The 57,671-nt window shown below is 44.6% G+C and carries 43 protein-coding genes and 2 pseudogenes (1 of these 45 only partly in view); 27 read left to right on the plus strand and 18 right to left on the minus strand.

The window, feature by feature from the left end; all coding sequences use genetic code 11:
- On the minus strand, positions 1 to 1,342 hold the 5' portion of the coding sequence (locus tag HGP28_RS12930) for a phospho-sugar mutase (RefSeq protein ID WP_168836890.1). The gene continues 416 nt to the left of window position 1, outside the view; 1,342 of the gene's 1,758 nt are visible here — the first part of the coding sequence; it begins with the start codon at positions 1,340 to 1,342; its stop codon lies beyond the left edge, outside the window.
- A 392-nt stretch (positions 1,343 to 1,734) separates the two neighbouring features.
- Here HGP28_RS12930 and coxB point away from each other — a divergent pair, with 392 nt between their 5' ends.
- Genes coxB through HGP28_RS12950 form a run of 4 tightly spaced genes read left to right on the plus strand, consistent with a single transcriptional unit; the run spans position 1,735 to position 6,054 of the window.
- A complete protein-coding gene (gene coxB, locus HGP28_RS12935; protein ID WP_439333858.1) occupies positions 1,735 to 2,916 on the plus strand; it encodes a cytochrome c oxidase subunit II in 1,182 nt (393 codons plus the stop codon).
- Positions 2,913 to 4,574 (plus strand): cytochrome c oxidase subunit I, encoded by a 1,662-nt coding sequence (ctaD, locus tag HGP28_RS12940; RefSeq protein ID WP_168836891.1) that lies wholly within the window; start codon positions 2,913 to 2,915, stop codon positions 4,572 to 4,574. Before coxB ends, ctaD begins: the two co-directional genes overlap by 4 nt.
- Positions 4,575 to 4,582: 8 nt before the next feature.
- Positions 4,583 to 5,170, plus strand: a complete 588-nt coding sequence (locus HGP28_RS12945; RefSeq protein ID WP_168836892.1) for a cytochrome c oxidase assembly protein — start codon at positions 4,583 to 4,585, stop codon at positions 5,168 to 5,170.
- A complete protein-coding gene (locus tag HGP28_RS12950) occupies positions 5,170 to 6,054 on the plus strand; it encodes a cytochrome c oxidase subunit 3 (RefSeq protein WP_168836893.1) in 885 nt (294 codons plus the stop codon). Before HGP28_RS12945 ends, HGP28_RS12950 begins: the two co-directional genes overlap by 1 nt.
- 204 nt (positions 6,055 to 6,258) lie before the next feature.
- On the opposite strand, the gene HGP28_RS12955 is transcribed toward HGP28_RS12950, so the two are convergent.
- Entirely contained in the window at positions 6,259 to 6,504 is a 246-nt protein-coding gene (locus HGP28_RS12955) for a DUF2909 family protein (RefSeq protein ID WP_168836894.1), read from the minus strand.
- A 22-nt stretch (positions 6,505 to 6,526) separates the two neighbouring features.
- Here HGP28_RS12955 and HGP28_RS12960 point away from each other — a divergent pair, with 22 nt between their 5' ends.
- From HGP28_RS12960 to aroG, 5 genes are all read left to right on the plus strand, one after another.
- A complete protein-coding gene (locus HGP28_RS12960) occupies positions 6,527 to 7,279 on the plus strand; it encodes an SURF1 family protein (protein WP_168836895.1) in 753 nt (250 codons plus the stop codon).
- Positions 7,280 to 7,288: 9 nt separating this feature from the next.
- Entirely contained in the window at positions 7,289 to 7,837 is a 549-nt protein-coding gene (locus tag HGP28_RS12965) for a redox-active disulfide-containing membrane protein (protein ID WP_168836896.1), read from the plus strand.
- A gap of 17 nt (positions 7,838 to 7,854) precedes the next feature.
- Positions 7,855 to 8,982: a COX15/CtaA family protein gene (locus HGP28_RS12970; protein WP_439333859.1), complete on the plus strand. Its 1,128-nt coding sequence runs from the start codon at positions 7,855 to 7,857 to the stop codon at positions 8,980 to 8,982.
- Positions 8,975 to 9,889, plus strand: a complete 915-nt coding sequence (gene cyoE / locus HGP28_RS12975) for a heme o synthase (protein WP_168836898.1) — start codon at positions 8,975 to 8,977, stop codon at positions 9,887 to 9,889. Before HGP28_RS12970 ends, cyoE begins: the two co-directional genes overlap by 8 nt.
- A 496-nt stretch (positions 9,890 to 10,385) precedes the next feature.
- Positions 10,386 to 11,435, plus strand: a complete 1,050-nt coding sequence (gene aroG / locus HGP28_RS12980; protein WP_168836899.1) for a 3-deoxy-7-phosphoheptulonate synthase AroG — start codon at positions 10,386 to 10,388, stop codon at positions 11,433 to 11,435.
- 72 nt (positions 11,436 to 11,507) lie between these two features.
- On the opposite strand, the gene tal is transcribed toward aroG, so the two are convergent.
- Positions 11,508 to 12,458 carry a transaldolase gene (gene tal / locus HGP28_RS12985; RefSeq protein WP_168836900.1) on the minus strand — a complete coding sequence of 317 codons (951 nt, stop codon included), beginning with the start codon at positions 12,456 to 12,458 and terminating at the stop codon, positions 11,508 to 11,510.
- Between the two features lie 570 nt (positions 12,459 to 13,028).
- Here tal and HGP28_RS12990 point away from each other — a divergent pair.
- On the plus strand, positions 13,029 to 14,030 hold the full coding sequence (locus HGP28_RS12990) for a sugar-binding transcriptional regulator (RefSeq protein WP_168836901.1): 1,002 nt from the start codon (positions 13,029 to 13,031) through the stop codon (positions 14,028 to 14,030).
- A 363-nt stretch (positions 14,031 to 14,393) separates the two neighbouring features.
- On the plus strand, positions 14,394 to 15,734 hold the full coding sequence (locus HGP28_RS12995; protein ID WP_439333860.1) for a glycoside hydrolase family 18 protein: 1,341 nt from the start codon (positions 14,394 to 14,396) through the stop codon (positions 15,732 to 15,734).
- Between the two features lie 78 nt (positions 15,735 to 15,812).
- Here the strand turns inward: HGP28_RS12995 and HGP28_RS13000 are convergent, their stop codons facing one another.
- From HGP28_RS13000 to moeA, 5 genes are all read right to left on the minus strand, one after another.
- Positions 15,813 to 16,670, minus strand: coding sequence for a sulfurtransferase (locus HGP28_RS13000; RefSeq protein ID WP_168836903.1), 858 nt, complete (start codon positions 16,668 to 16,670; stop codon positions 15,813 to 15,815).
- A 129-nt stretch (positions 16,671 to 16,799) separates the two neighbouring features.
- On the minus strand, positions 16,800 to 17,264 hold the full coding sequence (locus tag HGP28_RS13005; RefSeq protein ID WP_168836904.1) for a hypothetical protein: 465 nt from the start codon (positions 17,262 to 17,264) through the stop codon (positions 16,800 to 16,802).
- A 10-nt stretch (positions 17,265 to 17,274) separates the two neighbouring features.
- Positions 17,275 to 19,389, minus strand: a complete 2,115-nt coding sequence (locus HGP28_RS13010) for an LruC domain-containing protein (RefSeq protein ID WP_168836905.1) — start codon at positions 19,387 to 19,389, stop codon at positions 17,275 to 17,277.
- 387 nt (positions 19,390 to 19,776) lie between these two features.
- Entirely contained in the window at positions 19,777 to 20,523 is a 747-nt protein-coding gene (moeB, locus tag HGP28_RS13015) for a molybdopterin-synthase adenylyltransferase MoeB (protein ID WP_168836906.1), read from the minus strand.
- A gap of 30 nt (positions 20,524 to 20,553) precedes the next feature.
- Positions 20,554 to 21,792 (minus strand): molybdopterin molybdotransferase MoeA, encoded by a 1,239-nt coding sequence (gene moeA / locus HGP28_RS13020; protein WP_168836907.1) that lies wholly within the window; start codon positions 21,790 to 21,792, stop codon positions 20,554 to 20,556.
- A 398-nt stretch (positions 21,793 to 22,190) separates the two neighbouring features.
- Here moeA and folE point away from each other — a divergent pair, with 398 nt between their 5' ends.
- The gene (gene folE / locus HGP28_RS13025; RefSeq protein ID WP_168836908.1) at positions 22,191 to 22,844 is read left to right on the plus strand and encodes a GTP cyclohydrolase I FolE; all 654 of its coding nucleotides are present in this window, start codon (positions 22,191 to 22,193) and stop codon (positions 22,842 to 22,844) included.
- Between the two features lie 84 nt (positions 22,845 to 22,928).
- Here the strand turns inward: folE and HGP28_RS13030 are convergent, their stop codons facing one another.
- Together HGP28_RS13030 and clcA are read right to left on the minus strand one after the other, a co-directional pair.
- Entirely contained in the window at positions 22,929 to 23,897 is a 969-nt protein-coding gene (locus HGP28_RS13030) for a TDT family transporter (protein ID WP_168836909.1), read from the minus strand.
- Positions 23,898 to 24,048: 151 nt separating this feature from the next.
- Positions 24,049 to 25,419, minus strand: a complete 1,371-nt coding sequence (gene clcA, locus HGP28_RS13035; RefSeq protein WP_168836910.1) for a H(+)/Cl(-) exchange transporter ClcA — start codon at positions 25,417 to 25,419, stop codon at positions 24,049 to 24,051.
- A gap of 619 nt (positions 25,420 to 26,038) precedes the next feature.
- Between clcA and HGP28_RS13040 the strand changes: the two genes are divergently transcribed.
- The gene (locus HGP28_RS13040; protein WP_168836911.1) at positions 26,039 to 26,944 is read left to right on the plus strand and encodes an aldo/keto reductase; all 906 of its coding nucleotides are present in this window, start codon (positions 26,039 to 26,041) and stop codon (positions 26,942 to 26,944) included.
- Between the two features lie 120 nt (positions 26,945 to 27,064).
- Here HGP28_RS13040 and rnb read toward each other — a convergent pair whose 3' ends face one another.
- Positions 27,065 to 29,074 carry an exoribonuclease II gene (gene rnb, locus HGP28_RS13045; protein WP_168836912.1) on the minus strand — a complete coding sequence of 670 codons (2,010 nt, stop codon included), beginning with the start codon at positions 29,072 to 29,074 and terminating at the stop codon, positions 27,065 to 27,067.
- A gap of 413 nt (positions 29,075 to 29,487) precedes the next feature.
- Between rnb and HGP28_RS13050 the strand changes: the two genes are divergently transcribed.
- The 7 genes from HGP28_RS13050 to HGP28_RS13080 all read left to right on the plus strand — a co-directional run bounded on the left by HGP28_RS13050 (position 29,488) and on the right by HGP28_RS13080 (position 38,813).
- Positions 29,488 to 31,446 (plus strand): DEAD/DEAH box helicase, encoded by a 1,959-nt coding sequence (locus tag HGP28_RS13050; RefSeq protein WP_168836913.1) that lies wholly within the window; start codon positions 29,488 to 29,490, stop codon positions 31,444 to 31,446.
- A 675-nt stretch (positions 31,447 to 32,121) separates the two neighbouring features.
- Positions 32,122 to 33,321, plus strand: a complete 1,200-nt coding sequence (locus tag HGP28_RS13055; protein WP_168836914.1) for an acetate/propionate family kinase — start codon at positions 32,122 to 32,124, stop codon at positions 33,319 to 33,321.
- A gap of 64 nt (positions 33,322 to 33,385) precedes the next feature.
- Positions 33,386 to 35,170 carry a recombinase family protein gene (locus HGP28_RS13060; protein WP_168836915.1) on the plus strand — a complete coding sequence of 595 codons (1,785 nt, stop codon included), beginning with the start codon at positions 33,386 to 33,388 and terminating at the stop codon, positions 35,168 to 35,170.
- A gap of 503 nt (positions 35,171 to 35,673) precedes the next feature.
- On the plus strand, positions 35,674 to 36,180 hold the full coding sequence (locus HGP28_RS13065; protein ID WP_168836916.1) for a hypothetical protein: 507 nt from the start codon (positions 35,674 to 35,676) through the stop codon (positions 36,178 to 36,180).
- Positions 36,171 to 36,620, plus strand: a complete 450-nt coding sequence (locus HGP28_RS13070) for a hypothetical protein (protein WP_168836917.1) — start codon at positions 36,171 to 36,173, stop codon at positions 36,618 to 36,620. The genes HGP28_RS13065 and HGP28_RS13070 overlap by 10 nt, the downstream gene beginning before the upstream one ends.
- Positions 36,621 to 36,631: 11 nt before the next feature.
- A complete protein-coding gene (locus HGP28_RS13075; RefSeq protein ID WP_168836918.1) occupies positions 36,632 to 37,450 on the plus strand; it encodes an ADP-ribosylglycohydrolase family protein in 819 nt (272 codons plus the stop codon).
- A gap of 31 nt (positions 37,451 to 37,481) precedes the next feature.
- A complete protein-coding gene (locus tag HGP28_RS13080; RefSeq protein WP_168836919.1) occupies positions 37,482 to 38,813 on the plus strand; it encodes a hypothetical protein in 1,332 nt (443 codons plus the stop codon).
- 460 nt (positions 38,814 to 39,273) lie between these two features.
- Here HGP28_RS13080 and HGP28_RS13085 read toward each other — a convergent pair whose 3' ends face one another.
- The 3 genes from HGP28_RS13085 to HGP28_RS13095 all read right to left on the minus strand — a co-directional run bounded on the left by HGP28_RS13085 (position 39,274) and on the right by HGP28_RS13095 (position 43,786).
- On the minus strand, positions 39,274 to 40,200 hold the full coding sequence (locus tag HGP28_RS13085) for a hypothetical protein (protein WP_168836920.1): 927 nt from the start codon (positions 40,198 to 40,200) through the stop codon (positions 39,274 to 39,276).
- A gap of 25 nt (positions 40,201 to 40,225) precedes the next feature.
- Positions 40,226 to 41,830, minus strand: a complete 1,605-nt coding sequence (locus HGP28_RS13090) for a P-loop NTPase family protein (protein ID WP_168836921.1) — start codon at positions 41,828 to 41,830, stop codon at positions 40,226 to 40,228.
- A 750-nt stretch (positions 41,831 to 42,580) separates the two neighbouring features.
- The gene (locus HGP28_RS13095) at positions 42,581 to 43,786 is read right to left on the minus strand and encodes an MFS transporter (protein WP_168836922.1); all 1,206 of its coding nucleotides are present in this window, start codon (positions 43,784 to 43,786) and stop codon (positions 42,581 to 42,583) included.
- 188 nt (positions 43,787 to 43,974) lie between these two features.
- Between HGP28_RS13095 and HGP28_RS13100 the strand changes: the two genes are divergently transcribed.
- The 3 genes from HGP28_RS13100 (at position 43,975) to HGP28_RS13110 (ending at position 47,190) form a co-directional block, all read left to right on the plus strand.
- On the plus strand, positions 43,975 to 44,856 hold the full coding sequence (locus tag HGP28_RS13100; protein WP_168836923.1) for a LysR family transcriptional regulator: 882 nt from the start codon (positions 43,975 to 43,977) through the stop codon (positions 44,854 to 44,856).
- A gap of 225 nt (positions 44,857 to 45,081) precedes the next feature.
- Positions 45,082 to 46,182 carry an alkene reductase gene (locus HGP28_RS13105; RefSeq protein ID WP_168836924.1) on the plus strand — a complete coding sequence of 367 codons (1,101 nt, stop codon included), beginning with the start codon at positions 45,082 to 45,084 and terminating at the stop codon, positions 46,180 to 46,182.
- A 66-nt stretch (positions 46,183 to 46,248) separates the two neighbouring features.
- Positions 46,249 to 47,190 (plus strand): zinc-binding dehydrogenase, encoded by a 942-nt coding sequence (locus tag HGP28_RS13110; protein ID WP_168836925.1) that lies wholly within the window; start codon positions 46,249 to 46,251, stop codon positions 47,188 to 47,190.
- Between the two features lie 86 nt (positions 47,191 to 47,276).
- Here HGP28_RS13110 and HGP28_RS13115 read toward each other — a convergent pair whose 3' ends face one another.
- Entirely contained in the window at positions 47,277 to 48,608 is a 1,332-nt protein-coding gene (locus tag HGP28_RS13115; protein WP_168836926.1) for a ferredoxin reductase family protein, read from the minus strand.
- Between the two features lie 187 nt (positions 48,609 to 48,795).
- Here HGP28_RS13115 and HGP28_RS19230 point away from each other — a divergent pair.
- Together HGP28_RS19230 and HGP28_RS13120 are read left to right on the plus strand one after the other, a co-directional pair.
- A pseudogene (locus HGP28_RS19230) lies at positions 48,796 to 49,047 on the plus strand (type I restriction enzyme endonuclease domain-containing protein); the annotation flags it as partial.
- Positions 49,048 to 49,950: 903 nt separating this feature from the next.
- Positions 49,951 to 50,616, plus strand: coding sequence for a fibrobacter succinogenes major paralogous domain-containing protein (locus tag HGP28_RS13120; RefSeq protein WP_168836927.1), 666 nt, complete (start codon positions 49,951 to 49,953; stop codon positions 50,614 to 50,616).
- Between the two features lie 438 nt (positions 50,617 to 51,054).
- Here the strand turns inward: HGP28_RS13120 and HGP28_RS13125 are convergent, their stop codons facing one another.
- The 3 genes from HGP28_RS13125 to HGP28_RS13135 all read right to left on the minus strand — a co-directional run bounded on the left by HGP28_RS13125 (position 51,055) and on the right by HGP28_RS13135 (position 55,633).
- Positions 51,055 to 52,425 (minus strand): UvrD-helicase domain-containing protein, encoded by a 1,371-nt coding sequence (locus tag HGP28_RS13125; RefSeq protein WP_168836928.1) that lies wholly within the window; start codon positions 52,423 to 52,425, stop codon positions 51,055 to 51,057.
- Complete coding sequence (locus HGP28_RS13130) at positions 52,422 to 54,119, minus strand: ATP-dependent nuclease (RefSeq protein WP_168836929.1); 1,698 nt, start codon at positions 54,117 to 54,119, stop codon at positions 52,422 to 52,424. The genes HGP28_RS13125 and HGP28_RS13130 overlap by 4 nt, the downstream gene beginning before the upstream one ends.
- Before the next feature lie 323 nt (positions 54,120 to 54,442).
- Entirely contained in the window at positions 54,443 to 55,633 is a 1,191-nt protein-coding gene (locus HGP28_RS13135; RefSeq protein WP_168836930.1) for a DUF5666 domain-containing protein, read from the minus strand.
- A gap of 998 nt (positions 55,634 to 56,631) precedes the next feature.
- Between HGP28_RS13135 and HGP28_RS13140 the strand changes: the two are divergent.
- A pseudogene (locus HGP28_RS13140) lies at positions 56,632 to 57,058 on the plus strand (transposase); the annotation flags it as partial.
- A gap of 120 nt (positions 57,059 to 57,178) precedes the next feature.
- Complete coding sequence (locus HGP28_RS13145; RefSeq protein ID WP_168836931.1) at positions 57,179 to 57,658, plus strand: arsenate reductase/protein-tyrosine-phosphatase family protein; 480 nt, start codon at positions 57,179 to 57,181, stop codon at positions 57,656 to 57,658.
- The last annotated feature ends 13 nt before the right edge of the window (positions 57,659 to 57,671 follow it).

The raw sequence follows: 57,671 nt of genomic DNA on the forward strand, positions 1-57,671 counted from the left end.
GATAAAAGCCATGCTGGCGATATAACACTTCAAGTTGGTCCCAGACAGTTTTCCCTTCATCGCGCAATTCATCAGCAAGATTGAGAAATGCGATTAATGCACTGAGCCCATCTTTATCCCACACATTGTTACCTATGGTGTAACCAAGCGCTTCTTCATAGGCAAATACAAATAGGTTCTCTTTTGTCTGTTTTTCCATCGCGACATTTGTTAGCCATTTAAACCCAGTCAGTGTTTGGTAATAGGGAGCGCCATGGCCACGGGCAACCATCTCTAAAAGACGAGACGACACTATGGTATTGCCCACAAGGCCATCAGTACCAAATAAAGTTTTATGTTTACGCAGCGCGTAATCACCCAGAAGGCAGCCCACTTGATCGCCCGTTAGCATTTGATAATGGCCGAGCTGGTTTGGCGCGGCAACCGCAAATCGGTCGGCATCTGGGTCGTTAGCGCAGGCTAAGTCTGCTTTGCGTTCCTCGGCCAGTGCGATGACTTTGTCCATCGCTCCTGGCTCTTCAGGGTTAGGAAAATTAACCGTGGGAAATGTACCATCGGGATAGCGCTGTGCATTCACTTGAGCAAAATGGCGATAGCCACTTTGCCTAACCATATGCTCGGCTAATGGCGCGCCAACACCATGCATCGCGGTGTAGGCAAGTGATAGTTGTTTACTGGATGACGACTGCAATAATGGATCGCCTAAGAGAGTGTCGCGGTATGTATCGTAAAAAGAGGTACGGAGCCACTCTAAGCGGCCCACTTGCTCTGCTTGTTCAAGGCTGTAGATTGTAAGCGTACTTTGCGCTGCGATTTCAATACACTCGGCAATGCCCGCATCGTGAGGGGGAATAATTTGCGCACCGTTTTCCCAGTACACTTTAAAGCCATTATATTGAGGCGGGTTGTGACTTGCGGTCACAACGACTGCAGCTGCCGCGTCGAAATGACGCACGCCAAACGCCACCAGTGGCGTAGGTGAGTAGTCTGCGGTTAAAAAGACTTTTATTCCAAGCGCGGCGAGGGCACCTGCGGTATCGTGGGCAAACTGTCGGGAGTCGATACGGCCATCAAATCCGACGACGACGCCTCGCTCCGCTGCATTATCCACGGTTTTAAGTAGATAGTGACCAAGACCCGTTGCCGTTTCTTGAATGACTAGGCGATTCATTCGATTCGGCCCAGCACCCACTTCACCACGAAGTCCAGCCGTTCCAAATGCGAGACGAGTCTTAAACCGGCTAGTTAATTCGTGCTGGTTGTTGTTATCGATAAGAGATTGCAACTCGCGTTGAGTTTTTGGGTCTGGGTCGCGGCTCAGCCAGCGTTTTACGTCATCCATTCTGCATTCCTCTCTGTTTCACTTCATACCAATGTATGTGAATATTTTGCGCTCTTCCAGTCGTATTGATTAACTTCTCATCCCATTTTGAGCGCTATGTAGACCGCTCATTACTGAGTCTGTTTAGGTTTACCAAGTGCTCAGAGGCTTTGCCGGTTTGCTGCTTACTTGCAACGCCAAGTCGTTTGGACATGAACTTTAATGACACTTTTATTGCTTTCAGAACGAAGCGCTGGGTATGCCACATTAGTGGTACATTTTCACGGTGAATTTCTTGAATAATAAAGGAACTGCTCCTAGCCTCATTTACATAACCGTAACATTTGCCTTTAAGGTTAATGATGCGTTTTTGAACAATCTTCGATGGAAAGAGGAGTGGGCGCTTGAACGGAATAACAGCGACACTAACACGAGTGGGGGTGTTGGTCAGCGTGCTTTTAGCCTCAGTGCAAAGCTGGGCAAAATCAGATTACAACATGACCGAAGGGGTCACGGCGGTCAGTGCTGATGTGTATCAGCTTCATATGTTGATTTTCTATATTTGCTGCGGTATTGCCGCGATCGTTTTCGGCATTATGTTTTATTCGATTTACAAACATCGTAAATCAAAAGGGGCTGTTGCGGCGCATTTTCACGAAAGTACAAAAGTCGAAGTGCTCTGGACCATTATTCCCGTGATCATTTTGATCGCGATGGCGATTCCAGCGACCAAGACATTAATCGCCATGGAAGACACGTCTAAATCCGATTTAACGGTGAAAATTACGGGGTCTCAATGGAAGTGGCATTACAGCTATTTCGGAGAAGACGTTGAATTTTTCAGTTTGTTATCAACCAGTCAAGCTGAGATAGACAACGAAGCGCCAAAGGGTGCGAACTATTTGCTCGAAGTTGACCAGCCTCTCGTCCTACCGATTAACCGCAAAGTGCGATTTTTAATGACGTCAGACGATGTGATTCACTCCTGGTGGGTGCCAGCGTTTGCGGTAAAGAAAGACACTATCCCTGGGTTTATTAACGAAGCTTGGACGCAAATTGATACTCCGGGAGTCTATCGAGGCCAATGCGCTGAGTTGTGTGGTCGAGCTCATGGCTTTATGCCGATTGTGGTTCACGCGATGGGAGAGCAAGAATTCGACACATGGTTGAATGACAAAAAAGCTGAGTTGGCCTTGATTCGTGCGCAAGAGCAAGCTGCTTTGGCGCAAGTGCTCTCTATCGATGACCTTATGACGCAGGGCGAGGATGTGTATATTGCGCGTTGCGCAGTCTGTCATCAGGCTAATGGGCAGGGTTTAGCTGGTGTGTTCCCTGCGATTAAAGACAGCCCTGTGGCCAAAGGCGATCTGGATTTGCACATATCAACCATTGTCAATGGCGTCTCCGGTACGGCAATGCAGGCCTTTTCTAATCAATTGAGTGAGCAGGAAATTGCCGCTGTGATCACCTATCAACGCAATGCGTGGGGTAATGATACGGGTGATATCGTGCAGGCATCAGATATCAATCAGTTTAAGGGCGCAGGGGAACAGAGCCCTAGCGCTGAGGATCAAAGCAAGGAGGCGGTGCAATGAGTGAGCCTGTTGATAAACACATTAAATCAGCGCCGGTGGGGGATGGAGGACATCTCGGCATGCAGGGCGGTAACATGCAAAATACCGCAGTAGCGGATGATGTTCATGATGACCACCATGCGCCTGCAGGTATCACGCGCTGGATTTTTTCAACCAGTCACAAAGATATTGGTACGCTCTATCTTTGGTTCAGTTTTGCCATGTTTCTCACTGGCGGCGCAATGGCGATGGTGATCCGCGCTGAGTTATTTGAGCCGGGACTGCAGCTGGTGGATCCGCAGTTTTTTAATCAAATGACAACCGTACATGGTCTTGTCATGGTGTTTGGGGCTGTGATGCCTGCGTTTACTGGGTTAGCGAACTGGATGATACCTTTGATGATTGGTGCACCAGACATGGCGCTACCTCGCATGAATAACCTCAGTTTTTGGATTCTACCATTTGCCTTCTTAATTCTGATTGGCTCTTTGTTCTTGCCAGGTGGTGGTCCAGATTTTGGCTGGACATTCTATGCTCCGCTCTCCACCACTTATGGGCCTGATAGTACCGCACTGTTTGTTTTTGCGGTTCATATTATGGGGATCAGCTCCATCATGGGAGCGATAAATGTCATTGTCACCATAGTCAATATGCGAGCTCCTGGCATGACATGGTTCAAGTTGCCTTTGTTTGTTTGGACATGGCTTATCACCGCATTTTTGCTGATTGCGGTGATGCCAGTATTGGCTGGCGCGGTCACTATGGTGCTCACAGATAAGTATTTTGGCACCAGTTTCTTTGACGCGGCAGGGGGCGGGGACCCCGTCATGTTCCAACACATCTTTTGGTTTTTTGGCCACCCAGAAGTGTACATCATGATTTTGCCTTCATTTGGCATTGTGTCGGCTATTATTCCCGCTTTCACTGGTAAAAAGCTGTTTGGTTATCACTCCATGGTGTATGCCACAGTGAGCATTGCACTGCTTTCATTCATTGTCTGGGCGCACCATATGTTTACGACAGGCATGCCAGTGTTTGCTGAGCTGTTTTTCATGTACGCGACGATGCTGATTGCCGTCCCAACAGGGGTAAAAGTGTTCAACTGGGTGGCAACCATGTGGCGAGGTTCAATGACATTTGAAACACCGATGCTGTTCACTATCGCTTTCATTGTGTTGTTTACCATCGGAGGCTTCTCCGGGCTGATGCTCTCGATTGTCCCCGCCGATTTTCAATACCATGACAGTTATTTTGTTGTGGCCCATTTTCATTATGTTTTGGTGTCTGGTGCGGTTTTTTCGATTATGGCCGCAGTTTATTACTGGTTACCCAAGTGGACCGGTCACATGTACGACAACCGCTTGAGCCAGTGGCATTTTTGGTGTTCGGTGATCTCCGTCAATGTGCTGTTTTTCCCTATGCACTTTTTAGGGTTGGCGGGTATGCCGCGACGGATCCCCGATTATGCGATTCAGTTTGCTGATATTAACCAAATAGTCTCGATTGGCGGCTTTGCGTTTGGGCTGTCGCAACTGATTTTCTTATGGGTTGTGATCAAATGTATTCGCGGTGGTGAGCCTGCGCCTGCGAAACCGTGGGAGCGAGCTGAAGGTTTGGAATGGACTGTACCGAGTCCAGCGCCGTACCACACATTTTCAACGCCACCTAAAATTGATTAGGAGGCATTATGGCGCAGCCAAAGGAACCAAACAGTAGTCACCAACATCGCAAACTCACGATTAAGTTGGTTTTGGCAACAGTGGCAATGTTTGGTTTTGGTTTTGCTCTTGTGCCGCTTTACGACGTTATGTGTGAGGCGCTTGGTATCAATGGTAAACCCAGTGATGTGGCGGCTGTTCAGCCTGTTGGCATGCATGCTGATATCACTCGAACAGTGCGGGTTGAGTTTCTGTCGCATGTCAATCCAGATATGCCATGGAGTTTTGAGCCTGCCACTGTAGTAATGGATGTGCATCCGGGCGAAGTCATTCAAACCGAATATCGAGCGCGCAATAACAGTGAACAGCGCATTATTGGCCAAGCGGTGCCGTCAGTCTCGCCTGGAGAAGGGGCGGTTTATTTTAATAAAATTGAATGCTTTTGTTTTAACCATCAGCCGCTTGATGGAATGGCGAGTACGAGCATGCCATTGATCTTTTATATCGAGCCAGACATTCCAGACTCGATTCACACCTTGACGCTCTCTTATACGCTGTACAATTTTTCCGCCCTACAGCGTCAAGAACCTTCATTGGCGGCCAAAAGGAGTGAGTAATGAGCTCAAATAATCAACCTTATTATGTGCCGGCGCAAAGCGCTTGGCCGATTGTCGGCGCATTTGGTCTGTTCATGGTGGCGGTAGGCGCAGGGCTGACGGTTCAAGGGCTACAAATGCCGGGCTTAACGGGGCCAATTGGACAGGTTTGCCTCGGTATTGGCTTTGTCGTGGTGCTGTACATGTTGGCTGGATGGCTGCGCAATGTTATCGCGGAGTCGCTTTCTGGTAAGTATAGCGCGCAGATGACACGCTCATTTCAGCAAGGGATGAGTTGGTTTATTTTTTCGGAAGTTATGTTTTTCGGCGCATTTTTTGGTGCGTTATTTTATGCGCGTATGATTTCCGTTCCATGGCTTGGTGGCGCGAGTAATAACGTGATGACCAATGTGGTGCTCTGGCCTGATTTTGTCGCAGTCTGGCCGTTGGTTGAAACCCCAAATGGTGAATTGACCAGAGCAATGCCTTGGGAAGGCTTGCCACTGATGAATACAATCATTTTACTGCTCTCGTCAATTACGCTGCATTTTGCTCATGTGAGCTTAGAAAAAGATCGTCGCTTTGCGCTAATTGTATGGTTAGAGATCACCATTATTTTGGCAATCGCTTTTTTGTTCTACCAAGCTAAGGAGTATATCCACGCTTACGAAGAGTTAGGATTAACCCTGCAATCAGGGGTTTATGGCAATACTTTCTTTATGCTCACTGGGTTTCACGGGCTTCATGTCTGTTTCGGGACAATCTTTTTAATCGCTTTGCTTTGGCGAATCGCTAAAGATCATTTTACGCCCAAAGAGCATTTTGCTTTTCAAGCAGGAAGTTGGTACTGGCATTTTGTCGACGTAGTTTGGTTGTCACTGTTTGTCTTTGTGTATGTGCTTTGAGAGTTCATGACGCCCGTTTGGCTATGTATACCCAAACAACTTAAAGATACAGGTAGGCGACAAGCGAGCAAAGCCTCTGAACATAGATGCGCTATGTGATGAGGTTGGTGAGTGCCCGTCCCTTCATTTTTTAAAGGAAAGCGCTGCAACTTCAAGTGGGACGGGTATAACGGCTTAATGTCTTTGGTTACACCTGCACCGTTTTTAGTAAGGGCTGGGATTTGGCGTTATCCAACCACTGCCTAACGCGATAAGTAACAGCAGGACGACGATAACGGACAGCGCAACTCGGCGACCAAGGTAGTGGCTCATTGGTTTCTGGGGTGAATTTGCATCGAGTTTATTATTAGTAGGCGCTTTGAGCATATGGAATAACGCTTTTGCGAGGTTAAGGATGATAAACAGCAGTAAACCGACCAAAAGGAGTTTAAACAAAAAAACGGATGACATACGCGCTCCATTAATGGGTGTGATGTCGCGCGACAAAGGCGCAGTAATCTCACTGAAATCGTTGTTGATGTTGTTTTTAACTCTGGGACTGTTTTCCATTTTGGTCAACTTGGGTTTTTGGCAACTTGACCGTGGTGATGAGAAAGCGGCGCTAGAAACCCAGCTTGAATACAATTCACGTCAGTCATCGCTGGCGCTGGAAGTCGTCATTAAGCGCGACCAGTGGAGCTGGCAAGAAACGTTAGGCCTGATGGTCGAGGCGGAATTTGAACCCACTCAGTTGCCTTTGCTACTGCTTGATAATCAGATTCTTAATGGTGAAGTTGGGTATTTGGTTTTTCAAATCATGCGGTATCAACAGCACTATATGCTGCTAGAGCTTGGGTTTAGCAAAGCGTCAATGCGTCGAGAACAACTGCCAGAGATCGAGCAGTTAACGGCTCGAACTGCAATGATAGGAAAGCTATACGCAAAACAGCCTAATCGGTTGAGCTCTGATTTGCATCCAGAGTTTTTTGAACCAAATAACTTAAACGTTGTGCGCATTCAGAATCTGAATATTGACGCGATTGGCGCACTATTTTCACTTGAACTGTTACCTGTGGCAATCCAACCGACGAACCTGACGGATTGGTCGATGCCGTTCCCTTGGCACCCGTTACCAATGAGCAGTGCCAAACATTATGGTTATGCTGCGCAGTGGTTCACCATGGCATTTGCACTTGTTATTTGTGTCGCTGCGGTTATCTGGTGCCATCGACGGCGTAAAATTTAAGGAATCGCTATGGAAGGAAATCGAACAAAAGGACGAATTGCACTTATTGCTTTAGTTTTAGTCTTTGTGATCCCGGTACTAATTGCAAAGCTGGTCCTGAATCAACATTGGTATCAATCTGGTGCATCCAATAACGGACAGCTGTTTACAGACTATATCACTCTAGAAAATTTGGGACAGTCGAATCCATACCAACAAGAGCAGTGGCAGCTTGTCTATGTGCTTCCAAAAAGTTGTGGCGCTATGTGCCAAACACAACTCCATCTGCTTGGTCAGAGTCACATTGCTCTGGGCCGTCACCAAGAGCGCGTAGCACCAGTGGTTTGGCAAGGGACTGAGCCTAGCATTGGCGGAGGGGAGAGTACCGGTGCGTATAAGGCGCTTAGAATGAGCGAAGCGTTAGCGGCTAAGGTGATGCCCGGCGATTTGGTCATTGTTGATCCGCTTGGGCAGCTCGTGATGCGTTATGAGACGTCGACAACGACAGATCCTATGTTGCAAAGCAAAGCCGTACTTGCTGATTTACGTAAATTGCTCAAATTATCGCGGGTCGGTTAAAAGGAGCTGCCATGAACATGCATAAAAACCAAAGTGCGATTGCGCGGTTACTTTGGCTAGAGCGTTTGGCGCTGATTCTTGTGGTGCTGGTGATTGTTTTAGGAGCTTATACACGGTTATCAAACGCGGGGCTAGGCTGCCCTGATTGGCCGGGCTGCTATGGACAGCTCTTAGTGCCATCGTCGGAACAAGCCGTAGAGCGCGCTAATCTCGCCTATCCTGAACGCGCAGTTGAGCCGTTTAAAGCGTGGCTTGAAATGGTGCATCGTTATTTTGCAGGAGGGCTGGGTTTACTGGTGTTAGCGATTGCGTGGCACTGTTTTCGTACACCAAAAGCGCCGCGAGTATTATCCACCTTAATTTGCGCCGTTATTACAGCGCAAGCTTTGCTCGGAATGTGGACGGTAACATTGAAACTAATGCCTGTCGTAGTGATGGCGCACTTGTTGGGTGGTTTTACAGTGTTTGTGCTTCTGGCGCTGTTGTACGCGCGGACTCGACGAGTGGCGCAAACTTTTGGGATATTCCCAAGCTCAGAAAAACAGACAATCAGCAAACCAACCAAGCGTAAGGAGTGGAAAACTCAAGGACGTCGCGCTTTGCTTGTTGGCACCATCGCATGGTTCGTTCTTGCGATACAAATCCTGCTCGGCGGTTGGACATCCGCCAACTACGCAGCACTGATGTGCACGACCTTACCCATTTGTCAGGGAGATTGGAGTCAATATCTTGATTGGTCAACTGCATTCTCATTTTGGCAAACCGGTTATGACAATTACGAATTTGGCGTGTTGGAATACCCAGCGCGAATGACGATTCACGTGGCGCATCGCATTGGCGCGGCCTGTACTTTGGTTGTGTTAGGCAGCTATTCGTTTTGGCTGGCGTGGCGTGGCCTTGCAAACCAACGTCGATTTGGGCAAGTGCTGCTTTGCTTATTATTGGTGCAAGTGTTGCTGGGCGTTGGCAATGTTGTGCTGTCACTACCGATTGCAATTGCAGTCGCACATAACTTAGTTGGCGCTCTTCTATTGGTGGTGACGTCGTTATCTCTGCGCACCTTAATTGCAGAAAGATCAGAAAGTACATTAGTGGAAAGACGTCGCCAGAACGACCGAGGTAACACGGAGGTGGGTTATGAATAACTCAGTTTTAATTAATCAAAAAGAGAAGCCTTTTCAAGCTCGATCGCGTTGGCGTGCTTATCTTGAATTGACTAAGCCAAAAGTGGTTTTATTAATGCTGCTGACGGCTCTCGTTGGTATTTGCTTGGGTGCACCAAGTGTATTCCCATGGCAGCAAGCGATATATGGGTTGTTGGGTATTGCGTTAATGGCAGGATCTGCTGCCGCAGTTAACCACCTCATTGATCGAAATATTGATCAAAAAATGGCAAGAACTCATAAACGGCCGCTTCCTCAAGGAGAGATTTCCCCTGCAAATGTGTTGCTCTTTGCATTATTGCTAGGAGGGATTGGATTTGCTTTTTTGATAATCAAAGTCAACGCCATTACGGCATGGCTCACTTTGGCAAGCTTAGTGGGTTATGCGGTTCTCTACACTCTTTATCTGAAACGGGCAACGCCACAAAATATTGTCATTGCAGGGCTTGCTGGTGCAATGCCGCCTTTATTAGGCTGGACAACGGTCACAGGGCAAATGAGCGCGCAAGGTTGGTTGCTGGTTATGATTGTGTTTATTTGGACGCCACCTCATTTTTGGGCCTTGGCGGTGCACCGCGTGGCGGATTATCAACGAGCGAAGATCCCCATGTTGCCAGTGACTCATGGTGTTGAGTATACCAAAACGAGTATTTTGCTCTATACCGTTTTAATGACATTGGTGTGTTTACTGCCTTATTTGATTGGAATGTCTGGGATCTTGTATCTATTGGCATCTCTCGTTCTCAATACCGGATTTATGCTTCATGCGTGGAAGCTGAAATTTAATCCTTCAGAAAAAACGGCAATGGAGACGTTCAAATACTCAATCTATCAACTCATGCTGCTGTTCGCGGCTCTATTACTTGATCACTATACCCGTTCCACTTGAAGTTGCTGCGGTGTGTAGTGGCACTCACAAACCTCATCACATAGCGCCTCTATGTTTAGAGGCTTTGCTCGTTTGCTGCCTATCTGCATCTTCAAGTGGTTTAGGTATAAGCTGATAGAGTGCGGGTGTCTTGCTCGATGTACAATTGGGTGTAAATAAAAGTGTACTCGCTGGTATGTAATTAACTCGTGAAAAAATTTGCCTTTATTTTCAAAAAGTGATTGCGATAAAGTCATTTCCCCGATAACTTAGTCATGTTGATTGATGAGGGCCACACAATATATCTCCTCAACAACCAGTTTGATGTGATTAATGTTATCCCTTTTCTACTTGAAATTGCAGCGCATGCCGAAACTCATAGGCACTTGTACTCATAAATCTCACGTTATACTCAAATGCTTGAAGTTGGGAGAGTAAGTTGTTTGCTGGCAATTCAAAGTAGTTAGGGCATCATCAAACTGAAAGGAAAGCAAAAATGGATAGGAAGAAGTAAGTTATGTTTCAAACCGATGATGTACGAATTAATAAAGTCAAAGAACTGTTGCCACCAATAGCGGTTTTAGAGAAGTTTCCAGCAACAGAAAATGCTTCTTCTACAACATTTCAGTGCCGCAATGCTATTCACAATATTTTGCGTGGAGAAGATGACCGTCTATTGGTGATCGTTGGTCCATGTTCAATTCATGACACTGAAGCTGCGGTCGATTATGGTCGTCGTTTAGCCGCGTTGCGCGAAGAGCTAAAAGGCGAATTGGAAGTGGTTATGCGTGTTTATTTTGAAAAACCGCGAACCACAGTCGGCTGGAAGGGACTCATCAACGACCCGTATCTTAATGACACTTATAAAATCAATGATGGTTTGCGCATTGGCCGTAAATTGTTGCTCGATCTTACCGATATGGGCTTACCAACGGCGAGTGAATTTTTAGATATGATTTCGCCTCAGTATGTTGCAGATCTGATCAGTTGGGGCGCGATCGGGGCGCGTACAACCGAATCTCAAGTTCACCGTGAACTGGCATCAGGCTTGTCATGTCCAGTTGGCTTTAAAAATGGTACCGATGGCAATATCAAGATTGCGAGTGATGCGATTCGTTCTGCAAGCTCTGGGCATCATTTTTTATCGGTCACTAAGTTTGGTCATTCTGCGATCATTGAAACGGCGGGTAACCCTGACTGCCATATTATTTTGCGTGGTGGTAAAGAGCCTAACTACAGTGCATCTCATGTTGCTGCAATTAAAAATGAGCTTGAAGCGGCAGGTTTACCACAAAAAGTGATGATTGATTTTAGCCATGCGAACAGCTCTAAACAGTACCAGCGTCAGAAAGACGTTTGTGCTGATGTTTCGGCGCAAATCGCTCAAGGTGAAGACGCAATTTTTGGTGTGATGATTGAGTCTCACATTGAAGAAGGAAGACAGGATCTCGTATGCGGTGTTGCGCCAACTTATGGCCAGTCTATTACAGATGCCTGCATCGGTTGGGAAGACACAGAAGTTGTGCTGAAACAGTTGGCAGAAGCGGTGAAAGCGCGCCGTGGTTAATTTTCTCTAGGTGATCCTAACCTTCTTTAAATGAAAAAACCGAGTCTATGTGAGACTCGGTTTTTTTACAGCTTACAGCTTCGCCTCGATCATGGCTTCAAGTTTGCCTTGGTCAACCGCAAAATTACGAATACCCTCAGCCAACTTCTCAACGGCCATAGCATCTTGGTTATGATCCCACAAAAATTCAGCGTGAGTCATTGGCGCAGGGCGCGCTGCTTGGCCGTGTGAATCTGCTAGTTTTTGCTCCACAACGCCTTCCGCGGTTTCCAATTCAGCAAGTAGCGCCGGTGCAATGGTTAGGCGGTCACAACCCGCTAATTCGAGAATTTCGCCAATATTTCTAAAGCTTGCTCCCATAACAACGGTGCGGTAGCCGTGCGCTTTGTAATATTGATAAATGCTGGTTACGGACAAAACACCAGGATCTTCGTCGGCAGAAAAATCACGGCCTTCTTTGACTTTGTACCAATCCATAATTCGACCGACAAAAGGTGAAATCAAAAATACGCCCGCCTCAGCACAAGCACGCGCTTGTGCAAATGAGAACAATAACGTCAAATTACAGTTGATCCCTTCTTTTTCTAGAATTTCGGCTGCACGAATGCCTTCCCAAGTTGAGGCGAGTTTGATCAGAATTCGGTCGTTGCTGATACCCGCATCATTGTACATTTTAATCAGTTGGCGTGCCTTAGCGACACTGGCTTCTGTATCGTATGAGAGTCTTGCATCGACTTCAGTAGAAATACGCCCAGGAATGGAGGTTAAAATCTCTTTGCCGATGTTAACTGCAAGCATGTCGCAAGTATCTTGTACTTGCTGCTGTTTATCATCGCTTTGAGTTTTTGCATATTCAATGGCCGCATCGATTAGTGGAGCATATTCAGCTAGTTGAGCAGCCTTTAAGATCAATGATGGGTTGGTCGTCGCATCTTCTGGTTGATATTTTTTAATCGCATCAATTTCACCAGTATCGGCAACGACAGTGGTCATGGTGCGCAGCTGCGCTAGCTTGTTACTCATAATCGATCATCCTATCTCTTGGGCGCCACGCTATCGGCGCTAATTTGGCAAGACACATTTCCATTTCATGTGGTGGTGTCATTCATCAATTCGTTTCGGCGGCTTTACAAATGCATCGTACATTTGCTCATGGCGCGAATATTTGTTGATTTCATATTTATCTGAACCTTGCGGAAAGTCAAACTTTCCCATGCAGTTTGTCGAATTTTAACTAATAAAATCATAGTGCATCAGTCCTTAAACGGTTTGGATGCGCCTGATAATGTCAGAGGCGACTTGTTTATATCGTTCTGACTGAATTTCTTGTGTTGAGCATTCGCTCATTGGTGAGTCATATGTGCAGTAAGTTAGAGTAAAATATGGTGTTCATCATTCACTTCACCTAGTTTAGTGAACCGGATAAAATTCTATTTCCTTTCTACTTGAAGTTGCAGCGTTGTTGACAGGCACTCACAAACCTCATCACACAGTGTACCTATGTTCACGAAGTGCTCAGAGGCTTTGTTCGTTGGTCGCCTACCTGCAACTCCAAGTTGTTTGGGTATCAATAGTTGAGGCAAGGACGAAGTTATGAAACAAACTAAATTAGACGCGGAATTTAACAGTACTGATTTGTTAACTGAGGTAGCCGTTGCCTACTATCAAGATGGGGCAACACAAGAGGAAATATCAAAAAAGTTTTCACTATCTCGAGCAAAGGTAGGGCGTTTACTTAGACAGGCTCGTGATGAAGGGATTGTCGAAATAACAGTGAAATATCATCCTGTTTTTAGCGCTAAAATCGAACAAAGGTTGATAGAACGCTTTGGTGTTAAGAGAGCGTTGGTTGCGCTTGACCAAGCTGACGAGGAGCTGCAGCGCCAACAAGTCGCAGGTTTAGTTTCCCACTATCTGGCGAGTACTCTAAAAAACGGTATGGTCGTGACTGTGGGTCAAGGGCGCAATGTTTCAGCGGTTGCCCATCATGTTGGTGTGATCACGCCAAGGGACTGTAAATTTGTTTGTGGTATTGGTGGCATTCACCCTCGTGGCGGGAAATTTAATGCTGATCATATTTGTCGTCAGCTAGCGAAAAAATATGGCGGCAGTTCAGAGACCCTATATGCGCCGGCCTACGCGGAAAACCGTGAACAGAAACTTGCGTTTATGCAAAATAGTACCATTAAACAAACGCTGGATTTAGCACGTAAAGCGGATGTGGCCCTTGTGGGAATTGGTGATATGAGCGAGAACAGCTACATGGTTGATCTTGGCTGGTTTACAACCGACGAAGTCGTTCAATCTCGTTTGACTCAAGGCGTTGTTGGGGATTTTGCTGGCTACGATTTTTTCAATATCCATGGCGGTGTTGCTGATACAGTAATGAACGATCGTGTCATTGGTCTTGGAATCGAAGAGTTTCGTCCTATTGCGGAAGTGATTGCGATTGCTGCTGAAAACAGTAAGCCATTAGCTCTCTTGGGTGCGCTGCGCACAGGAGCAATTGATGTGGTGGCAACCAGTGTGAGTAATGCGCTTACGGTACTCAATCTTGATGAGCAGATGTTGGCATTAGCCTCACCTCATGCTTAATAAATTGGGGTATTTATTCAAATAAACAATGAGATGCCTCACGTTGTTTTGCGATCAACCGTAAAAACATCGTTAAATCTTGTACCATAAGCGCAAAAAACGTCGATTCACTCGCAGAGCCTATTTTTCATTGCAGCGAAGTGATCTCTGGTTGAGTAACGTTTCTATGTTCGGTCCATTTGATGGAGGCGTGCATTTAAGTAATGCAGGTCAAATAATAGCCGACATAAGAGGTGTTTGTGCGCAGAAGTTGCCGTTGTTACCCGCGGAGATGCAGCAGCAAATGGGTTTATGAAATGTACCGTCTATGGTACGCATTGTGATGAGAAATTGGCATGCCAGTACACGGAGAGCTTAATGAAGATACATAAAGCGATACTTGCGTTCGCTTTGACTAGCAGCTCATTTGTTAGTGCGTCAATGCAGGAAAATCACGCAAATGAAGTCCCACACGGTAAAGTTGTCGCTGCCTATTTTGCGGATTGGCAATATTTTCACCCAGATAAACCATACAATGTGAAAAATATTCCAGCAGAGAGTTTAACTCACATTATTTACGCCTTTCTAAGTATGTGTGGCCCTCATGAATATGCGTCAAAAGAAACACAAGGGCTCGTGAAGCAACAGTGCAAAGGAAAAAAGCCATTCACCGCCATAGTAGTGGACAAAAAATCTGCACTAACGCATGATTTTGGCCCTGTTGAAGCGGATGTTAATTATAAAGGGCATTTTGCTCAGTTAGCTCAACTTAAGTTAGAACATCCCGAGGTGAAAATTTTGCCTTCATTTGGCGGTTGGACCATGTCTGAGCCGTTTCATGAAATGGCCAAAGATCCTAACGCAATCAAACATTTTGCATATAGTGCTGCCGAGCTTATCGAGCGCTATTCGTTTTTTGATGGCATTGATATTAACTGGGAATATCCTGGTGGGGGAGGGCTGACAACTCAGCCATGGAATCCTGCGACGAAGCTGCTAGCTGACGAAATGGAATTGGAAAAAACAGCGTACACGGCTTTAGTTCAGCATTTGCGTGATGCTTTGGATGAGCTTGGCGCGAAGCACAATCGTTATTATACCTTGACGACTGCGGGGGGAGTGGCAGATAAAGCCCCACAAATCGATTGGCCTGCTGTTGCGCCAAATCTAGACCATATTTTTGCGATGACATTTGATTATCTTGGCGGTTGGGCAATATTTACTGGCCACTCTGCCAATCTTCATGCAACGGAGCGTAGCGTTTGGGGAATGGGCACAGATGTGTTTATTCAGCAGTTGCTGGATCTTGATGTACCGCCCGAGAAGATCGTGATGGGGACAACGCAATACGGCCGTGGTTGGGAAGGCACCAAAAATTATCATGGAGAGCCACCGTCAGAGACCTTAATGTCAGCACGTGGTGCGCAGTTTGGTACGGGTGAAAATGGTTATTTCCAATATTGGGATATCATAGAAAATTACGGCGAAAAGCAGGGGTTTCAATCTCACTTTGATAAAGAATCACAAGCGGCGTATTTGTGGCACCCTAAAGATAAAATTTTTATTTCTTACGAAAATGAACAGGCATTGCGAGCAAAGGTGAAATGGGCGAAAGCGAATGGATTAGGTGGCGTATTTAGTTGGGAATTATCGGGCGATCCTTCTGGTAAGCTAATGCGAGCCTTATACGACGAGATGCACTCTGCCGCTTCATTACCAGAATAAATCGATACCCATAACTAAAAAGCGAGTTGGGTATCGATTTGAGTCAGTTTGGCCGTCAAATTCTTTCTAATGATTCAGTTAGTTTAATTCCACGGGTAAGTCTGAACTTGCCCCCCATTCCGCCCATGAACCGTCATAAACGCATAACTTGGTATACCCGAGTAAACTTGCGGCAAGTAATGGTATGCAAGCGGTTACGCCTGAACCGCAATGAAAAATCATCTCTTGTTCAGAATGGTGTGCCAGTGTTTCAAATGGGTTCACCAGCTCGTGCATATCGATAAACTTCCCTTGTTTAAGAAAATACTCAAATGGTAAAGAGTGTGCATTTGGAATGTGGCCAGAACGCATGCCTTCACGAGGCTCAGGGACTAAACCATGAAAGCGCTGCTTTGAGCGGGCATCAAAAATGTGCGCACTCTGAGTACGACTTGCATTTAATACGGATTGTGCGTCAGTGAAAAACGTGGGATTGAAGCTGCCTTTAAAATCCCCCAAACATTGAGACGAATCTACGGCTTCGGTTTTATTCGTATTGAGTGGGACAGTTGGCCCATTGACAGCAATCCAAGCAGGTAATCCACCATTTAAAATCGAAATATGACGATGGCCCATGGCATGAAACATATACCACGCGCGTGGGGAAGTGTAAGTGCCAGCATTATCGTATACGACAATATGGCTAGTGTGATTAATGCCTAACTGTTGAGCGTGGTGATTGAATTGATCTTCACTGGGCATCATATGAGGAAGGGGGGATTGTTGATCGCAGATTATCGTTTCAAAATCGAAGCGCTGTGCGCCAGAGATTTTTCTGTCTTCTACGGCAGACTCTTGACCCGGTATTTTAAACGCCATACTAGCGTCTAATATGATGAGATTGGGGTCATTCAATATCGATAACAGTTGATTGGCACTGATCAGTGGGTTGTCCATATTCAGCCTTTAAACCATTGAGTGTTGGTGCCATAGTAACTGAAATTTTGATGCACCTATACCACCAAAGCCGCATACTGCTGCGGCTTTGGTGAAAGCAATGGTATTTTCCGGGCTAGCGACTTGGAATTACCAAGTTATCGTCGCTGTTTGAGTTGAATGGCGTTTTTGCAACGGCGCGCTGTCGTTGTAAAACCAGATTTCGATTAATAAATCTTGCTCGGCATTTGCGGCAGAAAAAGGCATTGAGATGGTTCCATTATGCAACGGGGCTGCAACCACGCGACTGGCGTAATCCGCTCGAAGGTTGCCATCTACTTCGGTGTAGTGAGTGTAGACTGAGACAAAAGCGCGTTCGTTTGAAATTGCGCTAATGTCCAAGTCCAACTGATATTCACTTACCGGGTGATAACTGAATCCATCCGGTACCACGATTTCTTCTACCGTTTGTGGCGTAGTGCTGATTGCTGCTGGCGGCGTTGCTGGCGCTGAAGCGGTGCCACCGCCACCACTCCCTCCACCACCACAGCCAAGGAGGACAGCGGAACACAGCGAGATAAGTGTGATTTTGTAAAGTGTTAAAGTGTTAAGCATAATGATTCTCCTATGGCTCGTAGCACTGATTGTCGGCAGCATTTTCTGCTAGGAACCAGTTAGTTTCATTGTCGCCACCGCTTGCAGCATATTCGGCAAATTTAGGATATGCCGTGACTAAGTTGGTGTACTCTTTAGGCCAGGTCCAATCGTCGGTGATAAGCAGCGCCCACGGGTGATTGTCTGCGGTTTTGAAGTACTTACCACTGTCTGGGTCGCTGTCATCAACGCCTGTTTTAAACGTAGAGGCGTCAAAGGCTTCTGTTGGCGCTTGATCTGGTAGATGGACTTCCCAAGAGCGGCCAGGATTATCACTGATTGATGCACCACGAGACTGGTTAGGGGATGCAAAAATAAAGGGGTCGTATGGCATATCTGGCCACGCACTAAGGGCTATGCCACTGCCTAACTCGATATTAAGGCGGAAGCTAAAGGTCTCGTCCTCTTTGCAATCGAGTAGGGTTCGGTAATAACGGCAGTTCGAATTGGCTTTCGAGCTTAAGTCATCAGTGATAATAAAAATGGCTTCTGAACGCCCACCTTCTAGGCCAAGCTCACTAGAGGCTTGATTGTGATTTTGAAACGACGCAGCGGTGTTGATTGCGCTTGGGGCGACACCTTCGAGGCGGATACCAAAGCCACTGCGATAATCAGCGCCTACGGCAGCAAGTCGACCATCAATTTGCGAACGAATCACCTTGCCATCTTTGAGAATTTCGGTGATTCGATATTTGATGACGGCATCGTTCATGTCGTAATCGGCTTTGTAGGGCCAGTTATCTTCATAAGCGAGTGTTGCGTAACCTGTTTCATTGGGGAAATAACGGGCGGTGGCACCATCATTTAGCACAGTGACCGCCATATCAACCACTTCCCCTGAAGTGGAGCCACCAAAAGGGCTTAAATTGGTTTCTTGACTAAAGCGAAAACGGGCCCAGGTTGTTGAGGTTGGCGCGTCGATATCAACCAACACATCAAGTAGGTTATCGCCTGCATCAAGAGCTTGGTCTGTGAAAACCTGTTCGCCATCATCGGTAAAATCACCGTCGGCATTCCAATCAATCCACGCCGATAGATAACCCGTTGTTGAAGCCTCAACCAATACTTTTGCAATCATCCCGGTTTCCAAACCTGTGACAAAGTGAACGCCTTTGCTGGTGGGTTCATTGTCTTCGTCACTTTCTGGTGGTAAGTGTCCGTCAATTTCCCCATCTGGTGGCGCGGCACCGAGCCAGGTTTCACCGTCGAACTCGTGGCGTGGCCCATTGCTGACAAGCAGAGTTTGATAGGAGTCTGGCGCATCGCCAAAGTCAATAATGGTATCTTCATCAATCACTGGCGCGTTTGCACAACGCGCACCATCATTTTGGTTCGAGGAAGGACCATTGGTGACAAACTCTACCGCAGGGACGATACCCGCATTGATGTTGGCGGCATTTGCTGAGGAAAGATCGATGCGATAAATTTTGCCATCTTGATTACGCGAAACATAGTAGTTGCCGTCGACATCGAAATAACCAGCGCCAAAGGTGCCTTTCTCTCCCGTGTCGCCAATGAACGTTTCATTGCCCGTGTTGAGGTCAAATTGGTATAACCACCCACTTCCGTTGTCGATGCCATAGAGCATACCGTCACCCGGATGAACGGCGAAATCGGTCAGATTAACATTGGCGCTTGAAGAGATTTGTTCAATCACAAGTGTCGCACTGGGATCGCTGTCAAGCGGCGATAAATCGATTTTGAACAAACCTTTTTTGTGACGGTACAAATAGTAGGTGTGGTTATATACATCCCCGACAAAAAAGGTGTGGTCTGGTAAGCCTGTCACGTTGAGTGTTTCGGCGATAAAATCCTGACCAAGACGAACAATTTGTTTGTGAGTCGTGTTGTATCCGTAGATATACCGATCATCAAAATTAAAACCTACCCCGTTAATATTGGCGTTGAGGCCAGTATCATTTTGCAGCAAAGTGGTTGAACCGGTGACAAGGTTAACACCATACACTTGCACGGGTTTGGATTGGAACAGATACGCTTTGCTAGGGCAGCTGTCGAAAGCCGTGGCATTAGCCATACTGACTGTTAGCAGCGAGAGTGGTAAAAAGCACAGAGATGATTTCAACATAGTAGCGCCTCGTTATTGGAATATGCTACCTATAATGAAAAGACCGTGCCAAAAATTAAATCATTGTTTTTGTTTGTTTTTTGTTTTTGATATTGCGCAATGAGTTGCTTTTTGATGGATCATTTATTGGTTTCTCGCAAAATGATAAACAGAGGAAATAATGAGCACGAAAGGGTGATCTTTGAGAGAGTATACCCGTCCTACTTGAAGTTGCTGCGCTTTTTGTTAACCAGATAGGGACGGGCACTCACAAACCTCATCTCACAGTTTATCTATGTTCATGAAGAGCTCAGAGGCTTTGTTCGCTGGTTGCCTACCTGCATCTTCACGTTGTTTGGATATAGAGAGCGAAACAGAACGTTTCGCTCAGATCATATGGGTATAGGTTTATTGGCAAATAGGGCAGTTTGCCTGCTTAGGCAGCGTCATTTGGCGCCATGACAGAGTCAGCGCATCAAATATTAGCACTTTGCCTTGCGGCGTCTCACCATAGTGAGCCAGCAGCTTGATAGCTTCCAGCGCTTGCATTGCGCCAATGATACCGACGACAGGGGCCATAACGCCTGCTTCAACGCAAGTCAGTGTGCTGTCGCCAAACAAAGCGCTCAGACATTGGTAGCAGGGCTCATCCTCGTGATAATGAAACACACAAATTTGGCCTTCCATACGAATGGCGGCGCCAGACACTAACGGCCGTTTGTGAGCAAAGCACAAACGATTAAGTTGATTTCGAGTTGTGACGTTGTCACTCGCATCAATGACGACATCATGCTGCGCGATCAGTGATGATAATTTGTTGTCATCCAAACGCTCTGAAATGATCTCAATATGAGAGTGGGGATTAAGCTCACTGAGGCTTTGTTGCGCTGAAATGACTTTTAATTGGCCAATATCGCTGTCGTGGTGAAGCACCTGACGCGCGAGATTGGATAACTCCACTTTGTCGTCATCAATAAGGGTTATATGACCTACGCCTGCGACAACCAGGTATTGACTGGCGGCGCATCCCAAGCCACCAGCGCCAAGGAGCAACACTTTGCCATTTTTTAACGCTTCTTGGCCTTCGAAATCAAAGTGTCGCAACATGATTTGGCGATTGTAGCGCAGCATTTCTGCATCGGATAACGGGTGCACGTTAGGGTTCCTATTTCACGGGTGATGAGGTTAGGCATACATTGTGGAATTAAACAGCTCGATCTGGACAGTTTCACCAATTTCCACCGAGCCACGGTCCCGTTCAAGAACAACAAAACAGTTAGCAAGGCTCATCGAACGAAATGCACCGGAGCTTTGATTACCAGTACTTTCTACCACAAATTGACCGTTTTCAATGCCGTAAATACCGCGCTGGTAGTCGGTACGACCGGGGGATTTTTTAAATGCGCTGCGAGTAACTGCAGGAATGGTTTGTGGCGCTTGCCATTCGCTATGACCGGCTAGTTTTGCCAGCATGGGTTGCACGAGCACATACAAGGTTAAGAAAGCCGAAACCGGATTACCAGGTAGGCCACAAAACCAAGCGTCTTCGAGTTGACCAAAAGCAAAAGGTTTACCCGGTTTGATGGCGAGTTTCCAAAAACCAATTTCGCCCAGTTCCGCTAATATATCTTTAGTATAATCGGCTTCACCCACGCTCACGCCGCCAGAGGTGATCACCACGTCTGCTAACTGCTGCGCGCGCAAAAAAGTGGCTTTTAATTGGTCTGGACAGTCGGGAATAATGCCTAAATCGATAGCGTCACAGCCAAAGTTTTCCAGCAATGGTTTGATGCCGTAGCGGTTGCTGTCATAGATATCGCCGTCTGCCAAAGTGGTGCCTAAAGGCTTTAACTCGTCGCCTGTAGAGAAAAACGCGACTTTTGGTTTTTGAAAAACACGTACCTGTGCGATGCCTAATGTGGCTATCATTGGAATATCGCGCGGAGTCAAACGTGCGCCTTTGGCTAGCACTAAGGCGCCGAGTTCAATATCATCGCCTTTCGGGCGGATGTTCATCTGTGGCTTCGCATGAACAGATGTAAAAACAACCCCAGCATCGGTCAGTTGTACTTGCTCTTGCATGATCACCGCGTCACAGCCAGTGGGTATCTTTGCGCCTGTCATAATTCGCACGCAACTGCCAACAGGCCACTCGCCAATAAAAGGTTGTCCGGCGAACGCTTTGCCAGCAATAGCAAGTGGGGTATCTGATTGTAAATCGCTTAGGCGCACCGCATAGCCATCCATCGCTGAGTTAGCAAAAGGTGGTACAAAGATAGGTGAATGAAGATCCTCGGCTAAAACATAGCCAAGTGCTTGTGCAAGCGGAAGTGTCTCCGTTGCTTGGATCGGGGTAATGCGCTCTAGCATGGTAGCGAGAGCATCTTCAATAGCCATTAAGCCTGGCGTGTCACAACAGCCCATAGTGTTATCCAATTTGTTTGTAGGTATAAAGCTCGCGGCACTTTAGCATACCTGTCATTCATACCCAAGCGACCTTCAGTCATCATAATATATCCATATAAGGGTATACCCGTTCCACTTGAAGTTGCAGGGTTGTTGGCTGGCTCTCACAAACCTCATCATATAGTTCGTCTATGTTCACGAAGTGCTCAGAGGCTTTGCTCGTTTGCCGCCTACCTGCAACTCCAAGTTGTTTGGGTATATAATCCTTGGCTAAAATGGGGATGTATTTCATTTCGAATGCGAGTATTCTTATTTGTTAAACCCTAGCCGATGGAATTCGCTGTTCGTCACGAGCAAACTTGTCTCACACAATAGCGCGGCTTAAGGGCAATCGCAGAGCATGGCAAGAGGTAAAAATGACAGCACTCAGCGAATCGGCACAGAAGGTAAAAGCCGCACTCGAGCATCGTGGTTTGGAAACGCCAATGGTTCCCAATCTTATCAGTCGTGAAGAGAAGAAAGAGCGTATCGAGCATCATATGCGAGAGATTTTATCGCTACTCGCTTTGGATCTTACCGATGACAGTTTGGTTGAAACGCCGCATCGCATCGCCAAAATGTACGTTGACGAAATATTCTCTGGTTTAGATTACAGCAACTTCCCGAAAATTACCGTTATTGAAAATAAGATGAATGTCAGCGAAATGGTGCGCGTAAAAGATATTACGCTAACAAGTACATGCGAACATCATTTAGTGACAATAGACGGAAAAGCGGCTGTCGCTTACATTCCGCGTGGAAAAATTATTGGTTTATCTAAGATAAATCGTATTGTGCGATTTTTTGCTCAAAGACCTCAGGTTCAAGAGCGCATGACTCAGCAGATTTTGGTCGCCCTGCAGTGCTTGCTTGAAACCGATGATGTCGCCATCACCATTGATGCGACCCATTTCTGCGTCAAATCGCGAGGTGTCATGGACGCAACAAGCGAAACCACAACAACCGCATTAGGGGGGATTTTCAAGTCTAACCCTGCCACTCGCCACGAGTTTCTGCACGGCTTACGATAAATATCAACATCAAGGTACTTTATTCACTAAGGTGGCCTTGATGTGTTTGCGTAAGTTGTTCGAGTCGTACTTCTTTCGTGCGCTTTAGTGTGAACGCGACAATAATCTGTTGAAATACATCTTGCTGTAGCCCGCAGCCACCCAAATAACCAATACCGTCGCTACGCTCAGTTCAAAGAACCCAAAATCATGCAGCCATTGCCATTGTGGATACGCGCGGTCGAAATAGTCTGTCAGCTTATACATGGCGATGGCACTAATCACCGAAGGAAAGGTCACCGCAGCAATCGATGGTTGAAATTTGAGCCGCAGCAAACGTAAGTAACAGAGATAAATGAGCAGCGTCATAGTAATGGCAATACCTGCCAATGCACCGGTCAAAATGGGATCTGGGTTAGGAAAGTTCACCAGATATGCCGCCAGCGTTAAATTGATAGGCGCTGCCATAATCGCAAGTGTTGGCCTGGCGCGGCGTGGGAGTGAACCAAAAAAGACCAGTCGGTACAGCACGACGGGAAGCATAAAGAAATAGATACTAATGCAGACAAGCGCTACGTTCTGAGCAAAGATATTATGCCCCAGTTGTGAGCCAGCTAATGAACTGCTGATCAAACCAACAGGATACAGAAACCAAGCCGGCACGATATTAACCATGCGAAAGCGGCGTAGTTGAAACCACAAAAATAACACCATCATAGTGATATGCAGTGTTAAGGCGAGCGCCCAAACCGGATAAGCGAACCACAATCCGGCGCTGGCAAGATAATCACACAGTACAAGCAAAGCCATACTCATCGGTGCCATTAAACTGCCATTAAGCGGATGGCGTAAATCGTTAATAAATAAGCGAGGATAGAGTGCGTATTTGAGTAATACCGGGCTTAACAAAAGTGCGCCAATTAACACTAATGATGGACGTATAATATCACCAAAACTTGGAGCGTAGAGCGCCCAAGCTTGACCGAGGCCAATGAGGCCAAGTGCCAATGCAGCTTGTGAAGTAGGAATTGATTGTAGTTTGGAAAGTGCTTTCCAGTGACAGGCCAAGTTCATTAAAGATCCGAATGCGACAGACTATGTCCACCTAATGCTAAGGTGGGAGTTTTGCGCATGATAACAAGAGTTCACCTTATTTGTTGAGTGGTTTTTTCTCCATAACTCACTTGTTTTGAATCGAATTTATACCCAAACAACTTGGCGTTGCTTATTCTGACTGGCTATTTTTTAAAGTGCGTCGAAGCAGCTGTGTATAGAGCGGCTCTCCGCCGCACCACTGCGCAACAATCACTGCGCCGAGTGATGTAACAATCAAAGGCAAGATCAAAAAGTAGTTATTGGTCATTTCGATAACGAGCAAAATGCCGGTAATGGGCGCGCGCACCGAGGCAGCAAAAAGCGCCCCCATACCTGCAACAGCAAACATACCAGCTTCGAGCTCTAAAGAGGGGACGGCCCAATCGGCAATCACGCCAAAGCTGTATCCAAACAGCGTACCCAGCGCGAGCATAGGAGCAAAGACACCGCCGGGCGCGCCAGAGCAAAAACAAATTAGGGTGGTGATAAGCCTTCCGAGAAAAAGGAGCAGCAGTAACCCCAGCCCAAACTCACCGGAAACAATAATATTGATGAGCGCAATACCGCCGCCAGTCAACTGCGGCATATAGATTACCAACAGGCCAAAAGTCGCGCCGATTGTGGCGCCAAGCAACAGAAATCGACTGCGCTTATTTTGATGCAAAGCGACAAAGGTATCTTGAGCCTTAGCGATGAGTTTATTAAAAACGACACCAAGTACGCCGAACAAACCGCCTAACAGAAGAAACAGCCACAGCGCGCTGAGAGCTGGCGCTGTGTAGTCGGGCATCTGAATTTCTGCTGACTGGCCTGCAATCATTCGATAGACCACATCGGCCATTACTGAGGCAATGATCACGGCGTGGATTGACATCAATGAATAGCGAAATTGGGGCCGCATCTCTTCGACAACGAACATGATCCCGGCTAACGGCGCATTAAATGCCGCAGAAATACCACCGCCAGCACCCGCCGCAAGTAGCGCTTGGCGGACGTTATCATCTTTCAGTTTGAGGAGATCGGTTGTCATGCGCGCTGCTGCACCACCCATTTGCACTGTCGGCCCTTCACGACCAAGAACCAGCCCAGCGCCCAGCGCGCTGATCCCACCAAAAAACTTAACCGGAAGAATGCGCTGCCAACGTATTTGGCGTTTATTTTCAAGGGCGCCTTCAATTTCTTGAATGCCTGAACCTGCCGCTTCTGGCGCAAATCGGTGTACGAGATAGTAACCAAAGGCTGCGAGTAGGGTGCTTAGCAGTAATGATACAAGCCAAGTCGGTAATGAAAAAAGTGACTCGCTATGAAGCCAACCTGACCGCCAGTGACCAATAGCGTGAACCGCGACATCAAGTACGGTCCCTAAAAGCCCAGCGGCGCAGCCAATAAATGCCGCAAGAATCAACACATAAAACGGACTGTCACCTTCAAAAAGGAGGTGCTTTACTCGAGTACGAACACTGGCGCTAGGCTTCGAACTCTGTCCGTTGTTTCTCTCCATTGGCATATTCCTTCATTTCATATGAGGCCGCTTAAGTATAGTTATAGGTATGCTGGAGAGCGTTATTTTTGGCACGGGTAGCACAAACACAAAATTCCCAGAAGTGAGTCATAAAATTGCAATAAGTTTCTCGCTTTTGGCTGGGTTTAAGCCATACTCAAACTGCAGATAAAAACTCTTTCAGGAAAAAGGGTCTGCGACAACTAGGTAACTAGGAACACCAGGTTAACTAGGACAACAAGGTTAACTAGTACAATTACGGTGGCTTTGATTATAACCACCTGTTACTGCCTCAAATGAATATCAGGTCGACCCTGATCCGCGAACTCACGATTGAGTCTAGAGGCATAGGGCGCTTCATTGAAGCGCCCTTATTCGTTTCTGATTCTCTATACCCAAACCACTTGGAGTTGCAGGTAGGCGGCACTGAATTCATTATTTTGATGTCGCTTGGGTAACTCTCTTCAATTCTGTTCGTCTTTCTCTCTAAGCGTCTTGAGCCTGTTTTGTTGGCAGCGCTGAATTATTGGGCAATTGCGACACAAACACGCTTCGCCTAATTGAGACTGCATAGAAAAATCATTAGGATGTTGGCAGATATTACACAGGGAGAAAATCCATGGTTGCAAAAGTACAAGTGGCCCCACAAGGCCCTGAGCTTTCTGAGTTGGTGCAAGGTTATTGGCGTCTCGCTGAGTGGAATATGACACCACAGCAACGTTTGACGTTTTTAAAGCAGCATCTTGAGCTTGGCATCACAACAATTGATCACGCTGATATTTACGGTAATTATGAGTGTGAACGTTTGTTTGGTGAAGCGTTAGCCCTTGAGCCTAGTTTACGCGAACAGATCCAAATCGTAACCAAGTGCGATATTTTATTGTGTGGTGATAAAACGCCCGAGCGACGTATCAATCATTATGACACCAGCGCAGCGCACATTTATCAATCGGTAAATAATTCGTTAGAGCGCTTGGGCGTCTCAGAGATTGATGTGTTACTTATCCATCGCCCAGATGCGTTGATGAACGCCGATGAAGTGGCTGATGCCTTTACCGAATTACACAAGGTTGGCAAGGTAAAGCATTTTGGGGTGTCTAACTTTAATCCGCGTCAGTTTGAGCTGCTGCAATCTCGTTTAGGGAAGTCATTGGTGACAAACCAAGTCGAAATTAACCCGCTTAATTTTGATGTTGTCCATGATGGTACGCTTGACCAAATGCAGATGCACCGAATTCGCCCGATGGCATGGTCATGCTTAGGCGGTGGCGCACTATTTACTGGCCAAACTGAACAAGCGCAGCGTGTTCGAGCTGAGTTGGAAGCTATTGCGCAAGAGATTGGTGCATCGATGGAGCAAGTGATTTACGCTTGGGTGCGTCGTTTACCGTCAAACCCAGTTCCAATTATTGGCTCTGGAAAAATTGAGCGTGTACGTTCAGCTGTTGAGGCGCTCTCACTTGAATTGAGCCGAGAGCAGTGGTATCGCGTATGGGTTGCCTCGAAAGGTCACGGCGTGCCATAACGGTATAAAATGCTTAATGATTACTCTATCGTCATCGCCAATCGCGTAGGGTAGAGAAGATAAAACAATGCCAGCGAAATGCTGGCATTGTTATTCTTATCGTGTTGAGTCGAAACTGGCTTATTCGGTCGCTTTGGACTCCGCAGATTGATTATCCGTAGAGACATCAGCAAAAACCTCAGTCGGCTTTGCCACAATATTTCGATTTTCCTGATTGACGTCAGTCAGTACCACTTCGAGCGTATCGCCAAGTTGGTAAACTGAAGCTTTATCAATGGAAATGATACCTGCTTCTGCATTGCATTCTAAACGCTCTTTGTTCGCGAGAATCAGTGCTCCGGGAATAAAGGCAGTTGCGCCATTTTCCAAAAGTCGCACACGCGCGCCTGCGCGATTAATATCAAAGATTTCTGCTTGGAAGCTAGTGCCTTTGCTTGGCTCATTGGCTAGGGTGCGAGCATACAACCAGTCCGAAACGCCACGCTCTGCTTGCTTATGGTGCTTTCTATGCAGCGCTAGCTCTTCGCCAATGACATCGTCAGGAACTTGAATAGGTTCGGCGTTTAATATCGCCGCTTTTAACAAGCGGTGATTGATCATGTCACCGTATTTACGAATAGGGGATGTCCAGGTGGCATAGATGTCGAGCCCCATCGCGTAGTGAGGTTTCGGTTGATTATTCATTTCTGAATAAGCTTGATACTTGCGAATTCGGTTATCGAGATAGCTTGCATTTTGTTCACTTAACCAGCGACGGAGTGCAGCAAACCCCTCTAATGTGGCAACCGATTCTGCGGTAAATGGTAACTCACCTTCGGGATTGACAAGGGCAATCACATCCGCAATTTTTTCAGGTTTGAAGCCTGAGTGGCTATTGAAGATCCCCATGCCAAAACGCTCATTCAATACGCGTCCTGCACAAATGTTGGCAGTGATCATCGCTTCTTCAACTAAGCGGTTTGCGCTGCGGCGTAAATCGGCATGAATCGCAATAACATCATTATCTTCACTGAGTTCGAAGCGATAATCAGGGCGATCTGGGAACACAACCGCGTTGGTTTCACGCCAATGCGCGCGAGCTTGAGAAAAGTCGTATAGGGCGCGTACTACTTGGGCAATCTGCTCATCAGGCTGCCACGCATCGCAATGCCCCGTTTCTAACCAGTCTGAAACATTGTCGTAGCTTAAGCGAGCGTGCGAGACAACATTAGCCGCATAGAAGCGAATATCATCACCAATCACGCCATCTTTTGATACGGTGACGCTGCAGCAGAGCGCAGGACGCACTTGGCCTTCATGCAGTGAACAAAGCTCATCGGCTAACTCGCGAGGCAGCATTGGAATATTGCGACCCGGAAGGTAGATGGTAAAGCCACGCTCACGTGCGACCGCGTCCATAGCGTCGTCAGGCGTGATATAAGCCGTAGGGTCGGCAATGGCAATGGTCAGCGCAAAATCGCCGTTTTCGGTGAGCGACACATGCAGCGCATCGTCCATATCTTTGGTTGAAGCGCCATCAATGGTGACAAATGGCATTGACGTCATATCAACGCGCTCAAGAGCGGCATCGTCTTTTATCTGCCAATCATCAATCCCTTCTGGCTCGCGATTGGGAAGATCGTTTTCAGCCAAGGTGACCCACCAAGGCGCAATTTTATCGTCGCTATTGGTGATTTTTTCGCGAATTTCGACAAAAAAACCGCCGTCATCTTTAAGTGGATGGCGGATCAAGTGCGCAACAACCCAATCGCCTTCAGCGAAGGTCTCTGCGTTAAGCCCTTTGGCGATTTTTGCTTTGAGTGCCAACTTTTTGAGCTGCGGGTGGTCGGGGGTAACGTTGAGTTTGCCCTTAATAAGCTTTACTCGGCCGATAAACCGTGTCATTGCCGCTTCGATAAGCTCTTGTGGCTCAGCAAATTCGCGCTCATTTTCGGTACGAATAATGGCAACGACTTTATCGCCATGCAGGCATTTTTTCATGTATGGCGGCGGAATAAAAAAGCTGGTCTTACTATCCACTTCAAGGAAACCGAACCCTTTGTCGGTTGCTTTGATACTGCCTTCTTTTTTAGGCAAATTTTCTTGAATTTGCTGCTTGAGCTGCGCAAGTAGGGGGTTGTCTTGGAACATGGCCTAATTAATGATTTCGCGAGTTAATGAAGAAAAAGAATCAGCGGTCACTATAAACAACGTGCTTTGGTATTACTACCAAAACTGACACTTTCATCGGCCACAGGCACTATCTCATTTATTGTGAGTGAGGCAGGTAAGGTCGTGATTGGGGGCAAATGGCGTGTGTCAAAGCTAGGAATTCTGCTTCAATTTTATTACTGACACCAAAAATATGTGATGGATTTCAATTTATTCTGGCTTTTTTTATGCATTTAAGGAATAATCCGCCTCCCTTAGTCGTCCCTATATGGCTTGTCGCTATTTTTTACTGTGCTGTTTCCTCGCGAATGGAATCGGTATCTGGATCGATCAGTATTGGAATTGGTAGAGCTGTCGGGACCGTTTTTTTAGTTATATATAGTAGGATCCCAATGCAAGATTCTGTAATTCAATTCAGTGACTTAGAACTGAATGATGCCATCCTGTCTGCTCTAGAAGGTATGGGCTTTGTCTCTCCAACTCCAATCCAAGCGGCCGCTATCCCTCACCTTTTAGAAGGTTCAGATGCGCTCGGTAAAGCACAAACGGGTACCGGTAAAACAGCGGCATTCTCATTGCCACTGCTGAATAAACTTGATCTAAACCAACGTAAACCTCAAGCCATCGTACTTGCGCCAACGCGTGAGCTTGCAATCCAAGTTGCGGCTGAGATGAAGAACCTTGGTAAAAACATTAACGGCCTTAAAGTTCTTGAAATTTATGGCGGTACGTCAATCGTTGATCAAATGCGTGCACTTAAAAATGGTGCTCACGTTGTTGTCGGTACACCAGGTCGTGTACAAGACTTGATCAATCGTGAGCGTTTGCACCTAGATGAAGTTCACACATTTGTTCTTGATGAAGCCGATGAAATGTTAAACATGGGTTTTGTCGACGATGTCACTGAAATCATGGAGCACGCACCAGAATCTGCGCAGCGCGTTTTGTTTTCAGCAACCATGCCTCCGATGTTGAAGAACATTGTTGAGCGCTTTTTGCGTGACCCTGTCACCATCGACGTTGCAGGCAAAAACCACACGGTAGACAAAGTAGAACAGCAATACTGGGTTGTTAAAGGCGTTGAGAAAGACGAAGCGATGTATCGTATGCTTGAAACTGAAGCAACAGATGCGTCTATCGTGTTCGTTCGTACTCGTCAAGATACCGAGCGTTTAGCTGATTGGCTATCTGCACGTGGCTTTAAAGCGGCAGCACTGCACGGTGACATTCCGCAATCATTGCGTGAGCGTACCGTTGACCACATTAAACGTGGTGTGATTGATATTCTTGTTGCTACCGACGTTGTCGCTCGTGGTCTTGATGTGCCGCGCATCACGCACGTATTTAACTACGACATTCCATTTGATGTTGAGTCATACATCCACCGTATTGGTCGTACTGGCCGCGCTGGGCGTCAAGGTAAAGCGATTTTGTTGGTTCGTACTAACCAAATTCGTATGCTACGCACCATTGAACGCGTGACAAAATCGACCATGGAAGAGATCCAACTTCCGCTGCGCGACCAAGTTGCAGAAGCTCGCCTAACTAAGCTTGCTGCTGAGTTGACTGCAGAAAAAGATCATGAAGCGTTGGACAAATTTGTTGAACTGATTGAAAAGCTTGAAGCGTCATTGGAAGTGAGTGCAACCACTCTTGCCGCGATTTTGCTTAAGCGTCAACAAGGTAAACGCCCACTGTTCTATACAGGCGCGGATCCAATGATCGAAGCGATTGAACGCGATAAGAATCGTCGTCGTGATCGTCGTGAAGGTCGCGATGGTGGCCGTGAAGGCGGACGTCGTGAAGGTGGTTTCAACAGCGCGCCACAAGATTGGGATACTTACCAATTGCAAGTTGGCCGCGATCAAGGCGTTCAAGTTAAAGACATCGTGGGTGCATTGGCAAATGAACTTGGTTTGGGCAAAGGCTCTATCGGTGCAATCAAATTGGCACCAGGCCACACATTTGTTCAGTTGCCAAAAGCGTTGAGCTCTCAAGCTGCATCACGTCTAAGCAAATTGCGCATTCGTCAAAAAGATGTGGGCGCAGTAGTTTGTGACTTTGATGATTTCCGCGAATCACGTGGTGGTCGCCGTGAAGGTGCTCGCGATGGTGGCGGTTACCGTGGAAACCGCGATGGAAACCGTGAAGGCGGCTACCGTGGCAACCGCGAAGGCAATCGTGAAGGTAATCGCGAAGGCGGTGGTTATCGTGGCAATCGCGAAGGTCAGCGTGAAGGCGGGTTCCGCGAAGGTGGTGAACGTCGTTTTGATCGCAACCGTGGTGGCGATCACCGTGGTGCGCACCGTGGCGAGCGTGGTCATGGCCGTGGCCGTCGTACCGACGCTTAATTAAAGTTATTCGTTATTGTTGAAGCCGAGCATCTAGCTCGGCTTTTTTATTGCCGTGACAAAACGACCGCCTTGGCGGAATTCATTGATTTTTGCCGAGCGCTCTGTTTTCAAAAGAATGGCATACCCTTTCCACTTTAAGTTTCAGCGTTGTTGGCGGGCTCTCACAAACCTCATCACACAGTCTATCTATGTTCACGAAGTGCTCAGAGGCTTTGCTCGTCTGCCGCCTACCTGCATCTTCAAGTGGTTTGGATATAAACGTTTGCTCAACTTTTTTTGAGTGTCTAGATGTAAAATTAGTTAAATCAAAAAGAATTGTCGCAAACAGAGTGAGGAACACATTTTCGCTTAAGATGTCTCGGGTTTCACTGTGTGTCGAGGTATAGCTTTATCAAGTTAGTGAGGATGTGTTACGGGCTGTGCGTAAACCTAGGCTATTGAATTCATATAACAATAATTATTGATAACTCAGGCTAATGAATGAAACAAAAAAAATACGTTGGCAAAGAGTGATAACAACCAGTATAAAGAGCCTCAAACTTGTTTGAGATCAAATTACCTCTATCAAATTTGTATCGTTTACTAAAAAATTGTTGAACCATTAAAAAAATATTGAATAATGAGTATCACAACAACGCAATTCATTCCGCCCTACAACAGGATAATTAATTCATGTCTAATTCGTATGTACTGGTGATCAACTCCGGCAGTTCCTCTCTAAAGTTTGCGGTTATTAACTCAGCAACAGGTGAGGCGGTGCTTTCAGGTCTTGGTGAGTGCTTTGGTCTTGAAGATTCTCGCATGAGCTGGAAATTCAACGGTGACAAACGTGAAGTGGCCATTCAAGGCGACGAGAGCCATCACAAATTGGCGATCAACACATTAGTAGGATTAACCGAAGAATTAGCGTTGGCACAAGATATCGTTGCTGTGGGGCACCGCATTGTTCACGGTGGCGAAAAGTTCACTCAAACCGTACGCATTGATGAAGCGGTCACTCAAGAAATTGAGCAACTTGCCGATCTCGCACCATTGCATAACCCCGCTGGCGCTATCGGTATTCGCGCTGCGTTGGAAGCGTTCCCGTCACTGCCACAATTTGCGGTGTTTGATACAGCGTTCCATCAGACAATGCCGAAAAAAGCATTCACAGGCGCGATTTGCAACACGCTATACAGCGACTACGGTATTCGTCGTTACGGTTTCCACGGTACTAGCCACTACTATGTGAGCCGTGAAGCCGCACACATGCTTAATAAGTCAATTGACGATGCGAGCTTTATATCCGTTCACCTTGGCAACGGTGCCTCAGTGTGTGCGATTGAAAAAGGCCGTTCTGTTGATACCTCGATGGGATTTACCCCATTATCAGGTCTAATGATGGGCACACGTTGTGGCGACCTTGACCCAGGCATCATTGAATTTTTGCTGAAAAAAGGCTGGTCTCAAGAGCGCGTATTTGATGCGCTGAACAAAAAGTCAGGTTTCCTTGGTGTGTCTGGAGTCACTTCTGATGCGCGTGGTATCCTCGAGGCAATGGAAAACGGGCATGAAGGCGCTAAATTAGCGTTTGAAGTTTTCACATACCGCGTTGCTAAATACATTAGTTCATATCTAGTTCCACTAACGTCATTAGATGCGATCATTTTCACTGGCGGTATTGGTGAAAACTCATTACCGATTCGTCGCGAGATCCTAAATAACCTTAAGTTATTAGGTTTTGTTGAAGATGAGCAAGGTAATGAAGCCGCGCGTTTTGGCAATGCTGGCGTTATCGCTCGTTCAGAAATGCTTGACGCTGTAGCCATGGTAATTCCAACTAATGAAGAGTATGTTATAGTACAGCAGTCAATGGTGTTACTTAACCAATAATCATAGCTACTAATTTTGATATATTAAGCCACTGTAAACAGTGGCTTTTTTTATAGGAGACGATATGGAAATCAGAGATGCCTATATATATTCGCGTGTTAGTAAAGAGAGCCAAGCAAAAGAAGGGGAAGGTTTAAAACGACAAATTGAACGAGCGGAAAAGTTCATTGAAACAGAGAACAAGGTTAATACAGAATACCGCTATCAACTAGTCGACGAAATTGTAGATGCGGGTTTGTCTGCATATTACGGGAAGAACACGAGTCAAAATGGCGGACTTGGGGCTTTTTTAGAAGCTGCTAAACAAGGAGAGATTAAAGAAAAGTCGTTGTTGATTGTTGAGGCTGTTGACAGATTAAGCCGTTTACCAGCCGATCACAGCCGTCAATTGTTTGCAAAGTTGAAGCGGTACAAAGTTGATGTGGCTATTACTAAGTTTTCCCTCATCATACCTCACGATGAACAACTTGATATGGGTGTCGACCTGCTCCTAACCGCAGCCTTTCACTTAGCTCACATGGAGAGTGAACAGAAATCTCAGCGGATCAAAGCAACATTTGACAAGAAACGCCGTGATGAAGCGGAAGGAGGTGAGAAACGTACCTCTGTTTGTCCCGCGTGGATGAGGCTTTCATCGTGCAAAACGCACTTTGAGCTAATTCCTGAGCATGTTGAAGTGCTTACAAAGATGATTGATATGAAGTTGGAAGGTTATGGTTGTCATAGGATTACTAAATATCTGAATGAGAATAATATTTCCAGCTTTAGTGGAAAGCCGTGGCGTACTGAAGTGGTTAATAAGTATCTAAAAATGATACAACTTAAAGGTGAGTTCCAGCGTGTAGAGCATAAGGAGGTTGATGGTAAGACGAAGAAAGTACCCGTAGGGGCTCCTATTGAAAACTACTATCCTCGCGTCATCGACAACCCGAAATTTCTAGCTTTACAGAGTACATTTCCAATCTCCGTCAAAGGAAGAGTTGGCAGTTCGTTTCCTAATTTATTTCGTGGTCTACTAAGGTGTCCTAGCTGCGGAAATATTCTAAGTTACTCAAAAACGTCACGCGGTCACCCTAAACTTCGTTGTCGTTCAAGACTTGATAATCAAGGTTGTACGCAAAAATTCACGAGATATGATCCAATAGAGAAGCACCTTGTTCAGAGTTTGGTGGGCTTAGATTATAGTCGATTGATCGATAGTTCTTACAAAAAGCTTGAGGCAGAGATTTCGACTATTGATGGTGATATCAAATCCAAGCAACAATACCTTTTATCGTTATCTAGTGAGATAGAATTGGCAGAGCATATTGAAACAATCAAATTGCTTCGCTCTCAAATGGATAAAGCGAACAATACTCTCGATGTTTTGTATGATAAACGAGATGAGCTGACTAAAGTTTCGTCGAACTACGACTATAATGCTGTCAAAGACTTGGATTTATCAACAGTGGAGGGAAGGCAGAAATATCATGAGTATGTATCTAAGTTTATTGAATATGTAGTTGTTCAAGATCCAGACAAAAAGGGCGCTGCTACAGTTGTGAAGTTTCGGACACAAAAATTAGGGTTATTGTTTTTTCCTTATAACAAATTGACTTGGGATCTGTCTCATGAACAGATATTGACTGATTATTACGCTGGAAGAAAAAATGACAAAAATGAGATAGTACGTCCTATATCATTAACTTATGCTTTAAATCGGAGGGATTTACTCAAAGAAGTCAGTGTAGTTGAAGCACCAAAAGAGCCTGAGTATTTATCTGACATTAGATATCTATTTGAAATCAGGCAAGAGTTTAAAAAAAATCCCGAAAAATGGCGTACTCTAAAAAGGAAATTGAGACTTTAGTTGTAATTTCAGGTAATAAGATTGTGTTGGTCTAAAAAAATCCAAGCCAACACTTTGGTGGTCAATATATAAGTTAATCCGGATTTAGCAAAGCCACCCGCCATACATCTATCTGAAGGTTGTGCTTCTGATTGCTACCTAATTTTTTTCTACGAATAAGGCAAAAATCGAAGAAAAACACCTGATCCCACTCAGCACAAGTGGTGGATCACAAAAATAACTTGATGTCAACTGATATTTGTGGTAATATGCTTGTCCACTCAGCGAGGGGTATATCAAATGTTTAGATTCATTTCTTTCAGATACATTGCTTTGCTTATCATCATAATTCTCATTGTCGATTTCTTTTTCTTCAAATCATCACAGCAAACAGCGAGCTTGTTTGAGACAGCATTGCTCAACAGCAAGTTATATTCTTAATTTCTAATAGTTCAATCAAAGAAACAAGCATCATGCGCTTCCAGCGTAGGGCACTTTACATCCTCACAACAGGAGTTTGAACTATGACAACTAAACCAAATTTTGATCGCAAGAAGTACGAGCGCTTGATTGAGATTACTACTACTCAACCAGGCATGCGCGATACTCTTGAACAAATGGAGACCCTGGTTATTCAACTCTCGCCCGACGTCGATAAATTTATCAAGAAGCACAACTATGTCAGCGTAGATAAATTTATTGGAGTGTTGCCTTACGCACCAATTGCTGAAGATCTTCGGAGTTTCTTCAAAGTGCAGGTGAGTGACAGAGAGTCAGTGCAGTTCTGTATGTGTGCTTGTCAAAGTCCCATGAATGCTGAGCTAGACACGTTCATCGTTTATATTTGCACTAAAGAGGAGGACGATGAATACGGCATCATCGATACACTTTTACAATCTACGGAGAATCAGTTGCCAAATTTGCCGCCAAATCGACTATCAATCTGTACTGCTGAGTCAAGTGCTGACTTGGATAACATTGATTTGAACGATTTAGAAGAATTCGACGAATTGGTGAAATCATGTTCGTAGAACAAGCAGCCGAAAGACTTGAGTTAGATATACGCAATCTAACAGATAGCGAGACAGCGCTACTTATCTCTGAAACATACCGCGATATCAATCGAGCAGTACTTAAGTCATTAGTCTTGAATCGTGATGGCGAGAATCTAAAAGTGCTAAGCAGCGCGAAAGTTCGTTTGCATATGTGCAACTTCCTGAGATTTCAAGCTCTATATAAAGAGCGCGATGTAAGAGAAATGCTAAGTGAGATAATTGACCATAGAAAGCCTTATCATGGTCAGGATGTCTATCAAGTTGGCTCGTTTCCTTACCATCACTACGCTCTGTATTGGCACATCCAAGCTTACCGAAATAAGCGATTCATCAATATGTACAGCTTGCCTGCTCGTGATTATTCGGACATCGAATTTCGAGTATATGTGAGTGCAGAAATTGGCAAAATCAAGTAAGAGGTGACCATTTGATAGGTGGAATCATTGGAGATATTGCCGGATCGCTGCTTGAGGGATCAAAACTGAGAACTTATAACCTGAGTGAAGCAAAGATGTTTTGCCATAGGGCACATCCGACAGATGACTCGATACTTTTGGCAGCCACAGCGCATGCCATGCTGGATGATAGTGACGATTTCGCTATGTACTACCGCCTTTACGCGGGGGCATTCAACGATTGTAAGTTTGGACCCAATTTTTCGTACTGGATGAGGACGGGCCAGCCATCTGATAACAGTTATACGAACGGGCCAGCGGCTCGGACTGGGGTACTTGGCTATCTTGAGAGCGAAGATGAAGTGCTTCTCTTAGCGAAGAAAGCAGCAGAAGCTACGCATTCACATCAAGAAGCAATTAATGGTGCTCAAGCTGTAGCATGGGTGACGTGGGCGATGCGCAAGCGTATTTCTGCACAAGAAATTTGCGAAGAGCTTTATCAGCGTTGGGATTACTACGTAGACAAGACGCACTCCCACAATTTGGCAAAAATGCGTACCGAAGCCGTGAGTTGTGATGCTAGCGCGGTGACGACTGTACCGCTTGCAATCTTTATCGCGCTTTATCAGTCGCATAACGTCGAGACTGCTGTTCGTGCTTGCCAGTACATTGGCGGGGACACCGACACATTAGCTTGTATATCTGGTCTCATCAAATCACAGGAGTATGCACCAAATCCGCAATGGGAGCACATGTGCAAACAGATTTTATGGCGCAAAGCGCAGCCAATTTTGCAAGTAGTCGAGCAGTTTGAAATGAGATTTGACGACAGTAAGTCGTTGCCATTCTAGCGAAAAATCAACAACAATCGGGAGCGAAAATATGCGCAAGATTATATTCAGCGTAGGGATAGTGGCATCTTTAATTCTTTCAATGGTTGGCTGCGGTGGCAGTGGTGAAGAGAGTTCTGATACCGGTTCAGCAGGTTCGGGTTCAACAGGCATTAGCTTTAGTTCTTATGTGAATGGCTCTTTCAAGAGTATGTACGATCCAGCAAACTCGTCTTCTGCGATAGTAAGGAATTTAGATCCAGACAACCAAAATGACTTGGGTTATTGCGGGTACGGTGAAGGGCGGTCATCAGATCGATACTACGAATCTGCGCGAGTTATTGTGGTCGGTTCTGATTCTTTGCCAGCTGACGATTTTCGCTGGGGTGCAACTTTGGGGGAGTGGGCTTTAGATCGTGCTTTGGCAGCAATGAAAATTAGTCACAGCAAGTATATCGATATGAAATCTGGTATATCAGTGGCGGCATCTCAAGGAATCACACAAATGATCGAGAGCATTTATGCCAATACTGGCTTTGTTGCTGAGTACAACAGTGCTCATTATCAAAGCATTCTTGAGAATGTGTTTAATGGCAATCTCGTTACTCATTCTTATGGCTCTGAGATTGTTCCAAACTTATCAAGCTTTTCAGGAAAGTTTGCAACTGACACGGACTCTGCACGTCGTGCAATTCGTGTCGCACTTGCAGCTATGTCCGCCAATGATGAGCTAACGCTTTATTATGACCTTTACAACGAAATGGTTAATCAGGGAATTGATGTTGAAAACGAACTTGGCTTGTTTGGCGTAATTCCGGAGAACATTGAGAAAATGGTGGTTTGCCTATCTGCTTCTCGTTCAAATTCGGAGTGGGGCATGGGTACGCGACAAGGGTTTGAAGTGGCAGCGAAATCTGCTACTCAGCGCAGCGATGATTTACAAATTGCTACCCACGAGGTGATTCATCATCTACAAGCAACAATAACAGAGCCGACAATTGGTGGGGCATCCTTAGAGCGTTGGTTTAGCGAAGGCCAGGCTATCGTGCTTTCAGGTATGAAAGCAAACACTGGAAATCATTCTCGTCGTACGCTTGATGTTATTAATGCTTCGGACGGAGCTGACTACTACGCAACTCATGGCGATAATGAGTACCCAGATTATGGGCAGGCTTATAACTGGTTTGTCCGTAAATTCGGTTCAAATGCTCAATTTGAGCTCCTCTACCAGCTTCGAGCAAGTCGTTCAATGGATCTAGATACATCGGGCTACAGCGCTGCATTTGTTGATGAATTTAATAAGCTCGCGAAGCCCAATTGCGATTACGATTGTCGCTTTGAATTAACTGACTTTAGAGCGGATTATCCGAATCAAAATAAATAAAACAGAAGAGTTCCCCTAAATTGCAGAGGAGGTAGCACGATGATTTTCATTATTTTTATTGGCGTTGCTATGTCGTATTGGCAAGTCGATCTTCGGTTTGAGTTCATGAGAACATTTAGCGTATGCGACCCTTACTTATCTTATAATGACGAATGGCCAGAAGGTTTTTATCAGTGTTACGGGTTAGGCTCTGACTTCGTTAATCATGCAAGAAGACATTTTAAAGATCTTTTCTTTTTCCTTTTTGTCATACCGTATGTAAGGTTTGCAGCGATCACTTTTATCAAGACCGGAATTTAATTGCGGAAAATGCAATAAAGAACATTTGTCATTGCGATATATAGTGCAATAATTATTCACGCTGGTATAATAGTATTTAGAAGCTGAATGGCTTCTGACATTGAACCTTTGGTTTATGAAAAGAGCACTTTTGGTCGAGTGCTCTTTTTTTGTGCTCAATTTATGCGACGAGAGCTTTGATGGCTTGATCGATAGAGTCAGATTTTGCCTTCGCCTCTCTGAGTTCTTGATCTGACGTCTTTCTTGGCAAACCTACGTCTACCACTTCGCATTTACCATTTTCGCGTTCTGATGGGCTTTCAGTAAGGCTAAGTACCGTTATCTTTCCAGCATGAGCAGCTAAGAAGAATTCAACCACTTCGTGCATTGTAGCGATAAATGCTCGGTGACAGTGACGCTGATAGCCCTTGCCGCTCTTGTTTTTTATTTTCTGCTTTTTGTCATCTCGTTTGTATGGCTGATCATTGCAGGCTTTCAGCGTCATGCCGAACTCTGCATCTAGAATGTCTTTTAGCGTTGTTAAAGTCGAGTTACCAAACCTAGCGTTTGGGAATACTCGGAAGAAGTAGTCTTTGACAAGCTCTTGGTGTTCGCCGATCTCAAGGATTCCGGTTTCTACCCATGCTTTGATTTCTGCGCCTTGATCTTCTGAAGTGAACTTGAAGTCATCCCTAGTGCTAACCATCTCGAAAAACGTCTTCACGGTAAGTGCATTAAACTGGTCTTTCAGAGAAGTGCCGTAAACATCACCTCTGCTCATCATATGGTTGCGCACTTGCTTGCGGCCTCGACCCGAATGGTCGAAATCAAGAAGAAGAGTGTCCACTTTTTCTGTATTGTAGAACTTTCGCAGTTCGTAGTTCTCAAGCTCAAACTTGCGTTGTTGAGTGTTAACGTCCCCGTCAGCTCTGCGCTGTATAGCAACCTCTTCAGCGATGAGCTCAGCATTGATAATGCCAGCGTATCGTTCTTCTTTCTCAATTGCCGCGCCAGCTTCGTTAGCTTTAGCGCCTTGTTTTTGATGGCTGTTCTTGCCGGTTCTACTTTCATTCAAATACTCGATCTTGTAACCGTTTTGTTCGAACATCGTGATAGTAGTGAACTCGTAGTATTTACGCGCTTCGTTCCGCAATCATCTTGAGAGTTTTGTCTCCCATCATACCGTCGAATGACGCTTTAGACAGGTCCTCCTTCTGGTCTTTAAGAATCATTTCAATCAGAACCCGATCTGCATTTGCTGAGTAGTGAGTGTTGCCTTTGATGCTCAGAGCAAGAAATATCTCTTCAGTGTTACGAGCCCTGTGAGCGGCTTGAAGTAGATCATTTGGAGCACTGGTGCCATAACCAAAAATTGCTGATGTTTTATAGCTTTGGTTGGGAATTGAAAGCCCACACTTCGCCGCCGGTGACGCGAAAATAACTTGATGCTTGTCAGCAAAGGAGGCAGGGCTGCTTAGCTCATGAGCTCGAATAGAGTGCATGAATGCTGCGTTTACCTGAACTTTGCTATCTGCTTTGAGAGAATTGTACCTGGCGTTGAACTTAGACTCTTTACCATCTTGAGAGCCATCGTTATAAACAAATACGTTCTGTAGTTTCTTTGATGCTTCGTTGATTTTGCCGGTGCATTGAGCTTCGGTCATCACAGTAACCTTCGTGTTTTTTGCTTGCACCTTTGGTCTGTGAACAAAGATTTTTTTGCCTGATGCCTTTGCGATTCTCTTTAGGCGTTCAAATGTGTTTTGGCTCATCATTGCATCAGAAATCACTGCCAGCGGAGTTTTGTGAATCTGAGCATCTAAACGCTCGTTAAGAAGCTTCAATGCTTCCAGCGAGCCGTCACCGGCGATGGTTTGTGTGCAAAGGTCTAGTACGTCTTCGATTTCATCAATGATGAGCACTTTGCTGTCTTTGCGATGATCTTTATATGCATCATCCAGCATCATTTTATAGACCACGCCCAGAACGCCTTTAGTTTTTTCGATATGAGCCCAACGGTAGTAGCGCGGGTCATCAGGGTTGAGCATTGCAGCTGCGAGGACTCTTGAGCCATTGATTAAGAGTGGCATTTTATCGTCGTAGCAAGCGCCTTCGAAAGTTGGAAGAAGCGTGTTTACAGTCTTGCCAGAGCCAGTTGGGCCGGTGATTAGATGCAGCTCTTTTCTGTCGTTGTTTTCGCAGATGTCGCCAAGATCTGAGTAGTTTTGCTCGATAACTGTCACGTCAGAGTCATTTTCATCGATCGAGTGAAATTTGCGTACTTTGTTTTTCATGTGTTCGATGAAAGAGGCGCACACCTTAATTACTGACTCCGCTTTTTCGTCAGTAAGAACCTTGCAGATTTCATCAGCGAGCATTTCAGTGCTCATACGGCGCGGAACTAGCAGCAGCGATGCGGACTTGATTTTGTTTATTGCTTCTTTTTCTTGCTCAGAAGTCATCGCTAACGTGTGTAGATATAGCGCTTTGTCGAAGCTGCTTTTCTTTGCGCTGAGTTTTTGGTTTTCGCCATCAATGAATAGCTTCACTTTCTTCTGTAGCGCTAATTTAGCATCTTCAAATGCGTTTGCTTTATTGGTGTGAATTTCGATTTGAGAAGCCTTCAAGCCACGCTCATATGCGTTTGAGATGTCATTAAGCAGATGCTTAGTTTCTTGAATGCCGGATTCTAGAGTCGCGATTTCAGCTACGCGAGAGAGCTGTAGAGGGTTTGACATTGTGTTTAGCCTTTTGGTTTAGTTATTGAGACGTTGCGCTAATTTGGTCGATGCGCTTGAATCTTTTGATTCTTAATCTCTTATATATTCACAATATCAATCTATAAATTGCCTGTAAACAGCCGGTGGAATAATAAATATTAGCATGAGTTTATATTTCTCGACTAACTTGTTGTTTAATTTTGTAAATTTATTTTCACTATATTAATAATTAATTTATTGTCAAAAGTCGATAATCTTTCCTGTTGTGAAATAGTGTCGTAAAAATTATCTTTTTGGTGATTTTTGCTTCTGACCTGGCTTCGCCAGAATAGAGCCCAGTTTGTGATTATTATGAGGTCATCAATATTGTGTGCTTCTAATAAAGGGAAGTTTACACCTTTGTAATCATAATAATTAGAATACGGAAATATTATAGTTATTATGAATTGAATGTTTTATCAATAGAGGAAAATGATGTTGCTCTGATATATACACTAAGGTTTGGCACCTTCAGCTTGCTATAAATTTTCTATGCCCCCAAATGAGCTACGCTCATACATACCAAACAGTATAACTGAGGCGTGTTTATATACAGAAAGTAATGAGTAAACTTTATCATCGAACTCAATAAGCCTCAGGAACTCTTGAATGCGTCATTGAAACATTATGATAAAGACAGCGCTAAAACCGTTAGCGAATAGTGCTGATGCGCTAAGGATGCAGGCATACATGCGCAATCAGCCAACTTTGACCAGTTTTTAATGAAAATTATGATGCTTTCTTAATAAGTACGTTTGCTTCCGACATATGAACTGCTGTACGTTTATCAAGACGTCCACTCATTCGAGTAAGGACAAGTGCAACGAGAACTACCATGGCACCAATCCACGGGGTATGCATTAAGCCCATTTCAGACACAATCATACCGCCCCCCCACGAGCCAAAAGCAATACCCACGTTAAACGCAGCAATGTTTAGACCAGAAGCAACGTCTACCGCGTCAGGAGTGTGTTTTTCAGCCAGTTTAACCACATAAACTTGTAGACCAGGGACATTACCGAATGCAAAGGCTCCCCAAACTAAAATGGTCGCTACCGCTGCGGTAGGGTTAACAGCAGTAAAGTTAAATATCAAAAGGATAGCAGCGAGTCCTGCAAAAATAATCGTCAGCGCTTTTATTGGCCCCATCTTATCAGCCATTTTGCCGCCCCAAACATTACCAATTGCCACAGAGACACCATATACCAGCATGATTAGGCTAATAGCATTGGCGTTAAAGCCCGTTTCTTGTTGTAAAATGGGCGCGAGGAATGTGAACGCAGTAAATGTACCACCGTAGCCGAGTGCTGTGATTGCATAAACCAATAGTAGCCTTGGTTGCGTTAATACTTTTAATTGTGATGACAGTTTAGCAGCAGCGGGTTGTTTTAAGCTGCTTGGTACTAAGAAAGCACTACCAATCAACGCAATAATGCCCAATAGTGCGACAATCAAAAATGTCGATTGCCAACCAAAGGTTTGGCCGATGTAAGTACCAAGTGGCACACCTGTTACTAATGCCACGGTTAATCCCGTAAACATAATCGCAATTGCGCTTGCCGCTTTTTCTTTAGGTACTAGGCCAGTCGCAATTGTCGAGCCGATTGAGAAAAACACACCATGGGCTAAACCAGTCAAAATACGAGCAACGATAAGGGTATTGTAACCAGGTGCTTTCCATGCCAATAAGTTGCCAATCACAAACAGTGACATAACAGTAATGAGTACGTGCTTACGGTTCCACTTTCCCGTTAGTGCGGTTAAAACAGGTGCGCCAATCGCAACACCGAGTGCATAAAGGCTCACCAATAGTCCTGCGGATGGTAGTGAGACGTTTAGGTCAGAAGCCATAGTCGGGATCAATCCCACGATCACAAACTCCGTCGTTCCGATAGCAAAGGCGCTGAGCGTCAATGCGAGAAGTGCTAATGGCATATCAATTACTCTCTTTTGTTAGCTTCTAGTACACAGCAGCAGATGTGTTTATCAAAGTGCCGCGCTGCCGTGATTTGATGGAGGGATTTTGCGTGGGAATGTAGTTGCAAAAAATAGGTTATTTAACAAATAATATTTGCTATAAATGCAATAATTAAAAATGAGCTTTTGATGAAACGGTTGGCAGTATGCGTACAAAATCGGACGATTTAGAAATTCTACTTTCTGTCGTTGACACTGGCGGGTTTACTGCGGCAGCAGAAAGTCTAGATATACAGGTTGCACGCGTATCACGAGCGGTGAGTAAGGTAGAAAGCCAGCTTGGTGTGACGATATTAAATCGAACCACAAGACGGATTGAGTTAACGGATGAAGGGCGGCAATTCGTTGAGTCGGTACGGATAGGGCTGATGAAGTTACAGCATGCGGAAGACGAGATTATATCCCGTGGAGAATTACCAAAAGGGCGGCTGCGTGTTGATGCCGCTAGTCCGTTTGTGTTTCACCAGTTAGTCCCGCTGGTTCAGCCATTTAATCAAGCTTATCCTGATATTGAGTTGGAGTTGACTTCCAATGAAGGTTTTGTTGATTTGTTAGAAAAGAAAACCGATATCGCTATTCGTATCGGTGCATTAAATGATTCAACCTTACATGCTAGACCTCTTGGCCGAAGTTTACTTTACATTGTTGCTTCACCTGATTATTTATCAAAGCGCGGTTTTCCGAATAAAAGCAGTGATTTGGAACACCACGATACCATCGGATTTTCAACACCAAAAACACTTAATGAATGGCCTTTGAAAGGATTTTCAGGACTAACACCTACGCTGACCTCAAGTAACGGTGAAACGGTGAGACAGCTCGCTTTGATGGGAAATGGAATCGCCTGTCTATCAGGTTTTATGGTGAAAAAAGATATTGCGGAAGGAAGATTAGTTGCATTGTTAGAAGGTGAAAAAATCGGTAACTCGGGCAGGGAGCAAATTAATGCTGTCTACTACAAGTCTTCTTCTGTAGCCAAGAGGATTTCTGCTTTTATCGATTTTATTCAGCCGAAACTAGATCTGTAAATCGTTCAACGCGAAGTAACTCCGTACTTCGCCTTCGCTATTTCCTCTGGCACTTTCGATAATAGAGCAGCCTATAAAAGTCGATGACGCATCGACATCCAACAAGACCAGTGCTCTAGTACACTTATACTGTTGCAATTTTAACAAATATCATTTGTCATTATCGCTATCAATGTAATCCGTTGAGTTTGTTAAGATCCCTCATAAGAAATAAGAGGGCTTATTATGTCTAAATCACTTTTTCAACCTATCCAATTGGGGGCATTGACGCTCAAAAACCGTATCGCGATGGCGCCGATGACTCGTTCACGCACGTCTCAACCTGGTGATGTACCAAACGAGATGATGGCTACCTACTACCGTCAGCGTGCTAGCTCTGGTTTGATTGTCACAGAAGGTGCTCCTATTTCAGCCGTTGGTCGGGGTTACTCTATGACACCAGGCATCTACACAGAAGAACACATTGAAGGCTGGAAGAGAGTGACTCAGGCTGTTCATGAGGAAGAAGGTAAGATATTTATCCAACTCTGGCATGTTGGGCGCCGTAGTCATTCTTGTATTTCTGGTGAGCAGCCTTTAGCCCCCTCAGCTATCAAAGTGCCCGATCAAGTTTTTGGCCCACGACCAGAAGGTGGATTCGGCATGATTGAAACTGAAATGCCACGAGAAATGACGATTCAAGAGATCGAAAGTACGATTGCTGATTTTGTTCAAGCCGCTAAAAATTCGATTGAAGCTGGCTTTGATGGGGTTGAAATCCACGCAGCGCACGGCTACCTGTTCGATACATTTATGCGTTTAGAGAGTAATCAACGTCAAGACCAGTATGGCGGCAGTAAAGAGAATCGTCTGCGTTTTTTGGTGGAAACCTTACAAGCGGTCGTAAACGAAATCGGCGGCGACAAAGTAGCCGTGCGTGTCTCTCCGCACGTGATTGAGGGCTTCGCTGACGAGGATCCTGAAATTATCGATGTTATGCTAAAAGCACTTGAAAGAATGAAACCAATGAACTTGGCTTATGTTCATTTTTCCGAACGTATTTCTCGTTATGTTGATGTACCAGAAACCTTCCGTCATCAAGTTCGCGAAGTGTATACAAACCCTATCATGGTTGCGGGAAAGATGACTAAGCAATCCGCACAACAGTTGCTAGATAAGCAGCATGCTGATTTCGTTGCCTTTGGTACACCTTTCGTCACGAACCCTGATTTAGCCTTCCGACTTGCCCATGATTTACCATTGGCCGAGTTTGATGCCGATGCTAGGTTAACCTTGTATGGGGGCGGAGCCGAAGGTTATATCGATTATCCAGCTTATCAGGCCTAATAGACTAGGCACCAAGGACGATAACTCTTTGGTGCCTTACCTTTTCATTAAGCGAGTAGAAGTGATATGGAACCCTATCGAATTTGGCAATATCAAACTGGGATACATAGTCTTGTTTTAGGTAAGGCTGAAATACCTGCTTTAGGTGACAGTGAAATCTTAGTACAAAACAAAGCGATTGGTATTAACCCTGTTGATTGGAAATTTATTAAAGCTAACCCTTTAAATTGGCCTAATGGTCATGTTCCAGGTGTTGATGGTGCAGGCGTCGTCGTCCAAGTAGGATCTAACGTTGACATAAGTCTGATTGGTCGTCGAGTGGCGTATCATGGCTCATTAATTCGCCATGGAAGCTTTGCTGAATATACCGTTTTGAATGCTGAGCGAGTAATGCTGCTACCTGATAGCTTATCGTTTGAACTTGCAGCGGCACTGCCTTGTCCGATGCTTACTGCGTGGCAGTCATTTGAAAAAATTCCATTAACTCGACAAAGAGAAGTGCTTGTCGTTGGCTTTGGCGCGGTGAATAATTTGTTATCTCAGCTCCTTCGAGGTAAGGGGTATATCGTTGACGTTGTCTCAGCGAGTTTGAGTGAAGAGCGAGCCAACAGGTTAGGTATTCGTCAAGTTTATCGGGAGCAATCTCAAATCGACATGAAATACTTTGCCATTTTTGATGCGGTGAGTGGGGAAAATGCCGCTTGTTTAGTACCACTGTTAAGAGCGAATGGACATATTGTCTGCATTCAAGATCGTATTGCTAAACCTATTGACCCTCCATTTACTCGTACTATTTCCTATCACGAAATAGCCCTAGGAGCATTACATGGTTTTGGTGATAAAGAAGATTGGTATGCATTGATGCAAAACGGTGAAGCGTTACTTGGACGAATTGCTAAAGGTGATATTGAAATTAGTAAGCCGATCACATTCAAATTTGAGCATATGCCAGAGGCATTGACACATAGTGAAATAACAAAATCAAAAACGGTGATAACATCAAGTTAAACCGCACTATTCATTTTTTCGGGGAGCCACATAACGGGCTCCCTAAAACGTTGCTTGGATAGTCTTTTTATAACTAATTATGAGTATTATCTCATCACAAACAATTCTTCGTGATAGCTATTTTCAATATCAAATTGATGTATATCGAGTTCTTTTTTCAAAGCTTCTGAGAAGATCTCTGGCCCACAAAAATACAGTTCATACTGATTCAAATCGCCACACTGCTCAAATATACGCACTGCATTTAGACGCGCTGACTTTATTGTATCTATGACGTATAAATTGATTCTGGCTTGATTCGCTAGATGCCAAAGCTCGTCAACTAAGTGTTTATCTACACCACGGGTACAATAAAAAAGGTGAACATTGTTATTTCGAGCTTTCTTTTTTAACGTTTCCAGAGCTGCAAAGAAAGAAGCTATACCAACACCGCCAGCGATCCAGATTTGTGGCTTCTCTAAATCAAAATCTAAACGTCCGTAGGGTCCTTCTACCGTTACGGTATCATTTAATTTTACGCGGTCATAAAGTCCAGTAGTGAAATCCCCAAGCTCTTTGATTAAAAATCGCAACTCATTGTTTTCACCGGTTGATATGATAGTAAACGGATGAGCATCCTCTTCCCCAAAGCGTAAATAGGCAAACTGTCCTGCCTTATGACCACGCCATGCTGCATCTGGTTTTATTACTAACTCCATAATCTCTGCTTGTGGGAAATAACGTGTAGACGTCACAACAGCAGAATGTTTTTTATCGCGACCGACAAAACCAAACAAGCTGTATAACGCAGCAATCGAGCCAATGAAAGCAAAGGCAATTGTTAGGTAGTAAACAGGTTCACCCCAATACGCCCGTTTGATCAGCAGCACGGAGTGAACAGCAATCATAAGATACGCAACAGACATTAGTCGGTGTGAAAGTTTAAATGGTTTGTATTTAACTGCGCTCCATAACGAAATGACAAGTAGCACTAGCATTAAATAAAAGCCCAATTCACCCATGCCTTGAGCCATGTCTTGTAGTTCAATAATACCTGCTTCAATGCTCGATAGGTTACCGTTAGGTCCAGTCCCAAATTGTTTTACTGGTCGCGCCAATAGGCCTGACACCACCAACCATTTTGGAATTTGATACCAAAGCCAATGCGCCATACCCAATGCGACACCACCAATCCCCAACCATTTATGAACCCGATATGCTTTATCCATACCGTGCAACCAGTTTTCAACCAAAGGTAAACGCATTGCCAGCACCATGGTGATCGACATTAGCATCAATGACAGAATGCCGGAATATTGGATCATGGCAGATCGCCACTCAAAGACGCTAGTAGAGGAAAGAAGATGAGGTTCCATTGCAAACCATAATATGGATATGGTGGCGGTCATTGCCCAGATGACGTTACGAACTGTTTTCATGATGAGGTACTCGATTAAACTTCCATTTAAATGTAGTTCCCTACCTGTAAAGCAACGTCAATGAATGTAAAAGAAGGTAAAGCTTAGTAGATGTGGGGTTATCTAGTGTCTGTGAGTCTAAAGGTAGCTTACTTATATCCAGAGATGAACTAGACTCGCTCTCGCAGGATGTGATAGCACTCATTGGGTTGAAAATGAGTTTTCGGTCTTTGAGCTTGTTGATGATGTGTTGCGCGGCTTAATGATTGACTTAGCAGGTTCGCTTCGTAAATGAGCCACGGTTGACTGGCGCAAGCGTAAAAGCGTCCGTGCTCGTATGTGTAACTTAGTCCGCCGACTGCCGCGCTGTTGGAAGTATTAGTCAGATGTAGCCGAACAAGCAATCAAGTCTGTTCTTGAGCAAGCTGAGGTGCTTGCTTACAGTTGGTATGCTAAATAACTTATAGATGATACAAGGCAGGCCTTGATTTTTGATTTCTTTATTGTGGTAGGCCTGGCTTTCGCCAGTAAACTAGCCAGTTTGTCGCTATGATGGCGAGTCGCAGTTGCTTGAGTACGTGAGTACAAGCATGTTTTATATAAAGGTAAAATTAAGACTTGTACTCACCCATAAAATAATAGTCGAGATTGGACTCTGTTCTCGCGAAGCGAGGTAAAGATCAAAAGGTGAATTTAAAAGATCACTAGCGATGCTAAAGAGCAGGGCAGCATAATCAGAAGCCAACAATGATACTTGTTGACTAAAGTTTGGTTGGGACTCGTCATTATTCAGCACTCAGAGACCGTTGAGAACCCAAATAACCTGAAGAAAATCTACCAATCAGCCACTGAAAATGAGACGCTGTTGATTTTTGAGCTGATCTCTGACCGATGGGGTAGTCAGTATTCTCAAATTAAGACTTATTACTAAAGGCAATAAGCAGTGAGAGCGACATGATCGTGCTAATAGAGCTGTAGCTCGGAACTGCCCCGATATTTGCTGGTGAAGACACGTACCACCTAAGGAGTGGAATCAAGTTAAGGGGATAATTGAGAATATTGCGTATCTAGTGAATGATGAGATGGCTCAAATGCCTGCCTGATATCAATAGGTATTTTTAATGAGCAATTCACTTATTTTTGAACCAATATCATGGGTATATGCCCAAATAACTTGAAGTTGCAGGTAGGCGGCAAACGAACAAAGCCTCTGAGCACCTCGTGAAGATAGATAGACTATGTGATGAGGTTTATGAGAGCCAACTAACAACCCTGCGGCTTCAAGTAGAATGGGTATAGTAATTCTATCGTTTCAATTAATGTGATTTGACGTGAAAAAATTATTTTATTCATAGGAGTTATTATGGTCCTTGCTACTACAACCTCAGCTAATGAGATTAATAAAGACTTGTACCAACTGGAAGATACCGTTCAAGACATGGAAGGTAATGTTTATCGAACGGTGACCATCGGTGGGCAGATTTGGTTAGCTGAAGGGTTGAGGAGTACCAAGTTCCAAGACGGATCCGCTGTTAGGTCTGGCGTCATTCCAAAAGATGACAAGGCGAATTTGTTGAAATATGGTCGACTATACAGCTGGCATGACGTCGCAGATGAACGAAATTTATGTCCAGAGGGGTGGAGAGTCGCGACAGATGAGGACTGGAAAACGCTTGAACGAAGCATAGGTATGCCTGAAGAGGAAATTCACCAAGAAGGCTGGCGAGGTGGTGACCAACAGCTTGGCTTGCAACTAAAGGAGACACAAACGGATGGGCCATTTAAAAAAGTGGATCAGTCTCTAGTTAATAAACATCGCTTCTTTGCGAGACCTGCTGGCGTTAAGTGGAACGGTTTTTACATCACTGAGGGTGCTTATACTGAATTTTGGACAGCAGATAGCGCGTCTGACACCAAAGGTATTATTCGTACACTGGCTTACTCTTGGTGGAATGCGCACAAAGGCGAAATTCGTCGTGCTACGAGCTCAAAAGATTATATGTTTAGTGTTCGCTGTGTAAAACTTTGAATTTGAGCCCGTAATTATCTTAACAATATAAACAGCGCTTTTATGACCGCGCTTCTAGTTCAGACACTATGTATTCGATATGATTACTTCATCAATTTTAATTACCGGCGCAAATTCTAGACTTGGCTTTGAGGCGGCTAAGCGGTTCGTTCAAAGAAAAGTCATTTCCAAATCATTTTGGTATGCCGTAGTGAAGCGCGAGCGAAAAGCGTCATAGGTGTTTCCCCTTTTTGTGAGCGGATTTTTAGTATAAAGGCGTTACGATACTAATAAAGTACGATCTTATCACGCTAGTCAGAGTGAGCCGTTCTGGCTCATTTTTGCCCCAAAACGAGTTACAACCAGTGTCAAAAAATTATTCACAGGGTCGTTAGATATAACACATGTTTTGAGTTAGTCTTCTACTAGACTCCATCGGTGTTTTTGGTCAGATGCATACTAGTTATGAGTAACGAATCCTAGTGCTCCCACAGAATCTCTAACAGCCGCCATATCTTCTTTAGCGAGTAACTCGTGATCTAAAGCCAACACCAGCCTCTTCTTAGCACGAGTAAGAGCGACATAAACTTTTTTCCATTCTTTATTAAATCGGTTTGCTTCGCTAATACCATTTTGGGTCAAGTACTTCAGGGTATTAGAGCTAAGTATGATTACACACACATCAGCATCCAGTCCCTTGATAGACTCGATACTTTGGACTTTGAATTGAACGTCATTTCCTGTACAAGAATTGCACAGCTCATACAGTTGGGCGAAGTGCTGACCATTAAGTGTCAAGCCATGACTGGCTTTTAGCTTATTGATGGCAATTCTTGCACCGACTTCGGCAACATCGTCCATAAAGTCAGAAAAAGCTGCTTTAACAAACAAAGCTTTGTCTTTCTTGTGGTTAGAATCACGAATCATTTCCTCGATCTCTCGTGGGAATACGTGTTTGTGTTTAGACGAAGTTGTATAGCGACCATTCTTTTTGTCGATACAAACAAGTTGTTTTGTATCTAAGTAGTTCGTTAGTAGCTCGTCATATCGTTCGTCCGTCGATTCAATGTACATAAGTTCACCAACCATTTCTGATAGTGACTTTTGTTGCTGATCTTCGTAGCAGAAGCTGTTTGAGACCGCTAGTATCTCTGTGGGTACTCGTCTGGTTTGATTGTTGATCGGTAGTATGGTCGCGTATTTTTTTTGAGCTACTTTTCGAACAAAAGCATCAAGATCTTGGGGAAACTTGATTGCTTGTTTGGGATCTCCGATCATGTATACATCAATATCGTTGCAGCCTAGAACTTCGAAAAAGCGGAGTGCATCTTTATCTAAGTCTTGGACTTCGTCGATGAATATCTTATCAAAGCAGCTTCCTAGAATAGCTAATAGTCTGCGGACTTTTGCTTTCTTCGCTTTGTTGTTGTGCTTGCTGGTGGTTTCATCAACAATTTGTTTAGCGATGTTATATACATTATCTGTATGAATGACATTAATCTTTTTAAGTCGTGCAAAAAGACCATTCTTGTACTTAGGATTCGATATCATAATTGATGTGTCGTTATACACATCACCGAGAGTGAATGACGAGAACGGGTAGATGATTTCGTTCAACAAGAAGCTATGTACTGTCTGTATACAGAGGTTCGACGGAATAAAGCCATGTTGTTTGATTATCTCTTGCTCTATCTTTGCTGTTGCTGAGTTTGTGTATGTCAGTGCAAATGTCTTTTTGTGACTAGTACAAGCTTTGATGTGATCTATCAAAGTCTTTGCTAAACCATAAGTTTTCCCAGCACCTGCACCAGCGATTTGTACTTCTATCATGATACCGCCTCGATGACGTCAGCTATGTGAGCCGGCAACTTGATATCCAGTGGGTTCTCTTCATCAACCATCGCATCACATACATCAAGCATTCTTGCTGTTTTACCATTAATCATGTGATCGGACACTGCGGTGAGGTCGCCTTCCATTTTGAATAAACCATTCAGCAAAGCTAGGTTGTTTTCTGTTTCTACTAAATCAATCTCAAGTGTGTAGTATTTTGTTGTTCTTACAGTGACATTCGCATGCGTTGTGTCATAAGCATTGTGTCTGGCTTTAGCTGCTTCTGAGTCGTCATAATCACGGACGACCCCAATTTTTTTGTTCTGGTTATCTTTGTTCAAGGTGAGCCATATATCTAAGAAAGTGGTGTAGCCGCGTTGACCAATTGGAATAATATCAATGTCGTTGAGGGCTTGTTGTTTAGACAAATAAGTGCTGATCAGCATTTCTTCCGTCGGGCCCTCTACGAGAATGACTTTGTTCGCAAACAGCAGCTTTAGGATGTCGAAGTTAGGTCTCTTTCTTAGGTAGTCAACTAACTTAGTCGGAGTATCAGACAGACTAATTGCTTTCTCGCCAGTAAACGCCAACACATTAGAGATCTTTAGCTTGTTGATGATCGATGGGTTATGGGTCGAAATGATAGTTTGTACAAGCGAGCCGCTGTTGCGTGAGCTTTTCTCAATGAAGTCTCTTACTAAACGAAGGTTGTTAACGCTCAAGTGTGCTTCTGGTTCTTCTATGCAACACAAATTGAACGTATCACCACATGACTTGTAGTAAGCAAATAAGATGAGTATGTAGATAAGATTTCGTTGTCCTAAGCCTTTTTGGTACAGAAATTCATTACCGTATTTCAAAGTGATGTTCGATAAGATGTTCTTTAAGTTAGGCAGGTTGGGAGTGCACTCAAGCTGCTTAATAATACTGTCGTAATTCTCGAAATCGTCATTAGCACCAATGACTTTGTCGAATGTTTCAGTTTTTTCAATAGCACTAAAGAACTCAGAGTAGGCGGTATTGATCTGACCTTTGTCGTCATCGTTGAGAGTGTTCATAAGCAGCTTGGTGAAAATGCTATTGGACTTCATTGAACTGCTTTCTGAGAAGTCATCTCGCTCGGCATTGATGCTATGGACACTGACGTGTTTTAAGTCACTGTATGCGATAGGCTTTTCGTTGTTCACAGATACGATTTGGTAGTCGTATAGCTCAACGGGTAGAGTAAACCAGTTAATATCATCTAACGTCTTACCAGCGAGCGATTTCTTCACGACTTCAAGCAAGTCTTTGTCGTCTTTAGGTTTAAAGTCGTATCTGATTTTGTATGTTTCTTCGTCTCCATCAGCAACAATCCACTTAGCCAACAGAGCTGTTTCATAAGCATCTTTCGGATCTGCGAACTCTACGGTTACGGATACTTTAGGGATCTTTGTAAGCTGATTCTCTTCAGTTTCATCATCGACAACAGACTTGAGAAAATCAATAACGGCATCTTTGTTGATATCAGACACACTCAAACGCTTCTGGTTGAAGTCTATTTGGTTGCCGCTTAACGGTAACGAAAGTGCGGTGAAAAAGTTCGTCTTACCAGTATCGTTTTCACCAATGACAACTGTTAGCTGCTGAAGCTGTGCTTTGAAAAAGCGGAAGCTGCGGTAGTTTTTGATCGTTACCTTTCTGATGTACATAGGAATTTCCCTAAAAAGCATACAAGCGAATATGCCACTAATGTACTACAAGTCATGTGGTTACTGTATTGTTCCAACTACTTGTTGGTGCCTAAGTGTGATCGCACGTAACTCGGAAATGTCCAGAAACGAGCCTGCACGATCACCGGTGGATATGTGATCACCAAGCGATTTGGATTACCTTTCCCTCAGTCAGGGAGATTCAGTTTTCTTTCAATCTGACAGCTTTGCTGTGCAAACAAAAAACCAGCGCATCAGCGCTGGTTTAACATGTTGTATTCATGTCACATCAAGTGCCAATTGCTTTTGTGCATTATTGCTGCTTAGTCGTCACAGCCATTATCGCTACTGTCATCTTCTACGTCGATGCTACGAGCAATGTACTGCCCTTCAAATAGGTGACCTTCTATTTCGACGTATTGCCTGTGCAGTTCATCAAAATTAGCCAGATCTTCGTAATGGGTTAGGTTATCTACGCTAACAGTGAACTGTTCATTTGAACATACATCGGTGATAGTGAACATTTTTAGTTCAGAATTTGAAACGAGTGCGTACCCTTCGATCCCAAACTCGTTTTGTTCCCAATCGTTGTCATCGTTGCCGTCTTCAAACTCAATCTCTTTTGCCATGAGCTTGTTTTTGTTGTTTTTCAATTCAACGTCAACCCAAGCACCTGCGACGAGGTCACGATGGTCACCGTAGAAACCGTCATCATATTCGGTTGAGCTCACGGTTTGAATCTGTGCGCTGTAGTTCAGTTCAAATGAACGCGGTTTGCCATCAGGGCCGCGATTAACAAAAGTTACGATACCCTCGATCTCGCCATCGTTAGGGATGTCAGTGTAATCGTCACGCGTGATCTTTTCTGCGCGCAGTATGCTACTGTCAGTATCGTACATACCAATCACCTCGACCCACATGCCGTTGCTTAATGGAAACTTAACATTGATATTGCTGAAGTCAACAGTTAGCGAAGCGCCGATCTTAAAGGTGTCGTTGTCAAGTCGGCTTACAAGGCCTTCGGTTTCTGCTTGACCATTCCAGTGATTGAACTCGATCACTGAAAGTACGTTGTAGCCCGTTGCCATTGGTAGCGCAGATACCATCACGTTACTGCCAACATGGATGTTGTTGCTTAATGTAAACTGAAGCTCAACACCGTTGATCACAAATGATTTTCGGTCTGGTGAAATGCTACCCACTTTACCTGTGAAGGTTGGCTCTAGCGTAACGACAGCACCACCAGAGCGGCTAGCGTTATCTTCAGAGATACGTACCATCATATTTTTTGACAAGATCGAGCTTGGTAGCGTCTCATCTTGGTAAGTAGCGGTTAACCCATCAAGAGAATAGTTGTAGCCATTGACAGAGATAGCGTCACCAGTAACGTGTTCGATGGAGCCTTGAGAGACGGGAGGTGTTTGTGCCGTGCTAGTTTCACCGCTGCTGTCACTACCACCGCCACAGCCAACCATAGCGAGAGAGAAAATAGGTAAAATTGCGTAACGTTTCATAGAATTGCCTATAAATAACAGATGAGCCCGATTGGCGGAGCGAAAACTAACACAGAAATTTGTAAGAAATTTCTTGGCAATGTCAGGAAAACGACAAATCTGTATTGAATTGGTCAAATGAGCAACTCAGACTATTCTGATGCTCACCATAACATGATCAACGGATTGAGTCTGAAATGGCAGATGAGAGCTATCACTGGTGACATAGACACAGGTCTTAACTTTGAGTTACAAATCCCTGCAAATCGCATTGTGTATACAGTATTTACGTTCTACTCTTTGAGAGTCGATTTGCATGATGAATGGTCTAAAACCACCTTAACTCAATTGAGTCCTCCATAGGCTTGCAGCGTATCACTTGCTGTTTAGCCTTTTTTTACTGTGATAACTATGGAAAGAGAAGAAATAATTACATTAATTTTATTTATCATTGTTATTTGTGTTGGAATTTATTTTTACCCTCAATTTAGTTGATTTTATGTCATTTTTAAAAGAGTGATTTTATCATCATGCTGTTCGGTAATATCTCATGACTTGTGGGTTAATTTATATTCTTTTGTCACTGGTGATGCTCGATAATATAAAATATACTTTTTATTCATGTTGATTGAGGATATTATGGTGAAAGAATAAATTATAGAGCTAAACAAAAGGATAGATGGCTTAAGGCTTTACCAGCTTACAGCATGGAATAGCAAACATAGAGAGATAATCAATGAAATGAGCCTAAGAATAAAAAATAGTGCAAAAGAATAAATTCGGAACTACTTTGCTTAAAGGTATAGTTAAATCAAAAAAAAGATATTTTTGAAATGAAGGTGTTAGCATGTTTTGGTGGTAGCCTTACGCTATTTATTTTTGGTTTTATTGCAGCTCCCCTTTATGAATAAGTTATTAATTTAAATGGACATCAGAATTTTAGAAAAATTAACGATACTGTGTGTTGTTTTAAGGTTAATAACTATTAGCGTTTGGGGTTATTTATTAATCCCTTAGCCCGAAGGGATAAGGGAGCGCTCCACCTCGCAGTCGAGACAAATACACATGAAATAATTACAGCAAGTTGATTTTGTCAACAGTGACTTATGCTCAAATTCTGCCTAGCTTATTCGGCCAAATACGTCGGAAAATCCTTGAGATTTTTGGCGATGACGCTTATTACACAAGAGATTGTCATAAGGGCATTCAGATTAAACGAGCGGTTGCCTGTCAGAAGTTATACGGCTAAAACCAGCACTGGAAGGTGCGATATGGTTATACAAGAGTTCGCTTTCCGAAACAGCAATGTATCGCGTGAAGCACTTGCGTGGCGGTCGGTTAAGCCAAAGACAATACAATGCACAAGTTGGTGAAATCTACGCGATGATAAAAGCATTGAATAAAGTGACTAGGCTTGGTATGCCTAAAACTTGCCGTGCGTTCTGACAATCAAGCTAACTAGGGTCGCTTTGCTTCGAAAAATAATTACGCAACAAGGCGATGCAACGACACGAATATCAACTACGATTTAATATTCAGTCTTAATAGTTACATGGAGTTATGAAGATGTCTGATAAACCGATAAAAATATTATTCGTGTGCGTAAAGAAAGGGGTCAGAGCATCAATTGCTAAAGGTATAATGAACATCCAGGGTCGTGGAAAGGTTCATGCGTCTGCTGCTAGTTTCGAGAAGGGAGGTATTCCTCAATTTCTAAGAGAAGAAATAATTCGGTTTGTCGAAATGCCAACTGATGAAGTCTGTAAGACTGTTTTTGAGTGGAACGAGTTTATTGAACAATTTGATTACGTCATAACTCTGTGTGACGAAAGCGAGGAACAGTGTGCGATTTTTAATAAAATTACTCACACTATCTCCTCCAATAACCTGTTACGTCGACATTGGTCTATTCCTAACCTTTCGAAAGCTGGAGAATTACAAGGAAAGGATAGGACTGATTTTGTCGCAAAAGTAATAAGCAAAATAGCTACTGAAGTAGACAACTTCATAGAAACAGAAAACATCAAGACCTTTTCTTGGCAATAAGTTGGTATCATGC

The organism is Vibrio agarilyticus (assembly GCF_012641465.1).
In the GTDB taxonomy this organism is placed as follows: Bacteria; Pseudomonadota; Gammaproteobacteria; order Enterobacterales; family Vibrionaceae; genus Vibrio; species Vibrio agarilyticus.

Bases quoted from the DNA above. Each gene is read 5' to 3' on its own strand.
- HGP28_RS12965 (WP_168836896.1), top strand. From the start codon at position 7,289: ATGGAAGGAAATCGAACAAAAGGACGAATTGCACTTATTGCTTTAGTT.
- HGP28_RS13095 (WP_168836922.1), bottom strand. From the start codon at position 43,786: ATGCCATTAGCACTTCTCGCATTGACGCTCAGCGCCTTTGCTATCGGA.
- clcA (WP_168836910.1), bottom strand. From the start codon at position 25,419: ATGGAGAGAAACAACGGACAGAGTTCGAAGCCTAGCGCCAGTGTTCGT.
- moeA (WP_168836907.1), bottom strand. From the start codon at position 21,792: ATGGGCTGTTGTGACACGCCAGGCTTAATGGCTATTGAAGATGCTCTC.
- HGP28_RS13110 (WP_168836925.1), top strand. From the start codon at position 46,249: ATGGAACCCTATCGAATTTGGCAATATCAAACTGGGATACATAGTCTT.
- HGP28_RS13085 (WP_168836920.1), bottom strand. From the start codon at position 40,200: ATGTTCGAACAAAACGGTTACAAGATCGAGTATTTGAATGAAAGTAGA.
- HGP28_RS13080 (WP_168836919.1), top strand. From the start codon at position 37,482: ATGCGCAAGATTATATTCAGCGTAGGGATAGTGGCATCTTTAATTCTT.
- HGP28_RS12970 (WP_439333859.1), top strand. From the start codon at position 7,855: ATGCATAAAAACCAAAGTGCGATTGCGCGGTTACTTTGGCTAGAGCGT.
- HGP28_RS13000 (WP_168836903.1), bottom strand. From the start codon at position 16,670: ATGGACAACCCACTGATCAGTGCCAATCAACTGTTATCGATATTGAAT.
- HGP28_RS13105 (WP_168836924.1), top strand. From the start codon at position 45,082: ATGTCTAAATCACTTTTTCAACCTATCCAATTGGGGGCATTGACGCTC.
- HGP28_RS13055 (WP_168836914.1), top strand. From the start codon at position 32,122: ATGTCTAATTCGTATGTACTGGTGATCAACTCCGGCAGTTCCTCTCTA.
- HGP28_RS13100 (WP_168836923.1), top strand. From the start codon at position 43,975: ATGCGTACAAAATCGGACGATTTAGAAATTCTACTTTCTGTCGTTGAC.
- tal (WP_168836900.1), bottom strand. From the start codon at position 12,458: ATGAGTAACAAGCTAGCGCAGCTGCGCACCATGACCACTGTCGTTGCC.
- HGP28_RS13005 (WP_168836904.1), bottom strand. From the start codon at position 17,264: ATGCTTAACACTTTAACACTTTACAAAATCACACTTATCTCGCTGTGT.
- folE (WP_168836908.1), top strand. From the start codon at position 22,191: ATGACAGCACTCAGCGAATCGGCACAGAAGGTAAAAGCCGCACTCGAG.
- aroG (WP_168836899.1), top strand. From the start codon at position 10,386: ATGTTTCAAACCGATGATGTACGAATTAATAAAGTCAAAGAACTGTTG.
- HGP28_RS13050 (WP_168836913.1), top strand. From the start codon at position 29,488: ATGCAAGATTCTGTAATTCAATTCAGTGACTTAGAACTGAATGATGCC.
- HGP28_RS12960 (WP_168836895.1), top strand. From the start codon at position 6,527: ATGTCGCGCGACAAAGGCGCAGTAATCTCACTGAAATCGTTGTTGATG.
- HGP28_RS13040 (WP_168836911.1), top strand. From the start codon at position 26,039: ATGGTTGCAAAAGTACAAGTGGCCCCACAAGGCCCTGAGCTTTCTGAG.
- HGP28_RS13145 (WP_168836931.1), top strand. From the start codon at position 57,179: ATGTCTGATAAACCGATAAAAATATTATTCGTGTGCGTAAAGAAAGGG.
- rnb (WP_168836912.1), bottom strand. From the start codon at position 29,074: ATGTTCCAAGACAACCCCCTACTTGCGCAGCTCAAGCAGCAAATTCAA.
- cyoE (WP_168836898.1), top strand. From the start codon at position 8,975: ATGAATAACTCAGTTTTAATTAATCAAAAAGAGAAGCCTTTTCAAGCT.
- HGP28_RS13115 (WP_168836926.1), bottom strand. From the start codon at position 48,608: ATGAAAACAGTTCGTAACGTCATCTGGGCAATGACCGCCACCATATCC.
- HGP28_RS13135 (WP_168836930.1), bottom strand. From the start codon at position 55,633: ATGAAACGTTACGCAATTTTACCTATTTTCTCTCTCGCTATGGTTGGC.
- HGP28_RS13065 (WP_168836916.1), top strand. From the start codon at position 35,674: ATGACAACTAAACCAAATTTTGATCGCAAGAAGTACGAGCGCTTGATT.
- HGP28_RS12990 (WP_168836901.1), top strand. From the start codon at position 13,029: ATGAAACAAACTAAATTAGACGCGGAATTTAACAGTACTGATTTGTTA.
- HGP28_RS13010 (WP_168836905.1), bottom strand. From the start codon at position 19,389: ATGTTGAAATCATCTCTGTGCTTTTTACCACTCTCGCTGCTAACAGTC.
- HGP28_RS12950 (WP_168836893.1), top strand. From the start codon at position 5,170: ATGAGCTCAAATAATCAACCTTATTATGTGCCGGCGCAAAGCGCTTGG.
- ctaD (WP_168836891.1), top strand. From the start codon at position 2,913: ATGAGTGAGCCTGTTGATAAACACATTAAATCAGCGCCGGTGGGGGAT.
- HGP28_RS12945 (WP_168836892.1), top strand. From the start codon at position 4,583: ATGGCGCAGCCAAAGGAACCAAACAGTAGTCACCAACATCGCAAACTC.
- HGP28_RS13030 (WP_168836909.1), bottom strand. From the start codon at position 23,897: ATGAACTTGGCCTGTCACTGGAAAGCACTTTCCAAACTACAATCAATT.
- HGP28_RS13120 (WP_168836927.1), top strand. From the start codon at position 49,951: ATGGTCCTTGCTACTACAACCTCAGCTAATGAGATTAATAAAGACTTG.
- HGP28_RS13090 (WP_168836921.1), bottom strand. From the start codon at position 41,830: ATGTCAAACCCTCTACAGCTCTCTCGCGTAGCTGAAATCGCGACTCTA.
- HGP28_RS13060 (WP_168836915.1), top strand. From the start codon at position 33,386: ATGGAAATCAGAGATGCCTATATATATTCGCGTGTTAGTAAAGAGAGC.
- HGP28_RS13070 (WP_168836917.1), top strand. From the start codon at position 36,171: ATGTTCGTAGAACAAGCAGCCGAAAGACTTGAGTTAGATATACGCAAT.
- HGP28_RS13125 (WP_168836928.1), bottom strand. From the start codon at position 52,425: ATGATAGAAGTACAAATCGCTGGTGCAGGTGCTGGGAAAACTTATGGT.
- HGP28_RS13130 (WP_168836929.1), bottom strand. From the start codon at position 54,119: ATGTACATCAGAAAGGTAACGATCAAAAACTACCGCAGCTTCCGCTTT.
- HGP28_RS12955 (WP_168836894.1), bottom strand. From the start codon at position 6,504: ATGTCATCCGTTTTTTTGTTTAAACTCCTTTTGGTCGGTTTACTGCTG.